Source organism: Sporolactobacillus putidus, assembly GCF_014647035.1.
Classification (GTDB): domain Bacteria; phylum Bacillota; class Bacilli; order Bacillales; family Sporolactobacillaceae; genus Sporolactobacillus; species Sporolactobacillus putidus.
The window spans coordinates 57,672-115,342 of record NZ_BMOK01000008.1 but is presented as its reverse complement, the minus strand read 5'-3'; the positions used below and the strand labels follow the sequence as shown (position 1 = coordinate 115,342).

Annotated in this window: 48 protein-coding genes (2 of these 48 cut by a window edge); 32 read left to right on the top strand and 16 right to left on the bottom strand. The window is 43.5% G+C overall.

Features of this window, described 5'->3' with window-relative positions:
- The 5 genes from IEX81_RS10700 to IEX81_RS10680 form a co-directional block, all read left to right on the top strand.
- Positions 1–313 carry the 3' end of a M20 family metallopeptidase gene (locus tag IEX81_RS10700; protein ID WP_188803136.1) on the top strand. 983 nt of this gene lie to the left of the window's left edge, so the window shows 313 of its 1,296 coding nt (coding positions 984–1,296); its start codon lies beyond the left edge, outside the window; the stop codon is at positions 311–313.
- Positions 314–405: 92 nt separating this feature from the next.
- Complete coding sequence (locus IEX81_RS10695; protein ID WP_229727569.1) at positions 406–1,383, top strand: ABC transporter substrate-binding protein; 978 nt, start codon at positions 406–408, stop codon at positions 1,381–1,383.
- Between the two features lie 162 nt (positions 1,384–1,545).
- Positions 1,546–2,295 (top strand): ATP-binding cassette domain-containing protein, encoded by a 750-nt coding sequence (locus IEX81_RS10690; RefSeq protein WP_229727568.1) that lies wholly within the window; start codon positions 1,546–1,548, stop codon positions 2,293–2,295.
- Positions 2,295–3,320, top strand: coding sequence for an ABC transporter permease (locus tag IEX81_RS10685; protein ID WP_229727567.1), 1,026 nt, complete (start codon positions 2,295–2,297; stop codon positions 3,318–3,320). Before IEX81_RS10690 ends, IEX81_RS10685 begins: the two co-directional genes overlap by 1 nt.
- Before the next feature lie 43 nt (positions 3,321–3,363).
- Complete coding sequence (locus IEX81_RS10680; RefSeq protein ID WP_188803134.1) at positions 3,364–4,542, top strand: M20 family metallopeptidase; 1,179 nt, start codon at positions 3,364–3,366, stop codon at positions 4,540–4,542.
- Positions 4,543–4,864: 322 nt separating this feature from the next.
- Here IEX81_RS10680 and IEX81_RS10675 read toward each other — a convergent pair whose 3' ends face one another.
- A complete protein-coding gene (locus tag IEX81_RS10675) occupies positions 4,865–5,623 on the bottom strand; it encodes a helix-turn-helix domain-containing protein (protein ID WP_188803132.1) in 759 nt (252 codons plus the stop codon).
- Between the two features lie 376 nt (positions 5,624–5,999).
- Between IEX81_RS10675 and IEX81_RS10670 the strand changes: the two genes are divergently transcribed.
- The 8 genes from IEX81_RS10670 (at position 6,000) to tkt (ending at position 15,360) form a co-directional block, all read left to right on the top strand.
- Entirely contained in the window at positions 6,000–7,988 is a 1,989-nt protein-coding gene (locus IEX81_RS10670) for a BglG family transcription antiterminator (protein WP_188803130.1), read from the top strand.
- Between the two features lie 630 nt (positions 7,989–8,618).
- Positions 8,619–9,077, top strand: a complete 459-nt coding sequence (locus IEX81_RS10665; protein ID WP_188803128.1) for a PTS sugar transporter subunit IIA — start codon at positions 8,619–8,621, stop codon at positions 9,075–9,077.
- 19 nt (positions 9,078–9,096) lie between these two features.
- Positions 9,097–10,152, top strand: coding sequence for a PTS fructose transporter subunit EIIC (locus tag IEX81_RS10660; RefSeq protein ID WP_188803126.1), 1,056 nt, complete (start codon positions 9,097–9,099; stop codon positions 10,150–10,152).
- A gap of 39 nt (positions 10,153–10,191) precedes the next feature.
- Positions 10,192–10,509, top strand: a complete 318-nt coding sequence (locus IEX81_RS10655) for a PTS fructose transporter subunit IIB (protein ID WP_188803124.1) — start codon at positions 10,192–10,194, stop codon at positions 10,507–10,509.
- Between the two features lie 17 nt (positions 10,510–10,526).
- Complete coding sequence (locus tag IEX81_RS10650; RefSeq protein WP_229727566.1) at positions 10,527–11,813, top strand: class II D-tagatose-bisphosphate aldolase non-catalytic subunit; 1,287 nt, start codon at positions 10,527–10,529, stop codon at positions 11,811–11,813.
- A 74-nt stretch (positions 11,814–11,887) separates the two neighbouring features.
- Positions 11,888–12,337, top strand: coding sequence for a ribose 5-phosphate isomerase B (gene rpiB, locus IEX81_RS10645; protein ID WP_188803122.1), 450 nt, complete (start codon positions 11,888–11,890; stop codon positions 12,335–12,337).
- Position 12,338: 1 nt separating this feature from the next.
- Entirely contained in the window at positions 12,339–13,049 is a 711-nt protein-coding gene (locus IEX81_RS10640; RefSeq protein ID WP_188803120.1) for a transaldolase, read from the top strand.
- Between the two features lie 301 nt (positions 13,050–13,350).
- Positions 13,351–15,360: a transketolase gene (gene tkt / locus IEX81_RS10635; RefSeq protein ID WP_188803118.1), complete on the top strand. Its 2,010-nt coding sequence runs from the start codon at positions 13,351–13,353 to the stop codon at positions 15,358–15,360.
- A gap of 344 nt (positions 15,361–15,704) precedes the next feature.
- Here tkt and IEX81_RS10630 read toward each other — a convergent pair whose 3' ends face one another.
- Positions 15,705–16,892, bottom strand: a complete 1,188-nt coding sequence (locus IEX81_RS10630; RefSeq protein ID WP_188803116.1) for a M20 metallopeptidase family protein — start codon at positions 16,890–16,892, stop codon at positions 15,705–15,707.
- Between the two features lie 41 nt (positions 16,893–16,933).
- On the bottom strand, positions 16,934–18,136 hold the full coding sequence (locus IEX81_RS10625) for a hypothetical protein (RefSeq protein ID WP_188803114.1): 1,203 nt from the start codon (positions 18,134–18,136) through the stop codon (positions 16,934–16,936).
- Between the two features lie 678 nt (positions 18,137–18,814).
- On the opposite strand from IEX81_RS10625, the gene IEX81_RS10620 reads away from it, so the two are divergent.
- Entirely contained in the window at positions 18,815–20,095 is a 1,281-nt protein-coding gene (locus IEX81_RS10620) for a metal-dependent hydrolase family protein (protein WP_308424081.1), read from the top strand.
- A gap of 210 nt (positions 20,096–20,305) precedes the next feature.
- Here IEX81_RS10620 and IEX81_RS10615 read toward each other — a convergent pair whose 3' ends face one another.
- Positions 20,306–21,424 (bottom strand): M20 peptidase aminoacylase family protein, encoded by a 1,119-nt coding sequence (locus tag IEX81_RS10615; protein WP_188803112.1) that lies wholly within the window; start codon positions 21,422–21,424, stop codon positions 20,306–20,308.
- A gap of 463 nt (positions 21,425–21,887) precedes the next feature.
- On the opposite strand from IEX81_RS10615, the gene IEX81_RS10610 reads away from it, so the two are divergent.
- From IEX81_RS10610 to IEX81_RS10600, 3 genes are all read left to right on the top strand, one after another.
- On the top strand, positions 21,888–23,039 hold the full coding sequence (locus IEX81_RS10610; RefSeq protein WP_188803110.1) for an ArgE/DapE family deacylase: 1,152 nt from the start codon (positions 21,888–21,890) through the stop codon (positions 23,037–23,039).
- A gap of 145 nt (positions 23,040–23,184) precedes the next feature.
- Entirely contained in the window at positions 23,185–24,078 is an 894-nt protein-coding gene (gene rarD, locus IEX81_RS10605; RefSeq protein WP_188803108.1) for an EamA family transporter RarD, read from the top strand.
- Positions 24,079–24,189: 111 nt separating this feature from the next.
- Positions 24,190–24,828, top strand: a complete 639-nt coding sequence (locus IEX81_RS10600; protein ID WP_229727564.1) for a helix-turn-helix transcriptional regulator — start codon at positions 24,190–24,192, stop codon at positions 24,826–24,828.
- Between the two features lie 297 nt (positions 24,829–25,125).
- Here the strand turns inward: IEX81_RS10600 and IEX81_RS10595 are convergent, their stop codons facing one another.
- From IEX81_RS10595 to IEX81_RS10585, 3 genes are all read right to left on the bottom strand, one after another.
- Positions 25,126–26,325: an aminotransferase-like domain-containing protein gene (locus IEX81_RS10595; protein ID WP_188803106.1), complete on the bottom strand. Its 1,200-nt coding sequence runs from the start codon at positions 26,323–26,325 to the stop codon at positions 25,126–25,128.
- Between the two features lie 93 nt (positions 26,326–26,418).
- On the bottom strand, positions 26,419–27,576 hold the full coding sequence (locus tag IEX81_RS10590) for an amidohydrolase (protein ID WP_188803104.1): 1,158 nt from the start codon (positions 27,574–27,576) through the stop codon (positions 26,419–26,421).
- Positions 27,577–27,702: 126 nt separating this feature from the next.
- Positions 27,703–28,953 (bottom strand): M20/M25/M40 family metallo-hydrolase, encoded by a 1,251-nt coding sequence (locus IEX81_RS10585; RefSeq protein WP_188803102.1) that lies wholly within the window; start codon positions 28,951–28,953, stop codon positions 27,703–27,705.
- Between the two features lie 581 nt (positions 28,954–29,534).
- Here IEX81_RS10585 and IEX81_RS10580 point away from each other — a divergent pair.
- The 8 genes from IEX81_RS10580 to IEX81_RS10545 all read left to right on the top strand — a co-directional run bounded on the left by IEX81_RS10580 (position 29,535) and on the right by IEX81_RS10545 (position 39,336).
- Positions 29,535–30,749: a M20 family metallopeptidase gene (locus tag IEX81_RS10580; RefSeq protein ID WP_188803100.1), complete on the top strand. Its 1,215-nt coding sequence runs from the start codon at positions 29,535–29,537 to the stop codon at positions 30,747–30,749.
- Between the two features lie 26 nt (positions 30,750–30,775).
- The gene (locus IEX81_RS10575) at positions 30,776–31,801 is read left to right on the top strand and encodes an ABC transporter ATP-binding protein (protein ID WP_188803098.1); all 1,026 of its coding nucleotides are present in this window, start codon (positions 30,776–30,778) and stop codon (positions 31,799–31,801) included.
- Complete coding sequence (locus IEX81_RS10570) at positions 31,798–32,790, top strand: ABC transporter ATP-binding protein (protein WP_308424080.1); 993 nt, start codon at positions 31,798–31,800, stop codon at positions 32,788–32,790. Before IEX81_RS10575 ends, IEX81_RS10570 begins: the two co-directional genes overlap by 4 nt.
- A 19-nt stretch (positions 32,791–32,809) precedes the next feature.
- A complete protein-coding gene (locus IEX81_RS10565) occupies positions 32,810–33,760 on the top strand; it encodes an ABC transporter permease (RefSeq protein WP_188803095.1) in 951 nt (316 codons plus the stop codon).
- An 18-nt stretch (positions 33,761–33,778) separates the two neighbouring features.
- Complete coding sequence (opp4C, locus tag IEX81_RS10560) at positions 33,779–34,711, top strand: oligopeptide ABC transporter permease (RefSeq protein ID WP_188803093.1); 933 nt, start codon at positions 33,779–33,781, stop codon at positions 34,709–34,711.
- Positions 34,712–34,746: 35 nt separating this feature from the next.
- Positions 34,747–36,393: an ABC transporter substrate-binding protein gene (locus tag IEX81_RS10555; RefSeq protein WP_188803091.1), complete on the top strand. Its 1,647-nt coding sequence runs from the start codon at positions 34,747–34,749 to the stop codon at positions 36,391–36,393.
- 125 nt (positions 36,394–36,518) lie between these two features.
- Positions 36,519–37,892, top strand: coding sequence for a M20/M25/M40 family metallo-hydrolase (locus IEX81_RS10550; RefSeq protein WP_188803089.1), 1,374 nt, complete (start codon positions 36,519–36,521; stop codon positions 37,890–37,892).
- 19 nt (positions 37,893–37,911) lie between these two features.
- Positions 37,912–39,336 (top strand): M20 family metallopeptidase, encoded by a 1,425-nt coding sequence (locus tag IEX81_RS10545; RefSeq protein ID WP_373292369.1) that lies wholly within the window; start codon positions 37,912–37,914, stop codon positions 39,334–39,336.
- Between the two features lie 94 nt (positions 39,337–39,430).
- Here IEX81_RS10545 and IEX81_RS10540 read toward each other — a convergent pair whose 3' ends face one another.
- Positions 39,431–40,798 (bottom strand): dipeptidase, encoded by a 1,368-nt coding sequence (locus IEX81_RS10540; RefSeq protein ID WP_188803085.1) that lies wholly within the window; start codon positions 40,796–40,798, stop codon positions 39,431–39,433.
- Between the two features lie 299 nt (positions 40,799–41,097).
- Between IEX81_RS10540 and IEX81_RS10535 the strand changes: the two genes are divergently transcribed.
- Positions 41,098–43,104 (top strand): S9 family peptidase, encoded by a 2,007-nt coding sequence (locus IEX81_RS10535; RefSeq protein ID WP_188803083.1) that lies wholly within the window; start codon positions 41,098–41,100, stop codon positions 43,102–43,104.
- 243 nt (positions 43,105–43,347) lie between these two features.
- On the opposite strand, the gene IEX81_RS10530 is transcribed toward IEX81_RS10535, so the two are convergent.
- The 8 genes from IEX81_RS10530 to IEX81_RS10495 all read right to left on the bottom strand — a co-directional run bounded on the left by IEX81_RS10530 (position 43,348) and on the right by IEX81_RS10495 (position 54,566).
- Positions 43,348–44,958, bottom strand: coding sequence for an APC family permease (locus IEX81_RS10530; protein WP_188803082.1), 1,611 nt, complete (start codon positions 44,956–44,958; stop codon positions 43,348–43,350).
- A gap of 472 nt (positions 44,959–45,430) precedes the next feature.
- On the bottom strand, positions 45,431–46,666 hold the full coding sequence (locus IEX81_RS10525) for an aspartate aminotransferase family protein (protein WP_188803081.1): 1,236 nt from the start codon (positions 46,664–46,666) through the stop codon (positions 45,431–45,433).
- Between the two features lie 73 nt (positions 46,667–46,739).
- Positions 46,740–47,465: a D-proline reductase (dithiol) protein PrdB gene (prdB, locus tag IEX81_RS10520; protein ID WP_188803080.1), complete on the bottom strand. Its 726-nt coding sequence runs from the start codon at positions 47,463–47,465 to the stop codon at positions 46,740–46,742.
- A gap of 93 nt (positions 47,466–47,558) precedes the next feature.
- Positions 47,559–47,747 carry a CBO2463/CBO2479 domain-containing protein gene (locus tag IEX81_RS10515; protein WP_188803079.1) on the bottom strand — a complete coding sequence of 63 codons (189 nt, stop codon included), beginning with the start codon at positions 47,745–47,747 and terminating at the stop codon, positions 47,559–47,561.
- 29 nt (positions 47,748–47,776) lie between these two features.
- Positions 47,777–49,492: a D-proline reductase (dithiol) proprotein PrdA gene (gene prdA, locus IEX81_RS10510; RefSeq protein ID WP_188803078.1), complete on the bottom strand. Its 1,716-nt coding sequence runs from the start codon at positions 49,490–49,492 to the stop codon at positions 47,777–47,779.
- Positions 49,493–49,533: 41 nt separating this feature from the next.
- Complete coding sequence (gene prdC, locus IEX81_RS10505) at positions 49,534–50,832, bottom strand: proline reductase-associated electron transfer protein PrdC (protein ID WP_188803077.1); 1,299 nt, start codon at positions 50,830–50,832, stop codon at positions 49,534–49,536.
- Positions 50,816–51,853 carry a proline racemase family protein gene (locus IEX81_RS10500; protein WP_188803076.1) on the bottom strand — a complete coding sequence of 346 codons (1,038 nt, stop codon included), beginning with the start codon at positions 51,851–51,853 and terminating at the stop codon, positions 50,816–50,818. The genes prdC and IEX81_RS10500 overlap by 17 nt, the downstream gene beginning before the upstream one ends.
- A 970-nt stretch (positions 51,854–52,823) precedes the next feature.
- A complete protein-coding gene (locus tag IEX81_RS10495; RefSeq protein ID WP_188803074.1) occupies positions 52,824–54,566 on the bottom strand; it encodes a sigma-54 interaction domain-containing protein in 1,743 nt (580 codons plus the stop codon).
- A 180-nt stretch (positions 54,567–54,746) separates the two neighbouring features.
- Here IEX81_RS10495 and IEX81_RS10490 point away from each other — a divergent pair, with 180 nt between their 5' ends.
- The 6 genes from IEX81_RS10490 to IEX81_RS10465 all read left to right on the top strand — a co-directional run.
- Positions 54,747–55,112 (top strand): DUF1672 family protein, encoded by a 366-nt coding sequence (locus IEX81_RS10490; RefSeq protein WP_188803072.1) that lies wholly within the window; start codon positions 54,747–54,749, stop codon positions 55,110–55,112.
- A 9-nt stretch (positions 55,113–55,121) separates the two neighbouring features.
- Positions 55,122–55,424: a hypothetical protein gene (locus IEX81_RS10485; RefSeq protein WP_188803070.1), complete on the top strand. Its 303-nt coding sequence runs from the start codon at positions 55,122–55,124 to the stop codon at positions 55,422–55,424.
- A gap of 269 nt (positions 55,425–55,693) precedes the next feature.
- Positions 55,694–56,614, top strand: a complete 921-nt coding sequence (locus tag IEX81_RS10480; RefSeq protein WP_188803068.1) for a DUF1672 family protein — start codon at positions 55,694–55,696, stop codon at positions 56,612–56,614.
- Positions 56,615–56,847: 233 nt separating this feature from the next.
- Positions 56,848–57,069, top strand: a complete 222-nt coding sequence (locus tag IEX81_RS10475; protein WP_188803066.1) for a hypothetical protein — start codon at positions 56,848–56,850, stop codon at positions 57,067–57,069.
- On the top strand, positions 57,066–57,272 hold the full coding sequence (locus tag IEX81_RS10470; protein WP_268239349.1) for a DUF1861 family protein: 207 nt from the start codon (positions 57,066–57,068) through the stop codon (positions 57,270–57,272). The genes IEX81_RS10475 and IEX81_RS10470 overlap by 4 nt, the downstream gene beginning before the upstream one ends.
- 11 nt (positions 57,273–57,283) lie before the next feature.
- A protein-coding gene (locus IEX81_RS10465; RefSeq protein ID WP_188803064.1) for a BtaManbiosPhlase crosses the window boundary here: on the top strand, positions 57,284–57,671 show its 5' end (the start). The gene runs 689 nt beyond the window's last position; 388 of the gene's 1,077 nt are visible here — the first part of the coding sequence; its start codon is at positions 57,284–57,286; its stop codon lies off the right edge, out of view.

Sequence of the window (57,671 nt, the reverse complement as noted above, 5' to 3'; positions counted from 1 at the left end):
TCAAATAAGTATTTATCAGGAAGGTTTTCCTTTTGAGACGTCTTTAGACCATCCACTGGTTCAAAAAATGAAACAAACTTTGAATAACGTTCTTGATGAGGCAGTAATAGAAGGCATGCCCGCAGGGTGCGATGCAAGAACGCTATCAGAATTTGGACAAACACCAACGATTATCCTTGGTTGTGGAAATCCGCAACACTGCCATTGCGTGAATGAAACCGTTCCTGTTTCGCAATTCATCTCACTAATAGAGATCTATACAAATTTTATTCTGTCATGGTGTGGGACAGAACAGAATGGACGTCCCGTGTAACGTTATTGAGCTGTGATCAATGACAGCGGGAACTTAAAGTGAACAAATCACATTCATGGATTTGAATTTTATGAATATCAGGAGGGGTTGGCATGGTTTTTATGAAAAGCAAAGCAAAAGCACTTCTTTTGGTCATGTTGGGAGTACTGATGGTTTTGGCCGGGTGTTCTTCGAACAGCGGATCATCTGGTTCAGGCAGCAGCGGTAAAAAAATAACGATTGGTCTTGTAACAGTTAATACAGAAGCCTATTTCTTTACGGAGTCCATTAAGGGCGCCCAGCAAGAAGCAAAGAGCCTTGGCGTCAATTTAATTGTTGATAACCCGAATAATGATCCTGTAAAACAGAGTAATGACATCGAGGATCTGGTTAATCAAGGCGTGAATGCGATTATTGTCGATTCCATTGATGTAAAAGGTGTTATCCCGGCTATGGAAAAAGCCGCAAAGGCAAAGATTCCTGTTATATCGATTGATGCCATCGTAAATAGCAAAGCGGTCAGCACACAAATTGGCGTTGATAATGCGAAAAGCAGTGAACAACTTGGAGAATATTTTAACAGTTATGTTAAGAAAAATATGAAAGAACCCGTACGTATGGGTGTCGTAGGCGCGCTGAATTCATTTATTCAGGTTAACCGTCAGAATGCTTTTTTGAACACCGTAAAGAAAACACCAGGTTTGAAAATAGTTAACATTGTCGATGGGAAAAATGTGCAGCAAACGGCAATGAATGCAGCCCAAAATCAAATGATTGGACATCCTGAAATGAATACGGCTTTTGCGACGGGAGAGCCTGCACTGATTGGCCTAGCGGCAGCTGTTAAATCGCAGCATATAGAGAACAAGATTGCCGTGTTCGGGTGGGACCTTTCAAAACAGGCGATTGACGGCATTGATCAGGGATGGGTCAAAGCGGTTGTTCAGCAGCATCCGGAACAATTCGGCAGCGAAGGGGTAAAGGCAGCTGTGAAATTGGCGAAGAAGCAGGCTGTACCGAAGACGATCAACGCACCGGTTACGATTGTGACAAAAAGCAATGTCGACCAGTTCAGAAGTCTGTTTAAGTAATAGAAAATAATTTTTAAAGAACATTGAAATCAATAATTGTTGTTGATTAGGTGTTAATCATTGATTAACACCTAAATTATTAGACTCATGATTTCACGAGCGATTAAATTCGTTAAATTTAAGATGTGAAGTGATTGACTACTTAAGAAAGGGAGAGAGTCCATGAACGATATTCCAAGAATAGCGATGAAGGATATTAAGATATCTTTTGGGAGTATTCAATCGTTGAGAGGCGTTAATCTCGAGTTATACCCCGGGGAAGTTCTGGGGTTAGTCGGAGATAATGGAGCAGGAAAGTCAACCTTGATGAAAGTGTTAAGTGGTGTTCATGTTCCGGACAGCGGTTCAATCGTATTTGAAGGAAACCCTATAACCATTCATAATCCATTGGAAGCGAAGAAACTTCAGATAGAAACTGTTTTTCAGGATCTCGCTTTGTGCGACACTTTGGATGTTGCGAGCAACTTGTTTTTAGGGAGAGAACCTGTGCATTTTTTCCATCGTTTAATTGATAAGAAGAAAATGCATGCTCTTGCCAAAGAGGAGCTCGATCGGTTGGGTGTGGTGATCCCTTCCACATATTCAGCGGTAGAAAATCTGTCCGGCGGGCAGAGACAGTCTGTAGCCATTGCCAGAGCCGTTACTTATCAGCCTAAAGTCTTGATCATGGATGAACCGACGGCCGCATTGGGTGTTAAAGAAGTAAGAATGGTTTTAAATCTGATCAAAAAAGTGAAAGAAACAGGTGTCAGCGTCATTTTAATCACGCATCGGTTGCAGGATCTTTTTGAGGTATGTGATCGGATTACCGTTTTATATGAAGGAAAAATTATTGATAACCGGTTGATTAAGGATTTTACCATGGATAGTCTGATTAATTCAATAACGGGTGAAGTAAAGGAGGCTAAATAATGACTCAGGCTGATGGAACTATGAAAACGGAAAAGAAGCCATTTAAACCGGAACGAATAACTTCGGCAAAAACAACACAATGGCTTTCTAATAATAAACAACTTATTGGAATATTTTCAGTGCTTATTTTGTTATCCGTATTCTTTTCTTTTTCAACCAGTTCTTTTTTCACTACGGGAAATATGCTGAATCTTCTTCAACAGCTGGCGCCAAATCTTATCGTGGTAGTTATCATGACGCTTGTGATCACAACAAGTGGGATTGACCTCTCGGTTGGGTCGATATTATCCCTTGCCAGCGCCTTAATTGCCGTTTTATTAAGTGCGAGATGGGACAGCTTCTTCGCTTTTGTATTTGTTCTGATCGTTGGAGCGGCTGTCGGATTACTGAACGGCTACATTATCTCTTATCTCAGAATACCGCCGTTTATTGTGACCCTCGCTTCCATGATCTACGTTGAAGGTTGTGCACTCTTGATCACAGGTGGTTACTCGATCAGTATTAGTGGAAGCAGCTGGTTAATGTCTTTGGGCGGCGGAGAGCTCTTCACTATTCCTGTTTCAGCCATTATTGCCATTTTAATTATCATTATTGGCTGGATTATCCTCACTCAGACCAGGTTTGGTACTTATATTATCGGTATTGGCGCAAATGAAGAATCCGTAAGACGTGCAGGCGTCAATATCAAAAAAATAAAGCTCTTCACTTACATGTTCAGCGGTATGATTGCGGCATTTGCGGGAATCATTATTGCCACGCGCCTGGGATCCGGATCATCAAATGTTGGGACGGGCTTTGAAATGGATGTTATTGCTGCTGTTGTGCTTGGCGGCACATCGCTTTTTGGCGGAATCGGAACCATGCTTGGCTCGGTCATTGGCGTATTTCTGATTGGCATCATCAATAACGGACTAACGCTTATGAATGTATCTCCGTATATCATTCAAATTATTCAAGGGGCCGTACTTCTCTTTGCTGTCATTGTCAATACTTACTTTTTCGGAAGAAACAAGAAAAGAAATTAGTGAAACCCATAGTTTATGTCAAAACCTAAGGAGAGTGGCATTATTGAGTATTGAAGACATATATCGCTTAATTGATGAAGATGACGCGGTTTTATTTCTTAAATCCTTAATCCGGTTAAACAGTGTCAATCCTCCAGGAAGCGAAAAAAAAGTAGCTGAGTTAATCAAGGAAAGGTCAGAGAAAGCCGGTTTAAAAGCCAGTCTGTTTACCTTCGAGCCGGGCAGATCGAATCTTTTTGTTGAAGGCGCGTCTAATCGAACAGAGAAAGAAAACAGGAATCTTGTGTTAAGCGGGCATTTGGATACAGTTCCGATTGGAAATGGAAAATGGGAGCATGATCCCTGGAGTGCTGATCAAGATGGCGATAGATTGTATGGACGCGGTTCATCAGATATGAAGAGCGGCGCGGCCGCAATGATTCTCGCCCTGGAAACGATTCAAAAATCAGGTGTGAGATTAAAAGGAAATTTATCTTTTCTTGGAACCGCGGGAGAAGAGGTCGATGGCAGAGGTGCCCGTTCTGTCCTGAGAGAAGGGATAATAAAGAATGCAACAGCAATGGTTATCGGCGAACCGACAAATAACGAACTGCTTATTGCACACAAGGGTGTTCTATGGCTGGAAATCATCATTAACGGAAAGACCGCCCATGCCGGATGGCCGGAGAATGGTGTTAATGCCATATCGGCAATGCACGTCTTTGTGCAAAAACTTGGTGAAATAGATCTTCCCAATCATGAAATTCTGGGAAAATCCACCCTGAATTTAGGTCTAATCAACGGCGGAACAGCGCCTAACATGGTCGCTGATCGTTGTCAGTTAACCATTGATATTCGGATGGTTCCCGGTCAGGAACGTGATGGAATTTTACATCAAGTAAAGACGATTTTAGCGGCCATCTCTGATCCTATGGGAATTACATATAAGGTTAATGTACTGAACAACATGCTTCCTGTCAGCACATCAAGAGAGGATCCTTTTATCAAAGTATCCGCGGATACTTTACAGGAAGTTCTAGATAAAAAACCTATTTTCGGCGGAGCAAATTATTACTCTGACGGATCAATTTTTACCACTGAGAATAAAAACATACCCATTCTTATTTTTGGCCCCGGCAATCCGGTTATGGCTCATCAGCCCAATGAATGGGTAGATCTCAGAAACTTTATTGATTCAATTCGATATTATATTGCGTTAGCTGTTCATTATTTAGGAGCATAGATTAAAGTTCATTAACAAACGCTAAGAAAGTCTGAGTGGAAGAAACATTCATTTGGGCTTTCTTTATTATTGCGATGGATAGGGTAGATTGAAAAAGCCATGTCAGAAAATATGACAAAATCAATTATTTTTCAGAAAATGACGCCTATAATATGTTATTAATTAGTTTGTTCACAGTGCAAACATGGAAAAGAACTTCAAGCCTTTTATTCGTTCTTCTAAACTCGGAAAAATGGATTTGTGACCTGGTAAATTAGGATAAGATTGCAAAAGGTCTCCATATTTGTCGAGCAGATCATCAATATCAGCCGGAAGAAACTTATCACCATTCATTTTTATGTTCGCTTAACGAGTGAATAATCCCGTTCCTTTCTTCTTCAAGGTCGCGCCAGCGGTAGTAATCTGTTGGGTCGTCCGTTTCATCGCCATTGTAATTTTTAAATGCTTCGTTGAAAGCTGCGGCACCGTATTTTATCTGAAATTCGGTTATTTCTTCGTTAATCTCAGACAGACGTTCATCAGGCTTCTGCCGACTTATCTTTTCATTCTGAAAAAGCAATTGACACCGAATCGCATAGACCGGGTCTTTCCATAATTCAACCATATGTTTTGGTATTTTATGATGTGAAGTGGTTTTTACGCATTCGAATCCTTGTTTGATATATTTGTTCAGAGTGACTTTGGAAACGCCTAAACGATCAGCGGCTTCCTGAGGTGTCAAAAGATAAGACTCCTTGTATTGAAAGCAGATTGATTCTCCACCTATTTTTATATACCAGTTTTCAAAATCTACCTTTAATTTTCCAAAATCAAGGTCGGAGATTTCTGGTCCCATATTAATTCGATTGAGCCATTTTTTCAACTCTTTTTTATGCTTATCTGTAAGTAATTGAGAAGAATCAAAATTTATAGTAGGTTTTCCAAGAGAAATTCCGCTTACTTTATCAGAAAATAAGCTAAGAAAAGTAGACAATATTTTTCCTATAATGTAATCCGTTTCCTTTTCGATAATTTGATTGTTATGATTTTGAAACCCCTCATCAATACTTTTTTTGGTTAATTCCAATACGGATTGACTCATGATTTTCATCTCCTTCTTCCTCCATTTTATATTAATATTAATCAAATGTACATATCGTTAATTATCGTTATTATGTTATCATTAATATGATATTCATTTATTTAAGAAAAATACGTGCTAAAAATAGCAATAAACGTGGACGCAGACACTAAAAGAAAAAAGAGAAGCTCAATTTGCCATTCCATGACACATTCATTCTAACTGTGCCAATACTGAGCGGGTATTTAATCACAGCTCAGTTTTTGCATAAATTAATATAATAAATTTGTATTAATTTTTCCATTGTACAGTGGAAGAATTTTGGTATATATCAAGATCCTGCTGAGCGTTATGATAAATTTGATGAGGAGTGACCTAAGAAAGAAGTGATATAAAAATGGTTATTTTGACTTCAAGACAAGCTCATTTACTGAAACTGCTGAACAGTGAGGAGGATTATAAAACTACTGATTATTATGCAAATCAGATGGGTATTTCAGGAAGGACTGTCCATTCTGAAATACAGATAATAGATGACTATTTGAAAAGTAAATATAATATTGAAATTATAAAAAAAAGAGGGGTTGGTATTCGATTAGATGGTGGTCAGAAGGAAAAACTAATGCTTATGTCCTCTATTTCCAGCGAAAATTGTGCAAGCAACAATTCGACAATCGAAAGAAGAGAGACGATCATTTCTTGGCTGATAAAAAATGAAAGCGCAACCAATTTCAGAAAACTGTCAGATCATTTTTTTGTCAGTATAAGTTCGATTACAAACGACATGCAAGAAGTTGAGAGATGGCTCTCCCAGTTTCAAATTAATCTGATTAAGGATAAACATGGTACATCAATTAAAGGGAACGAATTGTCCATACGAAAAGCAATGGCGGCATTAATTCAGGAAAAAATTGATCGCTTAACTGATTCAGCGGAACTAAACAAAAACGTTGATAAGGAAAAATATGAGCAGATTCTTAATACAATTACTTATTTTTTATCCAAGGATAGAGTTAACCAGGCTGAAAAAATGATTAGCTTTATTGAAAAGGAGTTAAATTGTCGCTTTAATGACAGCTATTATATCAATATGATGATTTGGATTGCTGTGATGCTGGAACGCCAAGCAATGGGGCATTTATTAAAACTAATTTTTGATGAAGATCATTTAATTCGCAATCTGCATATTTTAAAAACTTACGTTGTTGCAAAGGAAGCACTTGAAAAATATGGTAATAAAACAAATCAAAATATAAGTGAGGGGGAGGTACAATATTTAAATCGTTGCATTATGGGGACAGGAATTGATGAAGATATTGGCAGCGGTAATGTCAGGGAGTATAATTCTGACGTTCAGCGGCTGGCTCTTAAGCTTTGCTGGCTGGCCAGCGACACTCTGAAAATTAACCTGGATCACGATCCTATTCTTTACAAAGGTTTGTTAGTTCATTTGGAACCTATGCTTAACAGAATGAAATATGGCATCGTTATAAAAAATCCACTCTTAGAACAAATTAAAGAACAATATTCTCCAATGTTTGGCCTTACTAGCTTTTTAGGGACTTTTATAGAGAATGAGACACATCTGAAGATAAATGAAAACGAAATTGGATTTCTTATGGTTCATTTTCAGGCAGCTCTTGAAAGAAATAGTACATCTACCAAAATTATGGTTGTCTGCCCCGGAGGCATTGGAACTTCAGAGCTCGTTGCTAACCGGATCAAAAGACTGATGCCGAGTCTGGAAATAGTTGGAGTTTGTTCCTTAAGAAATATTAATAATGCAGATTTAAAAAATATTGATTTTATCATTTCCACTGTTCCGTTGAAAAAGAATATACCGAAACCGGTGGTTGTTGTCTCGCCGATGATGGGAATGACAGATGCAAAAATTATTAATAATTTTTATCTGGAATATATTTTCAAGAACAAAAAGGAGTTCACTCATTTTCATCACTTATCTACTGTAGTGAAGGAAGAATTGATTTTTGCAAATTTAAGCCTGGAAAATAAAGATGACATCATTGATTTTATCTCGTTAAAAATGAAAAAAAACGGGTATGTATCCTCGCAGTTTGCTGATTCAGTTAAGGATCGTGAGAAGGTCGCAACTACTGATTTGGGAAATAATGTTGCGATACCGCACGGTCAGGGTAAATATGTTAATCAGTCGGTGGTTGCCGTTGCCACACTGTCTACTCCAATTTATTGGGGAAAAAACAAAGTATCACTAGTCATTCTCATTGCTATGAGAATTGATGAAAAAAAAGAAACGAAAGCTATAATGGCTGACTTATACAAGCTTTTTGATTCAAAACCGGTATTGGATGAACTGATGAAGGCAAGTTCAAAAACAGAAGTCATGAACATCCTTGGAAAAAATTAATCGTTTGATAATTTCTGCAAACTAGGTTGATAATCATCCTGAAATGTTGGTGAATAGAGAAAGCAGATGGTCAGATTTCAATTACGAATTTATTGTCAAGTTGAGTGGAATGAATGTGTGTCTTATCACGGATTTCAGGAGCTTATTCGATTCTCCAATATTTTCAGGATATTATACAGCAAAACCATAAGTTAAACCTTAGTTTCACTTGCATTTGACAAATTATGATCGAAGTTTTTTCTGCCCATATCGATAAAGTAAATAACTTTGAGAGCGGTCTCCTCTTGTCTAAATTACTTTTCTCCCCTTCAGCCCTTTATCCTCATAGAATTGAAATACTCCATACTCCAATATTATAGATAGTCTTAATAAAGGCTTACTCCTATTTTACGAAAGCAGATAAAAACATTATTAAAGATCTCTTAAGTGTGTTCTAAGATTTCAGTTGACATCATGAATAAACTTGATATTTACGTAAGCGTATACACTTTTTATACTTTGAATTGTAAAAAGAACTTAGGCGCCGGGGAGGAGGAAGTTAAGAAAAGTTATGTTCAGATGCAGAATAGTGAACAGTTAAGGGTTATTGGCAATAAGTCAAGATTTAAATTGTAATGAGAGGCGGTCCAAATGCTAATAGAAAAAAATATGATTCTGACAGATGTTCACGCTAATAATGAACTAGATTTAATTACTGTATTGGCACAACAAGCTTTTAAAACGGGGTGCCTCGAGGATGTCAATGAGTTTGTCGCCGCAGTGTTAAGACGAGAAAAGGAATTTTCTACAGCCTTTGGTTATGGAGTCGCCATTCCACATGGAGAAACGGATGCAGTTAAGTCTTCTTTTTTAGGGTTTTGTAAACCCTTACAAGAAATTTTATGGGGTCCTGAAAAAACCCCGGTTTCAATGGTATTTATGATTGGTGTGCCTAAGAGCCAAAAATCAACGTTACACCTAAAAATATTGGCTGATCTGAGCAGACATCTTCTTGATTCTGAGTTTAGAGATAAGATCAGCAAAAGCAAGTCTTCTTCCGATATTTACAATCTCCTCTCATTGATAGAGAAGGGAATAAAAATACCCTAAAAAATAGGAGGAAAATAAAATGATTTCAATGCTGAAAAACATGAAAACCCATTTGATGACAGGTGTATCTTACATGATCCCATTTGTTGTTGCAGGTGGTGTTTTGCTGGCGCTCTCAGTCATGTTATCCGGGAAAACAGCTGTTCCTGCAAACGGCATTTTAGGAAACATTGCAACTATCGGTATTGCAGGTATGTCCCTCTATGTCCCAATACTCGGCGGATTTATTGCTTACTCGATGGTTGGAAAGCCAGGTATTGGTCCGGGAATGATTTCCGCTTTTCTTGCTTATCAAACGAAGGGCGGTTTCCTGGGAGGCATGATTGCCGGGATTGTTGCCGGAATTGTTGTTTATTATCTAAAAAAGATTAAGGGGCCCAAGCATGTTGGGCAGGTCATGCCTATCTTTATTATTCCTTTACTAGGTTCCTTAATTTCAGGATTGATCATATTACTTCTTCTTGCAAACCCGATTGCATCTTTCATGGCTGTTCTTAACCATTGGCTGCTGGGAATGCAAGGTGGGTCAAAAGTTCTTTTGGCGATCATTCTGGGAAGTATGATTGCTTTTGATATGGGCGGTCCATTTAATAAAACTGCTTTCTTCTTCGCTGTTGCAGTAATGACGACTTATCCTCAGCTCATGGCGGTTGTTGCTGTAGCTGATTGCACACCGCCACTTGGTTTAGCCATCGCAACGTTTATCGCAAAGAAGAAATTCACTCAGGAAGAAATTGAGGCGGGTAAAGCTGCACTGATCATGGGATGTATTGGAATTACAGAGGGAGCCATACCATTTGCTGCGGCCGATCCATTAAGAGTCATACCCTCCATTATGATTGGGAGTGCTTCCGCCGGAGTGACCTCAATACTGTTGAATGCAACCAATCATGCTCCATGGGGAGGATTAATTGTATTACCTGTAACCGGAAATTGGCTTGGTTATTTGTTCGCAGCTATTGTAGGTACGGTTGTAACAACTCTTTGTATCCTTTTAGTTAAGCGTCCTGTAAATCAGAAAGAGAAGAAGGAAGAAAAGGCAATTAAGGAAGATGATTTGGAATTTAATTTCTAATAGTACAACATTTCCTACCATAAAAAGGGGGTTACTAATATGTATGTCGTAGGTGTTTCAGCGTGTCCGACTGGAGTTGCTCATACTTATCTGGCTGCGGAAGCATTGACCAAAGCATTTGAGGCTAGAAATCATCAAGTGAAAATTGAAACTCAAGGCGCAAGCGGGATTGAAAATGAGGTGACCTCGGAAGATGTGGAAAAAGCTGATTTTGTGATCCTGACAAAAGACATAGCAATCAAGGGAGAAGAGCGTTTTAAAGGGAAAAAGATTGTGAAAATTATGTCGGGAGTAGCTATCCAAAAAGCAAATGGAATTGTTAAAAAGCTTGAGGAAATCCAAGAAAATCAAAAATAATAAAGGATGATGTAATAATGACACAAATAATGACTAAAATGCCCATTAAAACAATGGTTCATAATCTAATAAAACTTTCAGAAGAAGGGCAGGGTGCTACCCTTCTAGGAATAGGTCCGATGTCATCACGGGTATTGAGAGCAAGCTTTGAACTGGCCAGAGACAAAGATTTTCCACTTCTTTTTATTGCGAGCCGTAACCAAGTTGATGCAGATGAATTAGGTGGCGGGTATGTCAATGGATGGAATCAAAAAACATTTATGAAAGCCATTCGCGATACAGCCGAGGAAACGAATTTTGACGGGCTTTATTATGTTTGCCGAGATCATGGCGGCCCGTGGCAGAGAGATAAGGAGCGTAACGATCATCTTCAAGAAAAAGAAGCCATGGATCTAGGGAAACAATCTTTTCTCGAAGATCTGAAAGCGGGATTTGATTTACTGATGCTTGATCCTACAAAAGATCCATTTGTAATAGGGAAAGTCATTCCATTGGATCGGGCCTTAAAGCTTACTGTTGATTTGTATCAGTATTGTGAAGATAAACGAAAAGAATTAGGGCTGGGGCCTGTAGGATACGAAGTGGGCACTGAGGAAACGAATGGGGGCTTAACTACTCCGGAAACTTATGTGAAATTTCTTGATAGACTCGAAGATGAGATCAAAAAGCGTAATTTACCAATGCCCACGTTTATGGTTGGTCAAACAGGGACATTAACCCGTTATACTGAGCAAGTCGGAAAATTTGATTTTAAAAATGCAAGATCTCTGGCACAGCTGGCATCTAAATACGATATTGGCCTGAAAGAGCACAATGGGGATTACATGAATGACTATCAATTATTACAGCACATTCCTGCCAGCATAGCTGCTACAAATGTTGCTCCGCAATTTGGTACTGAAGAAACCCGCGCTTATCTTCTGCTCGCCGAGGTAGAAAATGAACTTGAGAAACAAGGAGTAATTAAAGGCTCAGTTTCAAAAACTAAAGCAGTTCTTCAAGAGCACGCTATTAACTGCCAGCGTTGGCGCAAATGGATGGAGGGAGATCAAAGAAACATATCCGTGGAAGCAGTGAAAGCTGATCCAGAGCTGTCTGCAAAGATTCTCGACAATGCTGGCCATTACACTTTTAACGATGAAGAGGTGAAACAGGAAATCAATAAAATGCTCGATAATTTATCGTTTGCTCATATTGACGGTGATCGCTTCATAGTGGATCGAATTAAACGATCAATCGACCAATTTGTTGAAGCATATAATTTAACCGGTGTAACGACAAGGATTAAAAACTATAAGGAATAAAAATTATCATCTATAGGAATTCATGCAACCGATTAAGCGTGAATTCCTGTAGTTATGATTAGCTGGTGAATTTTATGAAAATAGTTATTGGTTCTGATCATGCGGGATTCAAGTTAAAAGAAATATTAATTGATTATTTACAAGAAAATGGATTTCAAATTATTGATTTGGGTACCTATTCTGATGAATCGGTGGATTATCCAGTTTATGGAGAAAAAGTTGCCCGATCTGTGGTGAATCACCAGACTGATCTGGGGATTGCCATATGTGGAACAGGTATAGGAATCGGCATTGCTGCGAATAAAGTTCCTGGATGCCGGGCTGTAATCTGTAGTGAGCCCTATTCAGCAAAGATGTCAAGACAACATAACGATGCGAATGTTTTAGCCATTGGATCACGAGTTGTTGGTGTTGAAGCAGCTAAAATGATTGTGGACACTTGGTTAAAAACAGAATTTCTTGGCGGGCGGCATGCCCAGCGTATAGATATGATACGAAAAATCGAAATAAAGAAGGGATGTTAAAATGAATAATTTAAATGTAAAAATATATGCGGATGGTGCCGTGTTAAGTGATATGCTAGATGCCTATAATACGGGATTTGTTTCTGGATTCACAACGAACCCGAGTTTAATGAAGCGGGCGGGGGTTAGGGATTATGTGGCTTTTGCCCAAGAAGTGGTCGAAAAAATTCCGGATCTGCCTCTTTCATTCGAGGTCTTCGCCGATAATTTTGAAACAATGGAAAAGGAAGCTGAAAAGATCCATACTTTCGGCAAAAATGTTTTTATAAAAATACCAATTACTAATACGAAAGGTGAATCCTCTATTCCTTTGATTAAAAAATTGGAAGATAAGGGTTATTCGTTGAATGTAACGGCTATTCTGACGACAAATCAGGTTGAAGAGACTGTCGCTGCACTGAATCCCGAAGTAGAAAACATCGTTTCGGTTTTTGCCGGACGTATTGCAGACACTGGAGTGGATCCGATTCCTTATATGAAAAAGGCCGTTGAACTATGCAAACAAAAGAGGGGTGCGAATTTACTCTGGGCCAGCTCACGCGAGTTATTCAACGTCTATGAGGCGGACCGGCTTGGCGTAGATATCATTACATGTACACCGGCTATCATAGAGAAACTCAAGAAAGTGGGCAAGCCACTGGAAGAAGTATCGCTGGATACGGTCAAAGGATTTAACAAAGACATCCAGTCATTGGGTTATTCTATTCTGTAATCTTTAAGCGAAATGTGTGAACCAAGCAGGAAAGTAGGACATTGTCGTTTTTTAGTCTCTATTTTGCCTGCTTGATGCCTGTTCTTCGATCGGAAATAGAATGATTTTGATTATGGCTATGTTAAAGCTCAATGTTGATTTTGCTTGATTGTCGATTGAGCGGAAGGTACGAGACTCCTGCGGAAATAGCGTGCGCATGGAGCAAAAAAACAGACAAGTTTAACAGAGCCTTGATTTTAAAGGTGCAAAAATCACGAGAGATTTATACTCTTTCAAATATTTATTAGAGGAGATTTTACCTATGGCATCACCACTAGATCAATTGTCCATCGACACGATTCGTACACTATCAATTGATGGAATTGAAAAGGCGAAGTCTGGTCATCCCGGCCTGCCCATGGGGGCAGCACCTATGGTTTACACGCTCTGGGCAAAGAAAATGCATCATAATCCCTACCATCCTAAGTGGTTCAACCGCGATCGTTTTGTGCTTTCAGCTGGTCACGGATCGATGCTTCTGTACAGTTTGCTTCATTTATTTAATTATGGATTGTCTATTGATGAGCTGAAACAATTTCGTCAATGGGGCAGCCTGACTCCAGGACATCCGGAATACGGTCACACCGCCGGAGTTGAAGCGACAACAGGTCCTTTAGGGCAAGGAATCGGCATGGCTGTTGGTATGGCGATGGCTGAAACCCACTTGGCCGCAGTTTATAACCGTGACGGTTACAAAGTAGTAAACCACAGGACATATGCATTATGTGGTGATGGGGATTTAATGGAAGGAATTTCGGCTGAAGCCGCTTCACTGGCAGGTCGTCTAAAGCTAGGCAGATTAATTGTCCTTTACGATTCCAACAGCATTTCTCTGGACGGGAATCTCGATATGTCTTTTACAGAAAACGTACGTCAACGTTTTGAAGCTTATGGATGGCAGACTCTACTTGTGGACGACGGAAACGATGTCAATGCGATTCAACGGACTCTTGATCAGGCTGCTGAAGATGAAAGCCGCCCGACCTTGATCGAGGTCCGTACAACGATTGGATATGGGGCACCGCATGTTGCCGGCACGAACAAAGTGCATGGTAATCCGTTAGGCACAGAGGAAGCAGAGGCGACCAAAAAAGCATATGGGTGGAATCATGAACCCTTTTTTGTTCCAAAGGAAGTAAAGGCGCATTTTGAGAAACTGGCTGACGCGGGAAAAAGAGCAGAAGATGACTGGAACAAATTATTTGCCAGCTATGTCATCGCATATCCTGAACTTGCCGCAAGTCTGAAGGCTGCTATCGAAGGAAAGCTGCCGGATAATTATGATTCGGCTCTTCATGTATATGATTCGAGGACCAATAAGGCCACTCGTCAGACTTCCGGAGAGGTTATCAATGTGCTGGCTGAAGTCGTGCCGCAGCTTTTCGGCGGATCAGCAGATTTAGCTTCGTCAACAAAAACAACCATTAAGTCAGAGGGGGACTTCCTTCCGGGTAATTACAACGGTCATAACGTATGGTTCGGTGTGCGGGAATTTGCGATGATGGCGGCTGTCAATGGCATGGCCCTTCATGGCGGTGTCATTCCATTTGGCGCAACTTTCTTCACCTTTTCAGACTATGCAAAACCAGCTATTCGACTTGCAGCATTGATGGGTATACCATCGATCTTTATTTTTACACATGACTCGATTGCTGTCGGGGAGGATGGGCCAACTCATGAACCGATTGAACAACTCGCAGGTCTGCGAGCCATTCCGAATTTGAATGTGATCCGTCCAGCGGATGGAAATGAAGTACGGGAAGCCTGGAAAATTGCCGTTGAAAGTAAGTATCAGCCGACAGTATTGGTGTTGACTCGTCAGAATGTTGAAACACTGAGTGGCGAAGTTGAGCATGCGTCGGAGGGTGTCCGCAAAGGTGGTTATGTGGTGAGTGAAGCCAAAGGTGAACTGGAGGGTATTCTGGTTGCCACCGGATCGGAAGTAGCGCTCGCTGTCAAGGCGCAGACTCTTCTTGAGAGAGAAGGAAAACATGTGAGAGTGGTCAGCCTTCCATCATGGGAACTTTTCCGCCAGCAGCCTCAGGTGTACCGAGATGAAGTACTCCCGCCCAAAATCACTGCACGGGTCGGCGTTGAAATGGCTTCTTCATTGGGCTGGCACGAGTTTGTCGGATCTGAAGGCGCGCTGGTAACCATTGACCGTTTTGGAGCATCAGCGCCGGGTGAACGTGTAACCGCGGAATACGGCTTCACCGCGGAACACATAGCTGAAACTTTTCGATCGTTGGTCGGACAGTCAGCAAATGTGTGATTATTCTAAGTGAGCATAAGTTGATGAAGAGCGAAAACCAGTCGGAATGAACGACTGGTTTTTCGGTTTTCTCAAATTGTCATTATAAAAGGTATTTATCGGTAATCTGATTGGACGCAAAGAGGGCCGGAATTCTGCTGCGGATCCCCTCCTGAATTGTTGAACTCGACCTTTTTCGAAGAGGAACTCCTTACTGATGAACAGATTTAATATTTCCATTTCTGATGTATTATGAAAACACTGTGAGGTTTTTTACACAAATTCATAAATATATATAAAGAGCCTCGGAGCGCATAATGCACTTCGAGGTCGAATCAAAATCGTGATTTTTTATTAACTACCGATTATTCAGACAGAAAATCCAGTGTTGTCTGAACAAATGCAGAAACACCAATTGGCAGTGCACGCTGGTCGGCATTGTAATGTTCCGAATGCTGGGAAAAGCAGCAGCCGTTTTCTTCATTACGGCATCCAAGAAGCATGAACGTTGTCGGCACTTTTTCACTGTAAGCCGAGAAATCCTCGGAGCCCATGATTTTTTCCCAGTTAACCAAGTTTTTATCTCCGACGATTTTCCGAACGGCTTTTTGCGCAAGCGGAGTTAGTTTTTCATCGTTGGTTGTCGCTGCGCAGAGAAAATTATAATCAAATTCATAGTCACAGTCATAGGAGGCACATGTGTTTTTAATTACTTTTTCCATCCACTTGGGAATCTGTTTTCTCGCGTTCGCATCGAACGCTCGGTTCATGCCATCCATCTCCGCAATACCCGGTGTAACGTTGAAGCGTTCGCCGGCTTTCAGCGTTCCGATATTAATAACTATTGGGGTCCGGACATCGTGCACACGGCTGACAATGGTCTGGAGATTTTGGACAACCGCAGCGGCGCAAACCAATGCATCATGTCCCTGCCACGGCGCGGAACCGTGACTTGACTGGCCTTTGATTTTCAGTTTCCAGAGATCGGCGCTGGCCATGAATGCGCCCGTAGGCATGACAACTTGTCCGACAGGAACATCCGACCAGATGTGCATTCCAAAAGCATAATCGACGTGTGGATTTTCCAGCACTCCGGCGTTGACCATTTCTTTGGCTCCTTCGGCGACCTCTTCAGCCGGCTGAAAAAGGAACTTCACTGTGCCGTGCAGTTGCTCCTTCTTTTCAGATAAAAGCCGGGCAGCTCCGAGCAGCATTGAAATGTGGTTATCATGCCCGCATGCATGCATTTTACCCGGATTTTCTGAAGTAAATGGTAATCCAGTCTGTTCATGAATCGGGAGAGCGTCCATATCAGCTCTCAGTGCGATCACTTTTCCATCAAACTTTCCCTTCAGAATGCCCACAAGGCCTGTTGGACCGACGTGGTGGACTTCAATGCCGAGTTTTTCCAGGACTTCGGCGACGACTTTTGACGTTCTGAATTCTTCATGTGAAAGTTCCGGATGGCGATGGAAGTCCATTCTGTATTTTTCCACCCAATCCTGAATGTTTTTCGCTTCAGCAAGGACACTGTTTTCGACGATTTGTGTCATCCTAAATCCCTCCTGTTAACTTTAAATTCTTAATTCTCAGTTTATAATAATTTCAGAAAAATACTAGATATAATTACAGATGCGATGGAAACTGTCGCAAATCCTCCAACCAGCATTTTCGGAAGCATATTCGAAACCAGGTAGGCTGTTTCATCCTTGTCCTTTCCGATGCTTTTGCATGTCTCAGTAGTGATAATATAATCAGCCGGAAAACCGAACAAAGCTGTCAGCGAGCAGGCGAAAGCCATATGTCTGCTGAGTTTCAACGGCTTTGCCAGCAGAATTGAAGCTGCAAGCATGCCTAAAATGCCTAGTATTATTAATACAATGATTGGCAGAATGATTGAAAGTAACTGATTGGGCTGGATTACGGACAATTGAGAGAAGACAAAAGCCAGCAGTCCGTAAATTAGCCAGTTGAAAACGCCGGCCTGTACCATAGAATTTCTTTCGAGAAATCCAAGCTGGCAGAAGATAACCCCAAAAATTAAACAAATGATATACTGATTAATTACGCCATGCATTAGTCCGGCCGCCCATATTGCTAGATAGCCTACCAGCATGGTTTTGAAGAGTACCAGAGACGATGTTCTGAATGGAACAGGTACATCAGGAATCCATTTTTTCTTCGAACCGGATTGATCGGTATTTGTCTTTTCAAGATCGATCCGATCGGCGTCATTCAAAGTGATATTTCCAGTCCGGTACTTTTTCGCCAATCTTTGACCTTCTTTTTTCAAACAGTAAGAAGTAATTGGATAGCCGAAGAAACTGTGCATAATGAACATGGACACAGGCAATGCCATCAATGCGGCAATACCTTGCACCTTCAACCCTTGTGTCATTAGCAGCGCGGCTACTAGTCCGCCTGTCAATGGTGGAACAGCGGCGACAACGGTCTGCCAGTTAAACAGCAGGCTGCCGATGGTCAAGGTCAGGATTATAGTTCCGGCCACTCCGGTCAGAGCAATCACGACAGCTCTCCATTGTTTGGCCAATTGCCTGAGATCCATTAATGTACCGATATGTACCAGCAGCAATGCCATGCATATTTGAACGAACGAGTCCCCGAAAGATGCAGTTGTAACGGCAGTTTTCGGCAAGAAAGTCCAGTAGCCGATCAGGAACAGCACGGCTGTAATAAACACTGAGGGAATATAAGCTTTCGTTAGTTTAGCAATCCCCTCTCCAGCATACATAAATAACATTATCACCATAAACGCGATAATTGGTCCATAACTCATCCTTCTGATCTCTCTTTTCTCTTTTTTTATTTTAAAAATTTAAAAACTCTGATTTACTCTTGTTCCGTTACAATGAAAGTCGCCTCCTCAAAAGCAAATAAAAAAGCGGATCCCCATTCAACTGAACGGGATCCGCTTATCTTCGAGTCCCGAAAAGATAGCGCGAACAAGACCCGAATAATCATTGATGAATATCCAATGATTATTGAGCCCTAACTAATCAAAATCAACAAAATATTATTCTCATTTATCTTAATAAGCATGTTTACCGACCTCTGTTATCAATCTGTGTAGTGAACATCTTAACATACTATTAGAAAAATAACAAATTCATCATATAATTTGAAATCTCCTATTACTTTTTAGAACAAGATTTAATTTTTTTTAGATTGAAAAATTTCAAACCTATTTGTTTCATTCGCTTTAATGATCGGAGAAAGCTGAAACCGCATTGCTTGTTCATATTGACATTGTTTACTAGAGTGTTAAAATTTTAACTATTAAAATGATTGTGAAAGATGTTGGCGGGCGAGCCCCATTGTTGAGAAATTTGCTTTCGGGTATTAATCTGGTTATTTTGTTGGGTGTGTAAACCGGCTCGCTATGCAAGTCTCGGATGATCATATGTGCGCGATGACATGTAACATCCTACAAAATTATGAAAAGGAAGGCGCTATCATGTTCACACTTTTCAAAAATGGCACATTAATTGATGGTAACGGAGGGGATCCCATCAAAGATGCTGCGGTTCTGATCGAAGACAATTATATTAAAACGGTTGGAAAGGCGACTGATGTTGCTGTTCCAAAATCGGAAGTCAATGTTATTGACGCAGAAGGCGGCTTTATTCTTCCCGGTTTTTTTGATATGCATGTCCATCTGCTGGTCGAACCGTGCAGCCCGGCACAGGCGCTCAGAAATCCGTTCAGCCTGAAATTTTATCAATCCGTCCATCATATGAAGAGTCTGCTTGACGCAGGTGTGACTTCGGTGAGAGATGCCGGGTATACGGATGCCGGAGTAAGGGAAGCAGTGAACAAGGGACTTGTTCAGGGCCCACGTATGGAAGTCAGCGTCACAGCGCTGACGAGCACAGGCGGCCACGGCGACAGCTGGATGCCTTCCGGACTCGATGTAACGATGCCTTTTATGATGAGCTATCCGACGCTTCCGGACGGTATCTGTAACGGTATCAGCGAAGTCAGACAGAAAGTACGCGAGGTAATCAGGGATGGAGCGGACATCGTCAAGGTTCATGCCACCGGCGGTGTGATGAGTCCGACCGATACCCCTCAGTTCACTGAGTTTACGCTTGAAGAACTGAAGGCTATTGTTGAAGAAGCCGATTTACGCGGCCGGAAAGTCATGGCTCATGCTCAGGGCAATCTGGGGATTAAATACTGCACGCGGGCCGGTGTACATTCAATCGAGCATGGTATTTACCTGGATGACGAAACGATTGAACTGATGCTTAAATGCGGAACATACCTCGTCCCGACTTTGCTCGCAGCGGTCTCGGCGGCCAGGGATGTCGAACATATGCCGAAATATTCCATTGAAAAGGCAAAAGAAGTCGTTGAAATCCATCATGAAAGCATTGCCAAGGCCTATCAAGCCGGTGTCAAAATTGCCATGGGGACGGACTCCGGTGTTATGCCTCACGGTGAAAATCTTCAGGAACTCGGACTGATGTGCGATATCGGTATGAGTCCGATGGAATCGATCGTGGCTTCGACCAAAACTGCGGCAGAATGTATGGAATGGGATGACAAACTTGGGACAGTTGAAGCGGGTAAACTGGCGGACATCGTGATCCTGAGCAAGGATCCGCTGGCAGACATTCATGTTGTTGAAGACACGAACAATGTTATCACGGTTATGAAAGACGGCAAAGTTCTCAAGGACATCAGAAAAGTGACAGGCGTATTTGAGAACAGAGAAAGTGTTATTGTTCAGTAATAAGATGCCGGTGGAATGTTTTACTACCATAGGTACGATGATCAGCAGATCACTGCGGTAAACCTGTTCTATGAAGATTTTGATGCGGATTCCGTTAAAACATTCATTTTAAACGGGAACAAAGTATCACATACGAAAACTGACTAATGAAAAGGAGGATATTACCCAGACGATTGATGTCCGGGTAATATCCTCCTTAATAATTTCAGTTCAAGCCCTTGTATGGCTAAGAGATGGACTTTTTTCAAAATCGGGTATGGTTAAGCGGTGAGCTTTTTCCAGAGTTTTTACAATAGCTGTTGCCAGGATGCTTACTCCGTCGAACATAGCGTCGTGGTTAAAGGTCATATTGGGGTGATGGAGTCCGGGTTTGAGGTCGCATCCGAGACCAAGCATAGTCGATTTGAGATGAGGATTCTTAATGGCATACTGGTGGAAATCATCACCGCCGCTCGAAGGGACCGGCGGATCATAATTTTCAGGGCCAAGGACGTCTTTTATGGCTTCTCCCATGATTTCTATCGCTTCAGGGGCTGAAGTTGCTGTAGGACTCCCGGGTGATGTATCAAGATGGATTTTAACTCCGTAACAATCGGAGACCGAACGGACAACACGCTCCACCTTTTCAGTCAGTTCGCACATCGCTTCGTTACTCTGGGCACGGGCGTCCAAGCTGAATTCTGCATGACCGGGAATAATATTTGTCGCTGATCCGGCATGGAGATTTGTCATTTTAATTGAGGACGAAACCATTGGATTGACGTGGATGGTTGCAGCAACTTCTATTGCGTTCTGCCCGAGATGGGGGCGTGAAGCATGGGCATCGTCCCCTTCGATCAATCCTTTGAACGTTCGACAGGCACCGGAGAGAATGGCCGGTTTCGCTCGATTGTTTTTCGTTTCCTGAATCGGTCTGAGGTGGACACCGTAAAAATAATCAACATCATCCGGAACCCCGCGTTTACAGAGTTCAAGTGCTCCCTGCCCGATTTCTTCGGCAGGCTGAAAAACAAGACGGACAGTTCCCTCAGGAAGTTTCGTTTGTTTGAGCAGCATAGCGACGCCCAGAACCATCGACATATGTGCGTCATGTCCGCAGGAGTGGTTGGCCTGCAATTTTCCGTTTACTTCCTGCCATAACGCGTCCATGTCTGCCCGAAGCGCAACGATTGGTCTCCCGGAGCCAATCTCGCCAACCACACCCGGACAATCATTGAATGTTTTAGTTCTATAGCCTAAATCATCTAATTTCTCTTTGATAAATGCTGTTGTGTTATATTCTTTCATACTGATTTCCGCATGAGTATGTAAGTATTGGAAAAAATCCATACCCCTTTTTTTATGGGTTCAGTGATGCTCAATTCCATATGTGCCAGCTCCTTCTTTAGATAGATTAGTAATTCAGTTCAGAAAATACAGAAATATAAATGCTTATTGAACATTATCACGATCTTTGTTTTTTTTCAATGCTTGATTCACTTTTATTGTAGAACAACAGTCAAGTAGTCTATTAAAAGGGAATGTTATCTATAATTCTTTCAAGTGCTCCGTTCATAACCTGGATGCTGAACTCCTGAGTTGCCCGTATATCTAAATGAGGCATGGACAAGTTTTATGATTAGTTATATTATTATATTCGAAATAATTAATTTAGAGGAAATTATTACTCATTTTAATTCTCTTTCCAGTCATTAACAGAAACTGTTAGGTTAATATGTATTATAATATTTTGAATAATATTACATATTTCGCCTGAAAGTATACAATTTAAATTCATGAAGAGGGATACGTTATGAATAAAGAAGAGGCTATTGAACTGTTAAAAGATATACTTAAAATTAATACAACAAACCCTCCGGGAAACGAGGCACTAGCCGTTAAAAAGCTTTTGCCCGTTTTTGAAAAAGCCGGCATTGAGACGGAAGTCGTAGATTATAGTGAAGGCCGCCAGCAGCTGATTGCTACATATCCCGGAAAAATGCCGGGAAAAACGCTTGCTTTTACCGGTCATTTGGACGTTGTACCGGTAGGTGAAATCCCATGGGATCACGACCCATTTGGCGCCGAAGAAGTCGATGGAAAGATATATGGCCGGGGCGCCGCAGACATGAAAAGCGGGCTGGTTGCCATGGTTGCCTCCATTGTCGAACTGAAAGAAGCGGACACTCCTCTGAAAGGGACACTTAAATTTATGGCGACAGTCGGTGAAGAAACGTCTTCAATAGGTGCCCGGCAGCTTTTAGAAAAAGGATATGCGGACGATCTCGATGCTGTACTGATCGGTGAACCCACTGGAAACGAGATTTCAATAGCGGAAAAAGGCTGTCTGTGGCTGCGGATTACCACTTATGGAAAAACAGGGCACGGCTCAACGCCAAGTCATGGTATTAATGCCAACGAGCACATGATCGCCATCCTTTCAAAATTTCAGTCTGAATTCTCTTTTGATTTCGAGCTGGATGACATGCTCAGCGAACCGACTTCAAGCATTGATGTATTGCACGGAGGCAGCGGGACAAACGTTATTCCTGATAAGTGCACAGTGGAAATCGATATGAGAACGCTGCCGTCACAGGATCATAAAGATATTGTCGGACAAGTCAATAATTTGATTGATACTGTGAAAAAGGATTTTCCGGATTTAAATGCAGAAATTGAAGTCATTAATGATATGCATCCTGTAAAAACGCCAAAAGACAATGACTTTGTGCTGAAGCTGGTGGATGCGGTCGGTGCTGTCCGAGGCAAAAAGGTTGTACCTTATGGATTTTCCGGTTATACAGACGCCGCTTATTTCTCACAGGCTAAGAAATCATTTCCGATCGCCGTAACGGGCCCCGGTTATCCACCCGTATCACACCAGCCAAACGAGTACATTGAGAAAGAGGCATTTTTCAAGGCAATTGAAATCTATAAGAAAATTGCCGTTTCCTTCCTTGGGTAACTCTATCTGGATAAAAGTAACGGCATATCAGAAAAGCTCTTTGTTTTTTCGGGCATGGAGTTTTTCCTTTTTTTCTTCATATTTTGTTTCGTTATGAGTTTGTTTGTATTTCCTTTAAATCTTATTGTATAGAGGAATTGAATTTATGGAAAAAGGGACAAGAAGTCATCTGAACCCGGGAGTTGCATACACTTTTGCAGCTTTTTTGATCTGGGGTTTTCTGACTTTGTACTGGAAATGGCTGGGCGCGGTTCCGGCTGGCCAGATACTGGCGAACCGCGTGGTTTGGAGTTTCGTTTTTATGATCGGGGTACTGCTGTTCAGAAAGGACCTGGGACATTTAATTGTCAGCTTTAAATGGCTGGTCCATCAACCCAAGCAATTTTTTATCGTGTTTTCCGCTTCTGTCGCTATTAGTGCGAACTGGTTGATTTATGTTTGGGCGGTCGCACATAACCATGTGATTGAAGCAAGCCTTGGTCTTTATATTATCCCACTCGTAAGTATGCTGATAGGTATCGTATTCCTGAGGGAAAAAGCAGGTTTTCTAGAAATCATGTCCATTCTTCTTGCAGCAGCCGGAGTCGCCATTATGACGCTTAAATACGGATATGTCCCGTGGCTTGCACTTTCTTTAGCTACAACATCCGGTATCTACAGTCTCTGCAAGAAGTTCATATTGTTTGAAGCCAACATCGGCATGACCATTGAAACGATGCTAATGGTGCCGGCAGCAGGAGTTTATATGCTGATTATTGGCAGCCAGACACCGATCCCGTTCGAAATTTATTCACCATCCGAAGGTGCTCTGCTTATTGGCGCCGGTATATTAACCGCATTGCCGCTGATCTGGTTTGCTGAAGGTGCGAAACGGATCCCACTGACGATGATCGGATTTTTTCAATACATTACTCCTTCGGCGGCGTTTCTGATCGGTATCTTTATTTTTAAAGAACCAATCGATCCGGTACAGTTTCTGTCCTTCGGTTTTATTTGGCTCTCTATCATCATCTACGCATTTGCAGAAGTGCGTAAATAGTACATACATCCGGCAGACAATATTAGAAAATATTGCGATAAAAATTTATTATGGCTAAATAATTATCACGACTAGAACATATCGTTAGGCGGTGATCTTATTAACGCAGTTTTGGAGAGATATAAAGATCTGGTCATGTTTCTCGGAGAAGTCATGGGTGATGATGTTGAAATTATTCTTCATGACGTAACAGATCTTGAAAATTCAGTAATAGCCATAAGCAAAACGAATTTAAGCGGTCGTTCCATCGGCTCTCCGGTAACGAACCTGATCCTTAAAATGCTGAAGAAAGGGAAAGCACAGAACAAAAATTTTATTACAAATTACGAAGGGATCGCCAAGGACGGGACAATCCTAAGGTCATCTACCTTTTTCATCCGCAATCATGAGAATGAGATTATCGGTATGCTCTGTGTTAATGTGAATTATCAGAAAATGGAAAAGGTTATTAATTATTTATGTGAGTTTGTCGGAGTTGATATTCAACACGAAACGAAGAAGAATCAGCCAGTTGAGCATCTCAGCCCTTCGATTGAGGATCTTGCTAAAGCGAGTATTAAAGAGATTGTCGGTGCCACGAAGATTCCACCTGAAAGAATGTCCCAGGAAGAAAAACTGAATATTATTGAACGGTTGAACGAAAACGGCATTTTCCTTCTGAAAGGTATTGTCAGTATTGTGGCCAGTGAATTGAGTACTTCGGAAGCGTCGATCTACCGTTATCTCAGCAAAATTAAAAAAGCAAACTGAACTGAGCATCCAAACCATCGTCTGGTCTGCAAAGAAAAGGAGTGTCGCGATCATGTACAACTTTGATCCGGGACCCCACGGTTGCATACGAACGTGTCAAATGAGATTGCACCGAATATGAGGAACGGCTTCGTCAGCATGAATGCCGCCGCTTCATATTCAGTCATTATTGAAGGAGCCCGGTTTTCAAAGACTGCTGAGTCATGTGAACACAGGAAGATAATTATGTGTTTAGCCATAGAAAAAGAGCCTGAGAGCCGGTTTCCCGATCTTCAAGCTCTTTATTTTTCATTCTTATCAGAGGCTGTTCCTCATTTTGAAATATATTTCAGCAAGCCGTTCAATCCCTCTATTAATACTCTCTTCATCACAAGAGCTGAAGGCAAGGCGGAGATGAGAAGAAGTTGTTTTATTCAGGAAAAAAGCATTGCCGGGAATGAAATTAACGCTCTTCTTATATGCCTTTTCCAGCATGTACGATGTGTCGATAAATGAAGGAAACGTCAGCCAGAGAAAGAAACCGCCTGCCGGTTCATTAAAGCTGACCTCATCCTGAAAATCATTGTGTATGGCCTGAACCATGGCATCTTTTCTTGAACAGTAACAGGCGATCAGTTTCTGAACATGTTTGTCAAAGTTCATTTTTTCGAGCAGGCAGCTGATCGTTTCCTGAACAAAAACGCTGGTCAGTCCGTCGGATTTTAGAATTTTTGCACGCTTTAATATTTCTTCATAGGCGATCATCCAGGCACAGCGGATACCGGGGGCTACTATTTTGGAAAAGGTACTCAGATAGATTACCCGATCCGGCGCAAAAGAATAAATTGAAGGCAGCGTATGGCCTGTGAAATTCAATTCTACATAAGCATCGTCCTCTACAATGTAAAAGTTATAATGATAGGCCAGCTCGGCAAGTTTCTTTCTTCTTTCAAGAGAAAGCGCCGTTCCGCCGGGATTCTGATAATTAGGCAGAATATAGATGAATTTTGGGATCTTACCGTTATCTTTCTTTGCTTTCATCAAGGCTTCTTCTACAAGATCGACACACAAACCTTGACTATCTATCGGAAAGGCGCGCAGGCTCGCCCCTGCAAGTTGGATAGCCCGAATGCCGCCGAAATAGGTTGGCGCTTCGACCCAGACCTCATCTCCAGGTTCAGCCAGTGCTCTCGCCGCGAGATCAATCCCTTGATTGGATCCGCTCGTAACGAGAATATTTTTTTCTTCTGCGTAGATTGAGCGTAAGCGTGACCGGTTTCTGATCCATTCAACAATTTTCTGCTGGCCGGACCCACCGGAATATTGGAGCATTTCAGGTCCGCTCTCCTGAAGTGCCGATACGGTGGCTTCCGAAAGCTCTGCAATCGGAAATGTTTCAGGAGCAGGATACCCATAGGCCAGCGGGATAGAAACTTTACGGCCGCCGCCAAGAGCAGATCCAACGGTGTTGACGTGTACAAAGCGCTTTGGAAAGACAGATGTGCCGGTTTGACTCAAATTCAGCATCTCCTTGAAAAATATGATCAATTATTAAAGAAGCCCGAAAAAGCAATCACTTTTTCGGGTTTTTATGAGATTTCTATTTTAGAGTTATTCATTTTTCATTTTTTTTAGGAAATCAACTGCGAGATTGGAGAAGAACTCTGCACTTGGGAGGATCGCTTTTTCATCGATAATCAGATCAGGGTGGTGCAGACCTGATGTTCCAGAAACACCCATGAAAAAGAATGCACCGGGAATCTTTTTCAGATATTCCGCAAAATCTTCACCTGCAGAAGAAGGAATCGGGGAAACGACATTAAGACCTGATTTCTTGGCGGTTTCCACAGCCCACTCTGCATATTTCTCATCATTGATCAGTGCGGGGCCCAACTTCGTATAATGCAGTGTTCCCTTAGCGCCGAGCGCCTGCGCGACGCCTTCTACCACCCGCTGCATTTTGGCGGGTATGCCGTCTCGCACGTGTTCCTGAAATGTGCGGACTGTTCCTTCCATCTGAGCTGTTTGAGGAAGTACATTCCACGTGTTACCGGCTTCAAGCCGTGTTACACTGATGACGGCGTTGTTCAGCGGAGATATATTTCTGCTTACAATGGTCTGAAGCGCAGTAATAATATGAGAAGCGACGACAATCGAATCGATGCCCTTTTCCGGTGCGGCTGCATGGGTTCCGGTTCCTTCAACATCAATAACGAATTTGTCGACACCGGCCATCAGCGGACCGGACTTGATCCCGATCGTTCCTGTCGGAATATGCGGCATATCGTGCATCCCGAATATCGCTTCAACATCATCAAGAACACCAGTCTCCAGTACTTTTATTGCGCCTCCACCATTTTCCTCGGCGGGCTGGAAAATGATTTTTACAATCCCTTCTATCTCGTCTTCTCTTTTCTTCAGCAGAAGAGCGGCACCGAGAATGGAAGTTGTATGGAAGTCATGGCCGCAGGCATGCATCTTTCCAGGAACTTTGGATGCAAAAGGAAGGCCGGTTTTCTCCTGAATAGGGAGCGCATCAATATCGGTTCTAAGAGCGATTGTCGGTCCTGGTTTCTTGCCCCTGATAACAGCCAGGACACCGGTCTTCATCGGAAGATCAAGCATCTCTATGTTTGCTTCGGCAAGCCAGCCCTTCAGAGCTTTTGTAGTTTCATATTCCTCAAATGATAATTCGGGATGCTCATGAAGCTGATGGTGGTAACCGATCAGCTGCTGCTCCAGCTGCGTTTCTTCGACAGTTTTAACCATAATAAAAAATCTCCTTCGTTCGGTTTGTATAGATACTGCATGTTGGCTGGATTTGGTTATTCTTCACTCTTATTCCATGGCATCATCAGGGATTGTTCATGAGAAAAATTCGGCTGGACGACATTTTTAAAGGATCAATGAGTCCGTGTGTCTGCTTGTGCCGGAGAGCAGCAGCAGCGTGATCAGGACAGCCTGAGCACCGAGAAAGCCCTTTTCAGGATTGAAAAATTCTTCAAGCGTATGCTCCTTGCCGCTGATTCCGCCACCGCTCATTGTAATTGCCGGGATACCAAGGCTTATCGGAACGTTTGAATCGGTACTTGAAGTACGCAGCCTTGGTGAAAAACCAAGAAAGCTCACCGCTGCCGCCGCTGCCTGCACAATTGGCTGATCAGGAGTCTGGGAACCTGCCGGTCGTTCGCCGACTTTTTCAAGAGAGACGGTAATCGCTCCTTCCGTATTCCACCGTTTGTTTTCCTCTTCGGCCGCTTTCTGAACCAGGCTTAATGCCTGCTTCTCCAGTGTAATTAACGCGTCCATCGAAACTGAACGCATATCCAGTGACATGCACGCATCTTCAGCGATCGAATTGATTGATGTTCCTCCGTCAACCGTCCCTACAGTAAATGTAGTTGCAGGATCGTTCGGAACATTAATATCGCTTATGTAAGATATCGCGCGCCCCAATGCATGAACTGCACTCGGGGTACCAAAAGCAAAAAAACTGTGACCGCCCGGTCCCCTGAACCGAATATGGTAGCGGTGGCTGCCGACGGCTGTACAGGTGAGCGCGGCCGGTTCACCCGGTTCAACGGAGATGAAGCCGCCGATATCACTGCGTTCATTGAAAAGGGCTTTGACTCCGCGCAAATCGCCAAGTCCTTCTTCGCCGACATCTGCGACGAATAGAATACTATGTAATGGTTTTATTCCGGTGCTCCGGATAGATCTTAGAATCGAGAGAAGCACGCCCAGACCTCGGCCGTCGTCCGATATACCGGGAGCGTAAATGATACCGTTTTTAATCTTTGCCCTGGTGTCAGTTCCTTCAGGAAAAACAGTATCCAGATGGGCGGCGATAACGATCTTTGGATTTGATTCAATCCCCTCAAGCAAGCCTGTAACATTTCCTTCAGGGTCAATACCGACTTCCGTCAGGCCGAGATCACGGAAACGCTCAGCGATCCATGAAGCCCGTTTATCCTCTTTGAAAGGCGGAGCGGGAATTTCCGTCAATGTCGTTTGTTCAGCTGCTGTGTTTTCGTTATCTGCCTCAAGAAAGGATAGGGCTTCTTTAACTTCGGTCAGAGCTGTCAATTTTACGATTAACTGTTTGATTTTATCTGAAATCACAATTTCATTATTCGATTGAGACATGCTGCAGGCTCCTTAATTTAATATGCTAATGTGATAAAGGATAAAAATAAAAATGTATAATCGGCAGAACTTTCTTCGGCCTCATTTTACACATCGATTTTAGTCAGTATGATTTGGCAATCCCCTTTTTCTATGCTTTTTAATAGTCTAAGAATACACTAGACGGTTTTTCCAAACAATGCTGAACAGTAAAAAAAATAGATAAAATGAGAAAAAAACCATTGTCAAAATCTAAAAAATTATTATTATAATAATATATTATATACGAAAATTTAAAACAATTGATAATAATTTAAAAAAAGAAGGAGTTGGGGAAAAAATTAGTGCTCTATGATGGAAAAATAATGATTAATAAAAAACAAGTCAGAAATTTTTACAATATACGTCAGAGTTATTGACGATTTCATGTAAAATAAATGACGAATTAAAAAAATGACTATTTATTTTTGTCAGATGCTATTCTATAATAGCTTTATTAGTTTTAATAAATTCTGAAAATACCGTATTGTCTAATGACTGACAATACTCGACTTAATCAGGATTTTATGTTCATCAACAAATTGACTCTGGGGGGATCATCGATGAGCGAATCATGGAAAGAAGATTTGGAAGATTTATACGATGACATGGTAGAATGGCGCAGATATCTGCACCAGCACCCAGAGCTGTCCTATCATGAAAAAGAAACTTCGACATTCATTTACGAGAAACTGAAGAGTTTCGGAATTGATGATATAAGGACAAATGTTGGCGGCTATGGAATTGTCGCAAGAATTCACGGCTCAAAACCAGGAATCACTGTAGCGCTAAGAGCAGACTTTGATGCACTCCCCATTCAAGAGGAAACAGACGTTCCTTACAAGTCGAAAGTCCAAGGTGTCATGCACGCCTGCGGACACGACGGCCATACAGCAACACTTTTGGGAGTTGCGAAGGTTCTTCAGATTCATCGCAGCGAACTATCAGGAGATGTTGTCCTGATCCATCAGCCAGCTGAGGAGTTTCCGCCTGGCGGAGCACTAGCTATGATTAAAGATGGCTGTCTTGACGGAGTCGATGTTATTTTCGGCACTCACTTGTGGAGTACGGTTCCGTATGGAACGATCGGCTATCGAAAGGGTTATTTTATGGCGGCGGCCGATTACTTCAAGATCAAAATACAGGGACGGGGCGGACACGGATCTGCACCGCAGCTGTGCGTGGATTCCGTTGTCGTTGCTTCCCAGGTTGTCAATCAGCTGCAAATGGTTGTCAGCCGGGAAGTTGATCCAACAAAGTCGGCGGTTCTGACAATCGGAAAATTTAACTCTGGCGTCGCGCCAAATGTCATCGCCGACACTGCTGTTCTTGAGGGAACGGTCAGAACATTCAATGAGGATGTTCGAAGAAAAATGAAAAGCGAAATGGCCAGCATCATTGAAAATGTCTGCGGCGCATTCCACGCAGAGGGTACACTAGATTACCGGGATGGTTATCCGGCTGTTTACAATCATGAAAAAGAGTCCGATGTCTTTCAGAAAGTTATGGACAAGACTTTTGGAAAGGATATGGCCGTTGAAATCGCACCGCAGATGGGCGGTGAAGATTTTTCCAGCTATCTTTTGGAGAAGCCGGGCATGTTCTGGTTCACCGGCGCGGGCAATCCTGAGATCGGCGCCAGCTATCCTCATCACCATCCCAAATTCAATTTCGATGAACGCGTGATGATTGCAGCGGGAAAGGCATTTCTGGCAATGGTTTATAAATATCTCTGCACTCCTGAAGCACCGGTTCTTAGCGAACTTGTAAAAAGCTGACAAATGATCTAAGGAGGTTAAGAAACTTGGGTGAACTCTTAAAGGTTGACAAAATTAAAACTGAATTTAAGACGGATAAGGGTATGGTTACGTCCGTTGACGAAGTCAGTTTTGATTTGAAAGAAGGAGAAACCATTTGCCTGGTTGGCGAGTCCGGATGCGGTAAATCAGTCACTTCCCTGTCGATCATGCACCTTCTGGATAAGAATGGATCTGTTACCCACGGTTCTATTCTTCTTAATGGAAAAGAACTTGTGAACATGTCTGAAGCTGAAATGCGCAAAGTACGGGGTAATGAAATTTCGATGATTTTTCAGGAACCGATGACTTCATTGAATCCGGTTTTAACGATTGGGGATCAATTAACTGAGGGCATAAGGCTGCACATGGGTTATTCAAAAAAAGAGGCAAGGGATTATGCCGTTGAAATGCTGAAGAAAGTAGGGATACCGAGAGCCGAAGGCATTGTTGACGATTATCCGCACCGCTTGTCGGGGGGAATGAGGCAGCGCGTCATGATTGCCATGGCGCTCAGCTGCAAGCCGAAATTGCTGATTGCAGATGAACCGACAACTGCATTGGATGTAACGATTCAGGCACAGATTCTAAAGCTGATGAAGGGGCTTCGTTCGGAATCCAAAACGGCCATTATTCTGATTACTCATGATTTGGGCGTGGTAGCGGAAATGGCGGACAAAGTTGCTGTCATGTACGCAGGTCAGGTTGTCGAAGAAACAGATGTTTTTACATTGTTTGATAATCCGAAGCACCCCTATACACTGGGCTTGATGAAATCCATTCCCCATATTACAAATCCCGACGATATGCGGCTGGAGTCAATCCCCGGATCCGTGCCGAGTGTCTATAATATGCCCAAGGGCTGCCGCTTCTATGATCGTTGTCCGTTCGCCATGAAAAGATGTCTGGAAGAGAAACCGGAATTAAGACCGATTGAGGATAAAAAGTCACACAGCATCAGATGCTTTCTTTACGAAAAAGAGGAAAGGGAATTTGAAGAGAAGAAGCAGGATGAAAAGGAAGTGTTGTCTTGAGTAAGCCATTGACCGAGCAGGAGAAGCCGTTGTTGGAGGTTAAAAACCTAAAAAAATATTATCCTATCAAAAAAGGAATTATTTCGAAAACCGTCGGCTATGTCAAAGCGGTGGATGATGTAAGTTTCTCTATATATCCGGGAGAAACAGTGGGACTGGTAGGAGAATCCGGATGCGGTAAATCGACTACGGGACGTTCTCTTGTTCGTCTGGAAGATCCGACTTCCGGACAGGTGATCTTTGAAGGTAAAGATCTGGCGAGTATATCAAAGAAAGAAATGCGCGAGCTGCGCACGGATCTGCAGATCATTTTTCAGGATCCGTACTCTTCCCTCAACCCAAGAAAAAGAATCGGTGATTTGCTGGCTGAGCCGCTGCTCGCCCATAAACTGGCAAGCAAAGCTGAAGCCGCTGAAAAGGTTAATCATATTCTTGAGACGGTCGGATTATCGAAACACTATAAAAACCGCTACCCTCATGAATTTTCAGGCGGGCAGCGGCAGAGAATCGGCATAGCCCGGGCACTCATGCTCCATCCAAAGCTGATTATCTGTGACGAACCGGTATCGGCGTTGGATGTCTCAATTCAGGCGCAGGTACTAAACCTGTTGAAGGATCTTCAAAAGGAATTTAATCTGACTTACATTTTTATTGCCCACGGTCTTGGCGCTGTTAAATATATCAGCGACCGGATTACAGTAATGTATTTAGGAAAAATAATGGAGATGGCGAAAACAAAGGAAATTTTTGAACATCCTATGCATCCCTATACAGAGATATTGCTGAATGCTTATCCCGTACCCAATCCCCACATGCGTGATCGTGAACAGATTGTAGTGGAAGGGGATGTTCCGAGTCCGGCGCATCCCCCGAAAGGCTGTGTTTTTCATACAAGATGTCCTTTCGCAAAGGATATATGCCGTGAAAAAGTACCTGAACTGAATGGAACGGATCACTTGATAGCATGTCATTTTCCATTATCACAATGACTGAAGGGAGCGACATTATTTGGCTCAATACATTATACGGCGAATATTAATTGCCATTCCGGTTATTTTAGGAGTGACAATCCTAAACTTCTTTATTATCAATCTGGCACCCGGCAATCCTGTGGATATGTATGTCAATCCTTCAGCAACACCCCAGCAAATTGCGATGGAAAAGCATGCACTCGGTCTTGATCAGCCGATTATTATCCAGTACTTTCACTGGTTGGGACAACTTATTCAAGGAAATCTGGGATTTTCTTATTCAACGCGTGAACCCGTAACATCACTCATTACCTCACACATCGGACCAACCATGCTGCTGATGGGGATCTCGCTGATTATCGGCTATCTAATTGCCATACCTTTAGGAATCATTTCTGCAAGAAAACAAAATTCGTGGGTTGATTATTTAACAACAGGTTTTTCGTTTTTCGGTGTATCCGTCCCGCACTTCTTTTTAGGATTAGGCGTCATTTATTTATTTGCAACTAAAGTCCTTTTGTTTCCTACAGGAGGAATGAACACGCTTGGCGGAAGCGGCAGCTTTTCAGATTTGTTTGTTCACCTGATCCTTCCGGTCGCCGTTCTTTCAACGGGAATAGCAGGTAATATGATCCGTTATGTCCGCTCAAGCATGCTGGATGTTTTAGGCAAAGACTACTTGAGGACGGCAAAAGCGAAAGGGCTGCGACAATTCATCATTACGAACAAACATGCCTTAAGGAATGCACTCATACCGATTATTACCGTTATCGGAATCGATATTCCCATGCTGATCGGTGGTGCAATCGTTACGGAGCAGGTCTTTCAATGGCCGGGTCTTGGTTTGTTAACCATTCAGTCCATTTCCTCCCGAGATTATTCAACGCTAATGGGAATCAATTTAATAGCGGCTATTGCGGTACTTCTAGCGAACTTGCTTACCGATATTTTTTACGCAGTAGCCGATCCGAGAATCAGATATGAATAAAGGAAGGGGGGAGATTCTATGGCGATGAAATTGAATCCTAACAGGAATGTGCCGGAAGCTGCCGACTTAACAAGCAAAGAAGCGGTTCTGGAAGAGTTAGGAAGAGAAGAAAGCTATCTTCACATGGTTACCAGGCGATTCTTAAAGCATAAAATGGCTTTTTTCGGACTGATTGTTTTTGCAATATTTGTTCTTGTTGCTCTTCTCGCACCTGTACTCGCTCCATATGATCCCAATAAAATTTTCGGCGATTTTGACGCCTCCCCTTCATCGGCTCACTTGCTTGGGACCGATCAAGTCGGACGGGATGTGTTGAGCCGTCTGATTTTCGGGTCTCAGGTTTCGCTTACCGTTGGTGTTGGGGCCGTCGCAATTTATGTCGCAATAGGAATTGTTCTTGGACTGCTGGCCGGTTATTTCGGCAAGTGGGTAGATATGATTATTATGAGAATCACAGATGTCTTTATGTCATTCCCTTATTTTATGGTAATCCTGGTGCTTGTCAGCATTGTAGGACCCAGTCTTTCAAACATTACAACTGTGATTGGTTTATTGGGGTGGCCGGCCATTGCCCGATTGGTTAGGGGCAGTGTGCTTTCTATAAAAGAGATGGACTACGTAAAGGCGGGTGTTGCACTTGGCTATTCGACGCCGAAAATAATTTTTCAACATATTTTACCTAATGCTTTAGCACCGATTTTAGTCAATGCAACCTTTGGTGTTGCCTCGGCAATTATCATGGAAGCTTCATTGAGTTTTTTGGGGATGGGGGTTCGGCCGCCTGCCGCCAGCTGGGGCAACATGCTGACTGAGGCGGAGTCAATTACCGTTTTGTCATCGCAGCCTTGGCTGTGGTTTCCGCCAGGTTTAATGATTCTTTTGGCAGTCCTTTCCATAAACTTTATGGGTGACGGACTTCGCGATGCAATCGAATCACAGCAAGCAAAATAAAGCAGCACATAAAATAGAGGATGTGAAGAGATAAAATGAAACATACGGGATCAGTTTCAAATGGAAAACGCATTTTGAAATACTTGCTGACTTCTTTTTTAGCATTGTCAATTGGCTTACTTACAGCCTGCGGCTCATCATCGTCTTCAAACAGCGGATCTGTTAGTGACACGATCACAATGGGCATGGTTAACCCGCCGGCAACATTTGATCCAATTAACGCAGCTGATATTGCCGGACAGTTTGCGGGCCGTTTAATGTTTGATACATTTTTGGATCAGACAGCTCCGTTGAAATTTGTACCGAAGCTGGCAGACTCTATCACAACTACCGATGACCAGACTTATACAATCAAATTGAATCCGAATGCGAAATGGACCGATGGAAAACCTGTTACTGCCGATGATGTGGTTTTCACGTTCAATCTGATTGCCAATCCTAAAACGGAAACAGCCGTAGGATCTAATATTTCGGTGCTTGAGGGTCTGACACCAACCGGAAAACTTCCTGCCGGGACAGCTTCAATTCCCGACCTGACAAAAGTTGATGATCATACAGTTACCTTCAAGACGAAGAAACCCGTTGATCCAAACTATGTAAAAGAGTTAATTGGTACAAAGATTATCACTTTGCCTCAGCATATTTTGAAGGATATTGCACCACAGGATCTGGCCAACAGCAAGTACATGCAGAGTCCGAATGTCACAGACGGGCCATATAAGTTTGTCACATATAGTAAAAATGCATACATTCAATATCAGGCGAACAATTCATATTATCTCGGGAAACCGAAAACACCTAAATTTTTCCTGAAAATCATGCAGGCACCTAACCTCGCGAGCGAACTGCAGGCGGGAACGATTCAAATGAATGCTGCCGGTGGTATCGGGATTATCCCCGTTCAGGACTATAAAACGGTAAAAGGCTTAAAAAATGTCAAAACGATTACGGCACCACAAATCGGATATCAAACGATGATGTTCAATACAAAAACAATTATAAATCCTCAGGTTCGCCTTGCATTCGCGCAGGCGATCAATCGTCAGCAAATTGTCAGCAAACTCTTGCAAGGAAACGGTCAGATCGTTGACGGTCCGTACACGTCGGTCAGCCCTTATCTGGACAAAAACCTGCCTCTCATCAAATATGATCCTGCTCAGGCGAAACAAATGCTCAAAGATGCCGGATGGGATTTCAATAAGACGGTTAATCTTGTTGTTCCGATCGGTAACCAGGTCCGTCAGCAATCAGGCGATATTATCGCACAGGATCTGAAAGCCATTGGCGTTAAAGTTAACGAAACAACTTACGATTTCCCGACAATTATGCAGAAAGGCAAAGCCGGACAGTTTGATTTGCTGCTGATCGGATTTGCGGGCTATGTCGACCCTGATCAATCAGCATATTATGGACCAAACGGAGTCTATAACTTTATGAAGTATGATAATCCGCAGTCTGCGAGCCTTCTTCAGGCGGGATTGAACGAATCGAACCCTGCGAAACGTAAGATTATCTATAATCAGCTGCAGCAGATCTGGGATAAAGATATGCCGATTCTGACGCTGTATTCAGATAATCAGATGATCGTGGTCAACAACAATATTGCTACTGGCGGTGCTTCAACTTTCTGGCCCGGAACGGTTTACGATTTCCAGAAATGGGCCTACAAAAGCGGAAAGTAATCGTTCTTTGACGATGAATGGATAGATTAAAAAGAAGACCTGAACAGCTGATTGACAATGAATCAGCTGTTCCTATTTTATTCGAAAGTAATCGAATGTCAGCAGTTAACGGAGGTTTTAGATGAATGATTAATGAGAAGGAATTATTAAAGGAAAAAGCAGCTTATTTTGCACAGGAATCTCTTGAAACATTAAACCATTATTTACGGTTGCCTTCAGTGTCCGCTCAGCACCGCGCGATACCTGAAACTGTTGAGTTTGTTGCCGGACTGCTTGAGACATTTGGCGGAAAAGTGAAAATACTGGATGATCTGGGCGGAAATCCGGTTATCTATGGCTTTTTTCCTGCGGGTTCACAAGGAAATCAGAGTAAAACATTGCTTTTTTACAATCATTATGATGTCCAGCCTCCTGATCCGCTTGGAGAGTGGCATTCAAAACCATTTGAGCCGCTGCTTAAGGACGGCGTGCTCTATGCACGGGGAACCGCTGACAACAAGGGATCATTGATGCAGCGTCTTGCAGCGCTTAAAACGCTTCAGGAAAAAGAAGGCCTTCCATGTAATGTTAAATTTTTAATTGAAGGAGAAGAGGAAAGCGGAAGCGCTCATCTGGAACCTTATCTGAAAAAATATAAGGAACTATTCAGTGCCGATGCCTGTATCTGGGAGTTTGGCAGTAAGGACAATGAAGAGAGAGTGCAGCTTTACGCAGGAATTAAGGGATCTGCATATTTCGAATTGTCCACAAAGAGCGCTGAGATCGATATTCATTCATCGGAAGCGGCATGCATCGACGATGCGGCGTGGCGTCTCGTGCAGGCGCTATCAAGTATGAAAAACCAAAACAACGACATTTTGGTAGAGGGTTTTTTTGATGAGATTGAAGAACCTAATGAAGCATTAAAAAAATTGGTCGAGAACTTGCCCTTTGATCAGGAAGCGTTGAAAAATCTTTACGGGTTAAAACGTCCGTTGATCACAGAGGCACGCGGAGAGGATCCTCGCCAAGCATTGATGTTTCATCCCACAATGACTATATGTGGCATGATCAGCGGCTATACGGGTGAAGGATCAAAAACGGTCCTGCCAAAAGAGGCAAGCGCAAAGCTGGATTGCAGAATGGTTCCCGGACAGACAGGAGAACACCTTTACAAATGTATCCGACGCCATCTGGAGCGGCATGGCTTTTCCGATATCGAAGTAACATTGATAAATTCGCAAGAGGCCTACAGATCGGACATTAATGATCCATTCGTAAAACTTGTAAATAAGACAGCGCAAGAGGCTTACCAGTCCGAAACAGTTCTTTTCCCGACGTCCCCCGGCACCGGTCCGATGTATATTTTTAACAAATATCTACATCTGCCTATTGTCAGTACAGGAGTGGGTTGGGCACAATCAAAGGCACACGCCCCGAATGAATCCATTCGGATCAAAGATTACATTGATGGAACATTGCACATGGTTTATTTGCTGAAGGAGTTTGCGAAAATCTGACTGTGCGGGAGGACGAATGATGACAACAGACATTATTCAGGAAGTGAATGAACTGATTGAAGGCCAGGCTGAGCTGTTCGGCAGTTTAAGTGAACAGGTTTGGTCCTATGCCGAACTGAGTTTTGCTGAACAGAAGTCTGCCGATCTATTAATCAAAGCATTTGAGGAGAAAGGCTTTTCCGTTGAGAGAGGTCTTGCCGGGTTAAAAACTTCGTTTGTTGCAAGCTATGGATCGGGAAAACCTGTCATTGCCATCCTAGGTGAATATGATGCACTTGCCGGACTCAGCCAAAAAAAGGACAGCACGGTACATGACCCGATCGTACAAAACGGCAGCGGACATGGCTGCGGCCACAATCTGCTGGGTGTAGGTTCGCTGGCAGCGGCTTTTTCTGTAAAGGATTATATGGATCAACATCATTTAGCGGGCACGATCCGTTTCTATGGGTGTCCTGCCGAAGAACGGGGAAACGGAAAGGCATACATGGCAAGAGAAGGCTGTTTTGAGGATGTGGATGCCGCCTTTTCCTGGCATCCAGGCTCAGTCAATATTGTGCAGCAGGCTTCATCCAATGCAGTGATCGAGGCGCGCTTCTCTTTCGATGGAGTCAGCGCTCACGCAGCGGCCCTGCCGGAATTGGGCAGAAGCGCACTTGACGCCGTTGAGCTAATGAATGTCGGCGTCAACTATCTGAGAGAGCATATGCCGGATAAAGCACGGATCCACTACGCGGTTACGGATACCGGCGGAAGCTCGCCCAATGTTGTTCAATCCCATGCTGAAGAGCTCTATCTCGTCCGTTCTCCGGAACCCGCCGATGTCAGGACGCTGTTCGAGCGCGTCGTTAATGTGGCACGAGGAGCGGCCTTGATGACAGAAACAAAAATGTCATACCAAATTGAAGGCGGATGCCACAATCTGATCCCCAACACGGCGCTTCATCAGGTTATGCTCGGCTACATGAAGAAGATCGGATTCCCTGAGATCAGTGAAAAAGATCTTGAATTTATCCGGGCAATCTATGACTCACTTGGTGAAAATGAGAAGAAACACGCACTTGCTCAACTTAACCAGAATCAGAAAGCGGCAATAGCTGATAAACCTGTTGAAGACTGGATCATCTCTTTACCGGAAAAAGACGCATTTATGGAAGGGTCAACGGATGTTTCGGATGTCAGCTGGAATGTGCCGACTGCTCAGTGTATGACAGCGACATGGGCTTTTGGGACAGTTCCGCATACCTGGCAGGTTGTCGCTCAGGGGACACAGCCGTATGCGTTGAACGCCACCCTTTTTGCCGGGAAGGCAATCGCTTGTACAGCCATCCAGACATTGACAGACGAAGAACTTCTGGATAAAGCCAAAGAAGAGTTTAAGGAACGTTTGGCCGGGAAAAAATATGACTCTCTGATTCCTGAAGATATAACCCCGCCTGAAAAATAAGAATCCATTATGTATAATAGAAAGAATTAAATGAGCCGTCTCATCATGTGATGCAGACGGCTCATTATTATTTCATTAAATTTTTAAAATGTTTTTATCGACCCATCTCCTGCAGAAACAAGCAATAAACTTTTTGAACGCGCTCGAAATTGCTTAGGCGATAAAATTCATTCGGCGCATGAGCACGTTCGTCATCCATTGCGGCACCAAGAGTCAGCGTTTCAGCACCAAGCAAACCTTTAAACAGACTCATGACTGGAACGGAACCGCCTGATAGCTGATGCAGAACGGAATGCCCAGTAGCTTTCTCAAGGGCTTTTTCCAGAGTTAGCAGTTGAGGATAATCCTGGGGAACACGGTAAGGATTCGCGCCATGTCCGTTTTCTATGGTAACTTCGATTGACCGAACGGCCTGTTTTTTTATATGTTCGGTCAGCAGTTCCCGAACCTGATCAGGCGTCTGATCAGGAACGAGACGTGTTGTAATTTTCGCATGTGCTTCGCGTGGAATGACAGTTTTTCCACCTGCTCCCTGATAGCCGCCCCAGATACCGTTAATCTCCAGGGTTGGCCGGGCCACACCGCGTTCCATTGGAGTAAATTCCGGTTCTCCAAAAAATTCTTTAAAACCGGTGGTCTTTTTTAGCGTTTCAGTAAAGGAAGAAAACTTGGCGATTTGTTCTTTCTCCTCAGCGGTCAGCTCATTAACCTGATCGTAAAATCCTTCGACCAGAATATGGCCCTCTTCATCGCGCATCGAATTTAGAATACGGACAAGTTCGTGAATGGCGTTTGGCGCGATTCCTCCACCGGCACCAGAATGCATATCCGTGTTTGCTGTTTTAACGTTCAGCTGCATAGAAAAAATTCCTCTGACTCCGGTTGTCACACGGGGTTCTTCTTCACTCCCGCATCCGCCGTCGGCGCTGATGACCGTATCACAGGCCAGCAAATCTTGATGCTCTTTAATAAAAGCATTAAGAGACCTGCTACCGATTTCTTCTTCGCCTTCAAATAGGAATTTTATATTGATTGGGAGTGATCCCCTTGTTTTCAGCAAGGCTTCGCATCCGATGATCGGCAACAGTAGATTGCCTTTCATATCGGATGCTGCACGACCGTAGACTTTGCCATCTTTAACCACAGGTTCAAATGGAGGCGAATCCCATAAGCTGACCGGTACGGCCGGCTGAACATCAAAATGGCCGTAAATCAGCAGCGTCGGCTGGCCAGGTGCATGCAGCCACTCGCCGTAAACCACAGGATGTCCGACGGTTTCCAATGTCCCGGCTTTCTCAATGCCTGCTCTCTGAAGCCTTTCAACCACCCATTCCGCAGCTTTGCGGACATCGCCGTCATAGTCTGGATCTGTTGAAATGCTCGGAATACGCAGGAATTCAAGATATTCACTTAGAAAACGCTCTTGATTTTCATTCAAGTAAACTTGCCAACTTTCAGTCATTTATTTACCAACCCCTTCTTTAAATTAGCTTGTTAAAAGATCCTGCCGTGCAGGATTAACAGCAAATGAAAGCCTATGTATTAGTTCTTCTTATTTCTTAGTTTAATTCACCCCAATCCTGGTGTAAATATTTTAGAATTCAGAATTGATAGTGAAAAAACGGTGTATTCATTTAATCACGAGGGAATCTTTTTAAATCGGTCGATCAATTTTGTGGGATCGTTCAAATGACAGAATTGGAGCATTTCAATTTACTATTAATAAAGTTTATAATAATTAGAAAACAAGGGGGAATCAATATGACAAAACGTTTAATAACAGCTGATGATCTGACTCAATTTACTTTCACGGGTTCGCCCGAACTATCCCCTGACGGGAAATGTGCTGTGTATGTCGTAACAAAGGTTAACAAAGAAAAAAATGGTTATTATTCCTCACTCTATCTTGCTGATGGTTTATCAGAACCGAGACGGCTGACTTTTGATTACATGAGTGATAAACTGGTCAAAAATCATAAACCAAGTTTCTCGAAAGATGGAAGATCCGTTTATTTTCTTTCCGACCGTAGCGGAAAGAGCCAGGTTTGGCGGCTTTCTCTGGACGGCGGCGACTCGCAGGTTCTGACAGATTTCAGTGAAGATGTCACGGATTATCTCCTGTCTCCCGATGAATCTGTGCTCGTCTGCCAGAGCTCAATCAAAGATGAAAGAGAAATTGAAAACGACGATGTCACGGTCGTCAGAAGGCTTCGTTATCTGGCAAACGGGAAGGGCATTATCTCATCAACTGAAGCGTTATTCCTCTTTAATCTTCAAAGTCATGAAAAAAGACTGCTGACGGATAAAACACGGAACGTCTGCAATCCGGCCTTTTCTCCCGATGGGAAAAAATTCTATTTCTGTCAGACCAAAGCGGAACCGGATAAGACAGACTATCTTTATGACATTTACATCTTTGATTTTGAGACCAATAAAACCACTCTTTTCTATAAAGCGAAGGGGAATATTTACGATCTCCAGGTCTCACCTGATGGACATTGGGTTGCTTTTGCAGGAAACGAAGATGGAGAATGCAGTCCGGAGAATATCGGAATCCGGCTTCTTCAGAAAATGGGCGACGTGGCTGAGAATCTGACTGAACATGAACGGCGCTCGCTGGGTAATTATGTGGGTACCGATGTCCGTTTTGATGAAGGGCGACCCGTTTTTGTTTGGAGTGAGGACGGACAGTCGCTTACCTATCTGGTTCAGGACGGCCCTGCTGCCGGCTTGAAGAGAATCGGCCTTAACGGCAATATCTCCACTTTATATTTCAAAGAAAAAGAAGTCATCACCTCATTTGATTCGAAAAACGGGGCGATCGTTGCTGTCATTTCCAGTGCCTTTTCTACCGGTGATCTTTACTTTATCAATAGTGATGGAACCGTAAAACAGGCAAGCGATCATAACCGCCGGTTTTTTGACGGACTGGACCTTTCGGAGCCAGTCCCATTTACATATAAAGCGGCAGACGATCTGGATCTGGACGGATGGGTCATGTTTCCGCCTGATTCAGCTCAAACAGAGAAAAAGATACCGGTGGTTCTGGAAATCCACGGCGGTCCGGCATCTGCGTACGGTTATTCGTTTGAACATGAATTCCAGTGTCTTGCCGCAGAAGGCTATGCGGTTGTCTTTACGAACCCGCGTGGCAGCCGGGGATATGGTGCTGAATTCTGCGCCGGCTGCTACGATGATTGGGGACGAAAGGACAAAGACGATATTCTTCGTGGCCTCGACTATGTGCTGGATCATTTTCCGACCTGCGATCGGTCGCGCCAATTTGTGACCGGTGGAAGTTATGGCGGGTTCATGACAAACACGATTGTGGGGACGACGCACCGATTTACTGCAGCCGTCACGCAGCGATCCATTTGTAATCTCTACAGCTTTTTCGGAACAAGCGATATCAGCTATTATTTTTTGAGGCGATACTTTAACGGTGCAGATCTTTGGACGGATGAAGAAAAAGTGATGAGCTTCTCCCCGATTCGAAAAGCTCCAAATGTGACAACTCCTATCTGCATTATTCATAGTGAAGAAGATTACCGGTGCCCGATCGAACAGGCTGAACAGTGGTACGTCGCTCTCCGCCGGCTCGGAGTAGAGACGCGTTTTGTTCGTATTAAAGGAGAGAACCACGAATTGTCAAGAAGCGGACGTCCGAAAAACCGCCTGAGTCGCCTTCATGAGATCATTAACTGGTTTAATAAACATAATACAGGAAACTTGTCTGCTGATCAGCCGGATACCAAAGCTGAAGTCTGAATCATCTGATCGGTCATCATTAACGAAAGAAACTCAACCGTCTTTTCTTGGACGGAAAAAGTATAGTCTGACAAGAAAAACTGGAGAGAAAGATATTCCTTTTCTCTCCAGTTTTTCTTTTTAAGACACTTACCAATATGAAGTTGTCGGCAGTCCCTAACCTGAGAAAAACATTTTCGTCAGGGGGCCTCACAGAAATGACTTTACTGTGCACTGATTTCGACTAGGTTACTGGAAATGATTTTAACCCAATTTAATGTTATTATCTTCTGTTACTGTCGTTTCATCCGTTTCGTCTGAGGCATCGTCAAAAATGGCTTTGGGTAAGCAAGTATAGGTCCCCCAGTAGTAGGAAACAAGTGAAATGAGCGTAACAGCTATAAAATCCCACGGTTGCTGCAGCAGCCCATTTCCGCCGAAAATACCAAAGTAAGAGACGATCATGATCGCAGCATAATAAAAGATGAGCCACAAGGAAGATTTGACCTGTTGCATCATTGAAACTTTATCCGTTGGGGCTACTTTTTTAAATAACAGATAAATTGCAAACATCACAATTTGTGAACCGAGCAGCCAGGATATGGTTCCCCAGCCTGACCAATAGACGATCAGTGAAGCAATAATGAATGACACCGGGCCGATAACTGACATGCCTTTTAAGTAAAACGGGCGCGGCAAATCAGGTGCATTTCTTCTGAAAGCTGCAGCAGATACCGGTGCGATTGCATAACTCAGAATCAGCGCCGCTGAAACGATACCGACTAATGCTTCCCACGAGGGAAAGGGCAGTGTCCAAAAAATAGAGAGGACAAAGGAAAGCCATAGAGCCGGACGGGGTACACCGGATTTTTTATCTATTTTCGAAAAGATCTTGAACAGCGTGCCGCTTTTCGCCCATCCATAAACCACACGGGATGACGCTGACATAAAGATATTTCCTGTGCCCGTTGGGGAAATGATGGCATCGGAGATTATAAATAAAGTAAGCCAGGCAAAGCCGAGACTCAGCGCGATATCCCTGAACGGAAGACTGAACTTGTTGGAAATTCCAGCCCATCCGGAAGACAGCAAGTTTGTCGGGATTCCTCCTATAAAAGCTACCTGCAGAAAAAGATAGATGATCGTAGCCAGAACTGCGGAAAGAATAAGTGCAATCGGTATGGTTTTCTGAGGATTCCTGACTTCGCTTGCTACAGAGACAATGGGTGTTAAACCAAGGTAGGCGAAGATAATGCCTCCTACGGAGATAGCCGACTGGATTCCGGAAAGCCCAAAGGGTGCAAATCCTCCGACTGTGAAATTATTAAACTTTATTTGTGACAATAAAACAATGATCGTAAGTAATGGAACAATGAATTTAAAGAGTGTAATAATGGTGTTGGATCTTGCAAAGATTTTGACACTCCAGTAATTTAAGGAGAAGAAAAAAGCGAGCAAGACAAATTGAAACAACCATCCGGCAACAGTTGGGAGAGTGGATCCTTTTTGAGTAAGGAAAGGGATCCATGACGCTGCATATTGGCGGGCTGCTTCAACTTCAATCGCAACAAGGCTTGAATTAGCGATTAACGTGATAAATCCGATAAGATAACCCATAATAGGCCCATGAGAATACACAGGAAAGCGAACAACGGCACCGGCCCTTGGCAAAGAAGCACCAAGTTCTGAAAAAATCAATCCTAATAACAGAATGGCAAAACCGCCTACAATCCAGGATATAATGCCTGCAGGTCCTGCGATTGAAGCGACATGGCTGGAAGCGAACAGCCATCCTGAACCGAACATCGAACCAAATCCAATAAAAGTAAGGTCGGACAATGAGAGTTGCCGTTTAAATTTTCCTTGATTGAACACTTTATCACCTCTACATATTTTCACATAAAACTAAGATCACGGAAAGAGGACTATGTATGACATCTTAAAATGTGCTGATAAGAATTATGCGATTCTCAGGAGCGACTGACCATGGTAAATATAGGGCAGGAAAAAGGCGATGAACGGATAGACATGAACAGGGTTTCGGCAACGGCTGTTTTGATGTACAAAGTGACATCTTCCTCTCAATAAATATTAATATTTTATCAGATAATAGGATTGGCGTTCGTTTCTTTCATAATAGTCATTCAATAGTCATAAATCAATTCTAATACACAAAATAGTATGACTTTTTAAATGAATAAGTACAATCAAGTGATTGTACTTATTCTTTACTTAAATAGCTTTTGAGTCGAAGCTGATTTGGAACCCGCGTCAACCCGCGAGCTAAGTTTTAATCGACGTTGCCATCAACAGACGGATTGAATAGGGACAGTCATTCAAATTAGGGTTAGCCTTGATAATTCATTTCTTTTTTTGTTGCTGCTGCGGCAGAGTCTTTTAAGATTTGATAGGCCTTATCGCAGTCTTCTTTTGTCGCGATCAGCGGCGGTATTAATCGGATAATGCGATCCGCGATAAGTGTTACGAGCATTTTCCGTTCAAAACAGCCATGCTTGACGGCAAGGCCAATTGGCGAATCAAATTCGACGCCGATCATCAGACCCTTGCCCCTGACCTCCTTCACATGGGGAATGGTCTTAAGTTTTTCAACGAAATAAGTGCCTACTCTTTTTGCGTTTCCGGCAAGATCCCGATCGAGCAATTCACTGACTTCGGCATACGCAGCCGCACAGCATACCGGATTGCCGCCAAATGTTGTTCCATGCGACCCCATGGTGAATGCCCTGGAAACTTCTTCTGTGGCACAGATTGCGGAAATCGGCATGCCGCCGCCCAGTGCTTTGGCCATGGAAACGATATCCGGTTTTATGCCGTATTCCATATAGGCCATGATGTTTCCGCTGCGGCACCATCCGCACTGTACTTCATCCAAAAGAAGCAGGAGCCCTTTTTCTTTGCACAAATCAACAATTCCCTGCATGAATGCTGGAGTGGCGGGATTTACTCCGCCCTCACCCTGTATCGGTTCCAGCATGATAGCAATCGTATCGTCGGTGACCTTTGCCCGAAAATCCTCGATGTTATTGAACTCTGCATAACTGAAACCGGGTACCAGCGGCTTAAAACCGATCTGACAGGCGTTATCCGGCTGACCGGTAGCGGACATCGCCCCATAGGTTCTGCCGTGAAAGCTTCCTTTCGCAGTGATAATATGATACTTGTTCGGTCCGTACTTTTCCACACCGTACTTTCGGGCCATTTTGATCATGGCTTCGTTAGCTTCTGTTCCTGTGCTCTGGAAAAAAATTTTATCCATCTGCAGTGTTTGACAGATCAATTCGGCGAGCAGCGCTTGAGGTATGGTATAGGGATAATTGAACGTATGCATAATGTCGCCGACCTGATCGCGTACAGCTTCTACGACTTTTTCATTGCAGTTTCCTGCACTGTTGACGGCGATACCTCCATAAAAATCAAGATACCCGGCACCGTTCTCATCATAAAGATACATTCCCTTCGCACTTTGCGCGACAAAATCATAACGTTCGTACGTTTCGATCATATATTTTTTGGTCAGAGCCTTGATTTCTTCTGCCGTTTTATGAACATCTGTCAGTTTCATAGCGCTGCTTTCCTTCTTTCATTATAGATTTATCTTAAACTTCTCATTCAAGAGATAAGCCGAATAGCGTCTCTCAAACATTGTGTCTGTATTCATAAGGCAATGTCTTCATTTGGCCGAAGGTTGTCATTTCCTCAACCTGATTCAGCGTGTCTTTTAATATGGCTGTCTGCATCGCGATATTATTCGGTTCCCCGGCGTTGGAGCCGATAGGTACATGCGGCGCGGTAATGCGGGGGGCGCCTTGCTGTTTGGCAATCGGCGGCAGGGCGGCAATGATGATCGTGGAAATTCCAACAGCTTCAACAGCGCGTTCCACAATCGTCGCTGATCGATGGCAGGTTCCGCAGCCGCCTGTAAACACTGCAATATCGACGCCTTCTCTTTTTAAAATCCGGGCAATTTCAGGACCTGTTTCTTCCTTGAATTTTTGTACGTTGCCGCCGCCGCCCATAAAGCCGATCAGAACAGGTGCAACCTTGCCGATAAATCCTTCCTTTTCTATTTCGTGGAGCCGGTCAATCGGGAACATCGAATTAATGTCCTTGTTGACATCGCTGTTATCAAATCCGCCATGGCTGACCATCAGTTCAGAAGAAGGCGTATCCGACGGGATTTCCCGGAATGAATAATCCCCCGAGAGATTGAACCTTTTCTGTGATTTCAGGTGCACGCCGCCCGCGGTACAGAAGGCGACGGTGCACTGGTTTAATGGTTTGGTTAATTCAGTCCATACCGGAGGCGGTGTAATCGGAACATAAATTTCAGATTTTAGGCCTTTTACGGTTGTTAATGGCATAGTGTTTGACCCCTTTCTTTTGGAGAATGTAAAAAATAGGTAAAGTATCGTTTCTGAACAGCCAAAGCTTTCACTTTCCTGTAGGTTATTCTCTTAAACAACCTGGATATAACTGAGATAAACCCGGATCTCTTGGCCGACTTGTAGCGATTTGTCCGTGATCACCGATCTTAAAGGGACTTGAATGATGCCCATGCGCCCCTTTAAAGTCACTTTGACGCCGAGATCGGTGACTTCGAGAATTTTACCGGGCAGCAGTTTCGGAGTCAGTTCGCAATCCATGAGGCACCACATCCTTTTCCCAAGGCTTTTTACTGAATGAATTGCTGGTTAGCATCAATGACATCTTGCGACCAGTTGCGGTTTGCCGGTTCAATGGGAACACCGGCCATTTTTGTTTTTAACATGAGCAGTGCGCGTTTGGCGTCGGACGGGCAAAGGGTGCTGTCGGCAAGAATTTCGTTTTCGAAGCCGTCCTTATCCTTATTCAGTTCGATCATGGCGTCCATATATTTGTTGCCGACGACAAGCTGCCCCTGATATGCACAATAAGAAGCTCCGACGACCTTGATTCCCCGGCGGCCAATCTGTTCAATGTTTTCGGCAAAATCGATATGGTTATTTCCAAAGCCTTCAGTCGTGACAATGGCTCCTTCGACGTCAAGGGCTTCAGCCAGTGCGCCGAGACGGGCGGATACATAGGATTTTTCATCATTGACCTGCGGGCTGCCGATGAATATAACACCGACCAAATTGATTTCATTGTCTTCAGCCATTAAATTAACGAGCGGTTCACGGAAGTAATGGCGCGTAACCTCCTTGGTGGCCGGTCCGATACAGGTCAGCGCATGGATGCCGCCGTCGCGGACTTCGTTCGGCGACAGTACGACCGGAACGTTTCCCAGGTCGACGTTGCGCCTCCCGCCTTTAACACCTGCGGGTTCAGTAGGGAGAATCACATTATCGTGCATGGCGCCCTGCCCCATTATTTCTTTAACCAGGACAACACGGGGCTTGCCGGTTTTCTTATAGTCGTGGTATACGTCCTCTTTGACGCAGGCTTCCGCCGGGGCTTTCTTCAGCGCCTCACGGATTTCCTGAATGATGTAGTCGCAGGCCTTGTGTGCCGCGAAAGGACCGCGGCGTTCCATTCCGGTATTTTCCTGAACCGTCACATGGATACGGATCATGATATCGTCAGGATCAGGGCTGCCTGGCCGTCCGAAACGGATTTTTTCATCGAGATAGCCTTCGCAGGATCCAAATTCATGAACCTGGACGCCTAGTTCATCAACGCCGGTTAAAATGACGACCGCACCGCGCATGACGTGGGTGGTCCCTTCGCCAAGGATGCCTTCTGTTTTTGTCGCGATCGGAATGACGTCCATAATGGTGTTGGAGTAGACGTGCCTCTGATCAGGAGGAATAATGTCCAGCTCTGCATCTTTCACGAGGGGATCGGCCTTCAAAGATTCCGTGCACAAACCTTCGCGAATGGTCAGCACTTTATCCTGAAAAGACGTTTCCGCTCCGATACGAACTTCCTGAACGTCAAATTCTCTTTGCGTCAATGTTCGGATGATTTGATCTTCCGGTTCCAGCTTTGGAGCTGATGGAATGGTAAAGGGCAGGACGGAAGGATCAAAGCCAGCGGGAATTTCAATTTGTCCTTTCAATTCATTGATGCTGAAGCGGATGACGGAATTATTCAGACCTGAAGCAGCGGCTGCAGATAGGGAAGTAGTGATTTTGCCAGATTCTTCAGTTTTCTTTTCCGCGAAATGACTGACCAATTTCGGGGTGAGCGGTGTCATAGCATCGGCGTCCTGGTCTAGAGTAGAACCCAGTACCTGACCGATTGTCAGCGAATCTTCCGAAAGCTTCAGTAAGCCGGATTCTTCCAGGTCAGGGAAAATAGCAGGGTCTTCCAAATCAGACGCGGAAATAACGGTGCCTTTCTGTCTCAAACAACAGAGAACGGCAGGATCATTGTAATGCTGCTCGGCGGTTTCAACAGTAATGGACATTTGCATTCTCCTTTATTAATGAAATAAATAGAATAAATGCGTCAATTTGACGGCTGCTTTTGCAGCTTTCGGATCAGGTGAAGATCCATGGCACGCATCGCACTGTCGGTGACGTGGTGCACAGGCATGTGCAGTTTCGGGGCAAGCGACATCACGGTGTTGCTGCAGTCGCTGCAGTTGCCGATTAATAGAGCACGTGCCCCGGCTTTTCTCAGGCGCAGCACTCGGTCGGCCTGACCGGGACAGACGCCCGGATTCCGGCATTTCAGACCGCCGCGGGCCCAAACTGCATGCTTGCATCGTTCAATGCCGGCGATGTTCGCGTCCATTTTTTTAGCGATCTCGCGCATACGGTCCTCACTCGCGCTGCAGGCGCAGACTAATAATCCAAGCGGCGACCTTTCCTGGAGAAAAGGCATCGTGACGATGATGCCGCCTGTTGTTTTGGTGATAACATCATCAGGTGTCACACTGCGGCCCATAAAAGGTCCGTCCATGATGATTTCCCCATAGTCTCCGTCAATGCCGCCGGCCTCTGCGATTAAATCGCCTACTCGGGTGCCGATCGGTACATCCATCAGTGTGAGTGCCTTCGGTCCGCCATGAAGTTTTCCGGCGACGGTAAGATTTTTTGAAATGACCGGGCGGCCGAGTTCGACGGCTTGCGTGACGCGGGAAAGGGTTTCCGAATTGATGACAATCGTCCTCGCGGTGATTGCCCGTTCTTCGGGAGGGACGAGGATGTCAAGAATATCGCGGATCAGCGCACGTTCCTCTCCCGCCGGGTACAGGTCCTGCACTGGGAAAACTGAGACGTGGGCGTTATCGATCACATTTTTTAAAAGCGAAATAGCTTTGTGGTGTCTGCTTTTAATAGCGATCACTCCGCGCATGGCATGAACAGCTTCCATAGCATAAAGCAGACCGCGATAAATTTCTTCAGGATCGGCTTCAATCTGAGCAACATTGTGATTCAGAATGGGCTCGCATTCTGCAGCGTTCGCAATAACGGTTCCGCCGGCAATCTCCTGACTCAGTTTAATTCCGGTGGGAAAACCGGCGCCGCCCATTCCGACAATCCCTGCCGCGTGGATTCGTTCTCTGAAGTCTCCGTCAGGCAGTTGTTCAAAAGAATCGCTGTCCGGTTTTTTCCCTCGAATGACGATAAACTCTCGGGTTACTCGAGTGACTGTCCCGGAAACACTGGCATGTAAATCCGGACCTCGGCCGTCCGCTAACGCGATACGGGCGCCTCTTCTGACTTGATCCCCCTCCTTAACGCAGGGAACATCCGGTTTGCCAATGTGTTGTTTCAAAAGAAGTTTATAATCGCTGCTCAATGATACCCCTCCTTTCATGCCCCTCAGCGAGAGTAAATCCATATTCAAACGGATCCTCATCATCAAACAGGAATTTGTTCTCACCGGTTATATAAGCGCGTCCGGTGATTTCTGGAATCACAGCCGGATAGTCTCCCACATGGGCATACTTCAAAGCCCTGCCGATAAATTTTGTGCCCATTATGCTTTCCGAGATAAAAAGCTCACCCGGCAACAATTCTTTTCTGGCGCAAAGTGCGGCAATTTTGGCACTGGTTCCGGTTCCGCAGGGGGACCGATCTACCTGGTTGTCGCCAAATACGACGACGTTTCGCATTGCATCAGGTTTATTCTGGTAGAATTCCACAAGATCCACCGAGTGAATGTCGGGAAGAAGCGGGTGCTTTATTCGGACTTGTTCGTTAACAGCTTTACGAATGGCAGCGCCCGCTTCCGTAAAACGATTCAGATAGTTTGGATGAAGCGGAATACCGATGTTCCGAACGTTGACGAGAGCAAAAAAGTTGCCGCCAAAAGCGATATCCAGTTGAATCTCTCCTATTTCGAGGATATGGATGTTCAGATCTTTGCGATACAGAAAAGAAGGAACATTGACGATGCTCGTTTCTTTTGCTCGGCCTTGATTCACTTTTACCTTGGTATGAATCAATCCGGCCGGCGTTTCAAGTGTCACCTCTGTATACGGTTCGGTAACCGGCACGAACCCGCGGGCAACAGCTGCGGTGGCAACACCGATTGAGCCGTGACCGCACATGTTCAGATAGCCGCCGCTGTCCATGAAAACAACGCCCAGATCGGCTTCACTGCGGGTCGGGTTCATAATGATGGCACCAAACATATTCTTATGCCCACGCGGCTCGTCAATAATGGCGCGACGGAGATGGTCGTAATTTCTTTGCAGATTTAATTTCTTTTCCATCATTGAAGCACCGTCCACTTCAGGAAAGCCGTCCACGATTATTCGGGTCGGCTCACCTAATGTGTGAGTATCAATCGCAAATAAGTTTTTGCAATTTGGCATCCGGCAGCCTCCTTTCTTAACTGTAGTTTTTATCAATGGAGAACTGAGAAAGTATGGTTGCTTTTAATTAAGCAAGAAATGTGCCAAAGCTTTTTCTTGATAAATAGGCCGAATTGTATAAAAAATAGGAAAATTAATGTTTCAATTCTTAAACATGTTCAGAAAAATTGTCATATTAACTATACATAATATGTGATGAAAATGGCATTTAATCGATTTGTCACCATCTATATGTCAGATTATCTTTCGATAGGACTCTTAAAGACTGGTTCTTCAGTTCAGTCCCTTGCTATTATAAAGGGGCAACTGCTATGCCGTTGACAGATGCTTCGCCAGTCCGATCGAATTTAGAAAGCTGAACCAAATTAGGAGAAAGTCGAACCGAAATCATGAAAAGTAAAACCGAATCCGGTCAAAGTCGAACCGAAAATGAGAAGTCGAACCGAAACGCGAAAAAGTCGAACCGAAATCATGAAAAGTAAAACCGAATCCGGTAAGAGTCGAACCGAAAATGAGAAGTCGAACCGAAACGCGAAAAAGTCGAGCCGAAATCATGAAAAGTAAAACCGAATCCGGCCAAAGTCGAACCGAAAATGAGAAATTGAACCAAGTTGCGTCAACATGACAAAAAGGTTCATCCATTTCATATTTTGTCAGTTCATACCCATCGATTTTATGTACAGTACATCTTTACTACGCAACATCTATTCATACTCAACTCTTCCTTAAAGAATTTTTTTAGGACACTACATTAACGGTAGTGTCAAAATCCTATGAAAACGACGCATCGAGGAGGTCCGATTCTACAGTGAGGTGGTGATGTGCCGCAATGCTCTTGACAAACGGAATGGGAGTCGGAATATGAAAGGCTGTATGCGGAAATGGATTGGAGAGAAAACATAAAAAGGCCCAAGGCAGCCTGTGTGATCAGGTTCTTTGCACCGTGCGTCTTACATCATTAAAAAGATGATTATGAGATGCCTAACTGATGCATTTTATTATAAAGCGTTGTTCTGGATATTCCCAATAATTCCGCGGCTTTATTTTTGTTTTCATTGGTTTGTTCCAAAGCCTGTTTGATCGTTTTTTGCTGACATTCTCTGATCGCATCATCCAGGGAAACAGCCGGTTGAGCCTGATCAGTCATTTTTTGTAAAAGCGTGTTCGTTTTCTTGGGATTTCTTTCTGATTCCTGAAGCGCGGCAGGCAGGTCGCCGACGTTCAGGTGGCCGTTTTTTGAAAAAACGATGAGACGTTCAATCACGTTCCGCAATTCGCGGACATTGCCCGGCCAGTGATAATCAATCAATGCCATCATGATCTCTTTTGGGATCCCCTGGCAGGAGCGATTGTATTTCTCGGCAAATTCATAAAGAAATTGATGACTCAGCTCAATCGTGTCCTCAATTCTTTCTCTCAACGGGGGGATCGTTATGGTTATGATATTCAGCCGGTAATAGAGGTCCTCGCGAAACTTTCCCTGACTGACAAGCTCTTTCAGATTCTTATTGGTCGCGGCGATGATGGAACAGTTGACCGTTTTAAGCTTTGTTCCGCCCACTGAATAAAAGGTACCTTCCTGAAGAACTCTTAAAAGCTTGACCTGCATTTCCAGGGGGAGCTCGGCAATTTCATCCAAAAAAAGGGTTCCGCCATTTGCCAATTCAAATTTTCCCTTATTTCCATGAGGATTGGCACCCGAAAAAGCGCCTTTTTCATATCCAAATAGCTCGCTTTCAAAAAGCGCGGCAGGAATTGCGCCGCAGTTAATCGGGACAAACGGCGCAGATCCAGAAGTCCGCATCTCATAAATAGCCTTGGCAAATAGTTCTTTTCCGACGCCGGATTCACCGAGCAGAAGGACTTTCGCCTGAGTTGCTCCGATTTGTCTGACTTTGTCCATGGTATTTTGTATGGCGCGGCTTGATCCTTTAATAAAACGAAAAGGATCAGCAGAGTGATCCATAAGAGAAACCCGTTGTTGTAAGTGTTGAATGGTTTCTTTCGCGTTGTTTAATTTCTGATTCAGATGGGCCTGGAAAGTCACATCTTTTTCACAAGATACGGCTCCGATAATTTCACCGTTGACGACTACGGGGTTTGAATTGATCAATACTAAAAGGTCTTCCCTTGGCTGATGCTCTTTATGGTAGAACCCTTTCCCTGTGTTAAGGGTTCTAAGATTGTCCAGTCTGCTTTCCGGAAAAAAATCGGTCATCGGTTTTCCTAGGATGTCTTCTTTTTTTATTGAATATAATCTTTCCGCTCCACTTGTCCAAACCACAGTATTCATTTGTTGATCGATAACCGAAATGGTACTGTCCGTCGTCTCAAGGATCGTATCGTCGTAGGCTTTTAAATAGGTATAAGCTTGCAAGATACGAGGAATCAGTTCATTCGATTTAATATAGCCGGTTACAACTTTATCTTTAACAACTAAATAATCATATTGCCCCGATTTTTTCTCTATGACATCCCAAGAATCATCTGAATGAATAAACGCAGCATTGTTGATCGTCATTTCGTCTAAAGGAATATGATATTTATTGACAATCGCATAGGACCCGGCAGAAAGTGCAATAAGCTGCAGCGGCTTTTGAACAACAACAAGGTTAATAGAATCATCAAATGACAGCATATTCCATTGTTTTTCACTAGTCACTACAAAGTCTGTGTGGAGCAACTCCTTAAGATCAGGTAAAAGATGCTTCATTTGTGATCCTCCTTCTGCACATTCCGCCGGCAGCAAGATTGCTTTACACAAATTTAAACACATTATATCTTTATTGTCTAATTATTCGGAAACGGATCTATTATCTGTTTTTAAAAACGATAAAGTCGATTTTTTAAGCATGCAACTTTTATCAATGAATCTGAAAGGTTACAGTTTCCTGTGCTTGCATTTCTTAATGAGTGGATGGTGCAGTCAAATATAAGCTTCCCTGAGGCTTATAAAGAGTTTATGAATAACCATAATGTTTCAAAGATGGAACTTAGAAAATTGATCAAGAAACGCCCGTTTAATAAAAATAATGTTGATGTCGGAATTATATTTTACATGGCTGAAAAACACGCCACACCGGATAAAAAAATCGTAGAGGAAATAATCGCTCAATTTAAAAACTTAAATGAAGTGGCTCCCGGAAGTTACGGGATTTTTATTGAAAGCAATGATATCTTAAAACGTACGGGCGCAGCGAAAAGTGATGCAGGAACAACACCAGGTAAAAATGAGATTATTAAGAAATTGGGGAAATGAGGTGATTGAATGACAACCATTAACATTAAGATCTCAAAGACACCCGATCAGGATTTGGTTCAATTAAGTGGATATACCATTTATCAATATCCGTTAAAAGTAAGATTTCCAGGATTACACGTCAACAATCATATCTATAAAATACGTGATACAACTTATGGCGTAATGCCATCCGGTCTCGACGCGATGACTGTGCAGGACCTCCAGACCGGCAACATCTCCATCATCTACGCAGGCACCGACCCGACACAACCGGCCGACATCAGCACCGACGTAAGCCTCGTGCTCAGCAGCGGGACATCGCAGCAGTAACTCACCGAAGAAGCAAAATTAGTAAAAAGGACCTTGTTAGGCATATTGTGGGCATTTCACTTTTCACTGAGCATGCAAAAGACCGATCTGACGCATCTTTTAGTTGAACAAAAAATGATCGTTTATAAATCTACCGTAAACGCATACATAATAAGTGGGTCTATGTTCCAATTTAAAGACCATCTGTATTGGATTAACATAACACTGGAAGGAACTTGTGAAGAAAAATCGAATTTTCATATTGGAAGAATCGGCAAGGGGCGTGACAAATGGATTGGAAACGAGCAAGAACCATATTCACTGTCTGCGCATTGAGCGCAAGTTTTGTGTTGGGAGGCTGCGGATTGACAACGAATGGTACGAAACAGGCACAAAGCGAAAACGTTTCTCCGTACATACCTGTTCAAGATTACGTTGGTCAGGGCTATTCTTTACCGAACGGTGAGAAGACAGGAGAGTTTGCAAAGACGCATCGAAAGGAAATCATCGACCAGGTCAATAAATTTTTCAAAGATAAATATGATCTCGAGGTCACGACGCACAATTTAGTTGGCGCAACCAACGCGGTCGTCGCTTTTGTTGAGTCGAAAGGGGAGCCGCACTTCCATACATCGGTTATTGTCGGTGTCGATCTGGCTAATCAAAAGGTGACCGGAAACGTTTGGGCGAATGAAGGGGCTGTCGAAGGCGCTATTACAAGTGGTTTGTACGAGATGGCCTATGAAGAAGAGTTTAGGAATCTGGATCGTTTTGCGGAAGCTGTTGTGAAAAAGTATCCGGTAATCGGTATGCCTCAACAAATGATTAACCATACAGTAAATGTTGGTTACGCGGCACCTTATTACAGCCTGAGCACATCCGAATTGAATTTTCCGGAAGCTTATAAAGCTTTCATGAATAATCACAATATTTCAAAACAGGAACTAAGAACATTGATTCAAAAACAGCCATTTGATAAAAACGGAATAGATATATCATTGACATTTTTTATGAAGGAGAAACATGCTTCATCTAATCAGAAGATAGCAAACGAAGTAATCGTAGAATTTAAGAAGTTAAAAAAGATTGCCCCAGGTAATTACGGAGTATTCATCCAAAGCAATGACATCATAAAACGAACGGGTACTGAAAAAAATTATAAGGGAACTATACCAGATAAAACCGACATAATCAAAATACCTGGAAATTGAGGCGATCAAGTTGATAAATGTCACCCGGACTCCGGATAAAGATTTGGTTCAATTGAGTGGTTACTCTATCTATCAAGCTCCTGGAAAGAAAGGAAGATTGCAAATTAACGATCATTTATATAGAGTAGATGATACCACTTACAATCAGTTTAAGTCTGGCCTTGATGCCATGACTATTAGAGATCTCCAGACTGACAACATCTCCATCATCTACGCAGGTCATCAGCCTTCCTTTGACAGAGAAAATTCTCGAAACGGTATCCGTCGGGCTGGGCCGGATCACAACGCCGTTAATCCAGATCCCTGCCTCGATGGCCGATCTCGCCCTGAAAACGGAGGATCTGATCGCGCATCTGATCAATCTCCGGGTGAAGGCTATTCCCCTGCTTTTTCACGGATTGAATCAGCATTTTTTTGATGGGATTGTCGACGAATTAAAGGCCCATGACCGCTGACGGGCAATCATACACCGGTAGAAATTATAGCAACACGGAATGATTTTATTGATGGGCCGGCAAAAAGACCGGATCTGAAGGACATCGTTTTCAGCGGAGGCGGCATCCGAGAAAATTCAAAGTTTATTTTATATGCAGGAACGAGTGATACTGAGGCACAGAAAATCGTGCTGAACGATCCTTTCGAAAAATATGACGATTAGAGGCGTTGATCATGGTCACAGTTAAACGGTATTTAGAAAATCCTTTAATTACTCCGGAAGAGGTTAAACCTTACCATGACGGTTTTGAGGTTATCGGAGCATTTAATGCAGGGGTAGCTCAATACGAGGATGAAATTATGCTGCTCCTGAGAATAGCCGAACGTCCGTTAAGCGGTGATCCGTTGCAGGTTCCGTCTCCGTATTACAATATTCAACAGAAGTGTGTTCAGGTGCATTTTTATGACCGCCGTGATCCTGCTTTTAATTTTAAAGACAGCCGGGTAATCAAGCGATCCGATCAGCCGGACAGTTTCTGTGGGCTGACATCATTGTCCTATTTTCGCCTGGCAAGAAGCAGGGATGGTCACCATTTTTCTATCGACGACAAGCCGTTTATTT

What these genes read in the sequence shown, in the direction of transcription:
- IEX81_RS10580 (WP_188803100.1), top strand. Translation starts at nt 29,535, where the DNA reads ATGAGCGAATCATGGAAAGAAGATTTGGAAGATTTATACGATGACATG.
- IEX81_RS10655 (WP_188803124.1), top strand. Translation starts at nt 10,192, where the DNA reads ATGTATGTCGTAGGTGTTTCAGCGTGTCCGACTGGAGTTGCTCATACT.
- opp4C (WP_188803093.1), top strand. Translation starts at nt 33,779, where the DNA reads ATGGCGATGAAATTGAATCCTAACAGGAATGTGCCGGAAGCTGCCGAC.
- IEX81_RS10685 (WP_229727567.1), top strand. Translation starts at nt 2,295, where the DNA reads ATGACTCAGGCTGATGGAACTATGAAAACGGAAAAGAAGCCATTTAAA.
- rarD (WP_188803108.1), top strand. Translation starts at nt 23,185, where the DNA reads ATGGAAAAAGGGACAAGAAGTCATCTGAACCCGGGAGTTGCATACACT.
- IEX81_RS10545 (WP_373292369.1), top strand. Translation starts at nt 37,912, where the DNA reads ATGACAACAGACATTATTCAGGAAGTGAATGAACTGATTGAAGGCCAG.
- IEX81_RS10480 (WP_188803068.1), top strand. Translation starts at nt 55,694, where the DNA reads ATGGATTGGAAACGAGCAAGAACCATATTCACTGTCTGCGCATTGAGC.
- IEX81_RS10625 (WP_188803114.1), bottom strand. Translation starts at nt 18,136, where the DNA reads ATGAGTTATGGACCAATTATCGCGTTTATGGTGATAATGTTATTTATG.
- IEX81_RS10650 (WP_229727566.1), top strand. Translation starts at nt 10,527, where the DNA reads ATGACACAAATAATGACTAAAATGCCCATTAAAACAATGGTTCATAAT.
- IEX81_RS10690 (WP_229727568.1), top strand. Translation starts at nt 1,546, where the DNA reads ATGAACGATATTCCAAGAATAGCGATGAAGGATATTAAGATATCTTTT.
- IEX81_RS10665 (WP_188803128.1), top strand. Translation starts at nt 8,619, where the DNA reads ATGCTAATAGAAAAAAATATGATTCTGACAGATGTTCACGCTAATAAT.
- IEX81_RS10620 (WP_308424081.1), top strand. Translation starts at nt 18,815, where the DNA reads ATGTTCACACTTTTCAAAAATGGCACATTAATTGATGGTAACGGAGGG.
- IEX81_RS10610 (WP_188803110.1), top strand. Translation starts at nt 21,888, where the DNA reads ATGAATAAAGAAGAGGCTATTGAACTGTTAAAAGATATACTTAAAATT.
- tkt (WP_188803118.1), top strand. Translation starts at nt 13,351, where the DNA reads ATGGCATCACCACTAGATCAATTGTCCATCGACACGATTCGTACACTA.
- IEX81_RS10670 (WP_188803130.1), top strand. Translation starts at nt 6,000, where the DNA reads ATGGTTATTTTGACTTCAAGACAAGCTCATTTACTGAAACTGCTGAAC.
- IEX81_RS10495 (WP_188803074.1), bottom strand. Translation starts at nt 54,566, where the DNA reads ATGAAGCATCTTTTACCTGATCTTAAGGAGTTGCTCCACACAGACTTT.
- IEX81_RS10555 (WP_188803091.1), top strand. Translation starts at nt 34,747, where the DNA reads ATGAAACATACGGGATCAGTTTCAAATGGAAAACGCATTTTGAAATAC.
- IEX81_RS10525 (WP_188803081.1), bottom strand. Translation starts at nt 46,666, where the DNA reads ATGAAACTGACAGATGTTCATAAAACGGCAGAAGAAATCAAGGCTCTG.
- prdB (WP_188803080.1), bottom strand. Translation starts at nt 47,465, where the DNA reads ATGCCATTAACAACCGTAAAAGGCCTAAAATCTGAAATTTATGTTCCG.
- IEX81_RS10630 (WP_188803116.1), bottom strand. Translation starts at nt 16,892, where the DNA reads ATGACACAAATCGTCGAAAACAGTGTCCTTGCTGAAGCGAAAAACATT.
- IEX81_RS10590 (WP_188803104.1), bottom strand. Translation starts at nt 27,576, where the DNA reads ATGGTTAAAACTGTCGAAGAAACGCAGCTGGAGCAGCAGCTGATCGGT.
- prdA (WP_188803078.1), bottom strand. Translation starts at nt 49,492, where the DNA reads ATGTCCATTACTGTTGAAACCGCCGAGCAGCATTACAATGATCCTGCC.
- IEX81_RS10540 (WP_188803085.1), bottom strand. Translation starts at nt 40,798, where the DNA reads ATGACTGAAAGTTGGCAAGTTTACTTGAATGAAAATCAAGAGCGTTTT.
- IEX81_RS10640 (WP_188803120.1), top strand. Translation starts at nt 12,339, where the DNA reads ATGAATAATTTAAATGTAAAAATATATGCGGATGGTGCCGTGTTAAGT.
- IEX81_RS10500 (WP_188803076.1), bottom strand. Translation starts at nt 51,853, where the DNA reads ATGCCAAATTGCAAAAACTTATTTGCGATTGATACTCACACATTAGGT.
- IEX81_RS10550 (WP_188803089.1), top strand. Translation starts at nt 36,519, where the DNA reads ATGATTAATGAGAAGGAATTATTAAAGGAAAAAGCAGCTTATTTTGCA.
- IEX81_RS10660 (WP_188803126.1), top strand. Translation starts at nt 9,097, where the DNA reads ATGATTTCAATGCTGAAAAACATGAAAACCCATTTGATGACAGGTGTA.
- IEX81_RS10615 (WP_188803112.1), bottom strand. Translation starts at nt 21,424, where the DNA reads ATGGATTTTTTCCAATACTTACATACTCATGCGGAAATCAGTATGAAA.
- rpiB (WP_188803122.1), top strand. Translation starts at nt 11,888, where the DNA reads ATGAAAATAGTTATTGGTTCTGATCATGCGGGATTCAAGTTAAAAGAA.
- IEX81_RS10515 (WP_188803079.1), bottom strand. Translation starts at nt 47,747, where the DNA reads ATGGATTGCGAACTGACTCCGAAACTGCTGCCCGGTAAAATTCTCGAA.
- IEX81_RS10485 (WP_188803070.1), top strand. Translation starts at nt 55,122, where the DNA reads ATGACAACCATTAACATTAAGATCTCAAAGACACCCGATCAGGATTTG.
- IEX81_RS10675 (WP_188803132.1), bottom strand. Translation starts at nt 5,623, where the DNA reads ATGAGTCAATCCGTATTGGAATTAACCAAAAAAAGTATTGATGAGGGG.
- IEX81_RS10585 (WP_188803102.1), bottom strand. Translation starts at nt 28,953, where the DNA reads ATGTCTCAATCGAATAATGAAATTGTGATTTCAGATAAAATCAAACAG.
- IEX81_RS10695 (WP_229727569.1), top strand. Translation starts at nt 406, where the DNA reads ATGGTTTTTATGAAAAGCAAAGCAAAAGCACTTCTTTTGGTCATGTTG.
- IEX81_RS10535 (WP_188803083.1), top strand. Translation starts at nt 41,098, where the DNA reads ATGACAAAACGTTTAATAACAGCTGATGATCTGACTCAATTTACTTTC.